This is a genomic window from Enterobacter sp. SCRI0065 (assembly GCF_059766475.1).
This window is the reverse complement of sequence record NZ_JCBAJB010000008.1, coordinates 114,298-171,968: the sequence shown is the minus strand read 5'-3', so window position 1 is coordinate 171,968 and position 57,671 is coordinate 114,298. Positions and strand designations below refer to the sequence as shown.

The 57,671-nt window shown below is 52.7% G+C and carries 52 protein-coding genes, 1 tRNA gene and 4 pseudogenes (2 of these 57 only partly in view); 36 read left to right on the top strand and 21 right to left on the bottom strand.

Annotated features, from left to right (window positions below; all coding sequences use genetic code 11):
* Positions 1-773, top strand: the 3' portion of a protein-coding gene (gene lldD / locus AC6EMZ_RS19180; protein ID WP_498404346.1) for an FMN-dependent L-lactate dehydrogenase LldD. It extends 415 nt beyond the left edge of the window; only the last 773 of its 1,188 coding nucleotides appear in the window; its start codon lies off the left edge, out of view; the stop codon is at positions 771-773.
* A gap of 59 nt (positions 774-832) precedes the next feature.
* On the top strand, positions 833-1,306 hold the full coding sequence (gene trmL / locus AC6EMZ_RS19175) for a tRNA (uridine(34)/cytosine(34)/5-carboxymethylaminomethyluridine(34)-2'-O)-methyltransferase TrmL (RefSeq protein WP_498404345.1): 474 nt from the start codon (positions 833-835) through the stop codon (positions 1,304-1,306).
* On the opposite strand, the gene cysE is transcribed toward trmL, so the two are convergent.
* From cysE to AC6EMZ_RS19150, 5 genes are all read right to left on the bottom strand, one after another.
* The gene (gene cysE, locus AC6EMZ_RS19170) at positions 1,303-2,124 is read right to left on the bottom strand and encodes a serine O-acetyltransferase (protein ID WP_011915394.1); all 822 of its coding nucleotides are present in this window, start codon (positions 2,122-2,124) and stop codon (positions 1,303-1,305) included. The genes trmL and cysE overlap by 4 nt on opposite strands.
* Positions 2,125-2,187: 63 nt before the next feature.
* Positions 2,188-3,207, bottom strand: a complete 1,020-nt coding sequence (gene gpsA / locus AC6EMZ_RS19165) for an NAD(P)H-dependent glycerol-3-phosphate dehydrogenase (protein WP_498404344.1) — start codon at positions 3,205-3,207, stop codon at positions 2,188-2,190.
* On the bottom strand, positions 3,207-3,674 hold the full coding sequence (gene secB, locus AC6EMZ_RS19160) for a protein-export chaperone SecB (protein ID WP_498404343.1): 468 nt from the start codon (positions 3,672-3,674) through the stop codon (positions 3,207-3,209). The genes gpsA and secB overlap by 1 nt, the downstream gene beginning before the upstream one ends.
* A gap of 33 nt (positions 3,675-3,707) precedes the next feature.
* Complete coding sequence (gene grxC, locus AC6EMZ_RS19155) at positions 3,708-3,956, bottom strand: glutaredoxin 3 (RefSeq protein ID WP_498404342.1); 249 nt, start codon at positions 3,954-3,956, stop codon at positions 3,708-3,710.
* 13 nt (positions 3,957-3,969) lie between these two features.
* On the bottom strand, positions 3,970-4,401 hold the full coding sequence (locus AC6EMZ_RS19150) for a rhodanese-like domain-containing protein (RefSeq protein WP_498404341.1): 432 nt from the start codon (positions 4,399-4,401) through the stop codon (positions 3,970-3,972).
* 248 nt (positions 4,402-4,649) lie between these two features.
* On the opposite strand from AC6EMZ_RS19150, the gene gpmM reads away from it, so the two are divergent.
* The 4 genes from gpmM (at position 4,650) to AC6EMZ_RS19130 (ending at position 9,797) form a co-directional block, all read left to right on the top strand.
* Positions 4,650-6,194: a 2,3-bisphosphoglycerate-independent phosphoglycerate mutase gene (gene gpmM / locus AC6EMZ_RS19145; RefSeq protein ID WP_498404340.1), complete on the top strand. Its 1,545-nt coding sequence runs from the start codon at positions 4,650-4,652 to the stop codon at positions 6,192-6,194.
* A 33-nt stretch (positions 6,195-6,227) separates the two neighbouring features.
* A complete protein-coding gene (gene envC, locus AC6EMZ_RS19140; RefSeq protein WP_498404356.1) occupies positions 6,228-7,487 on the top strand; it encodes a murein hydrolase activator EnvC in 1,260 nt (419 codons plus the stop codon).
* Positions 7,488-7,490: 3 nt separating this feature from the next.
* Positions 7,491-8,420 (top strand): divergent polysaccharide deacetylase family protein, encoded by a 930-nt coding sequence (locus AC6EMZ_RS19135; protein WP_498404339.1) that lies wholly within the window; start codon positions 7,491-7,493, stop codon positions 8,418-8,420.
* Positions 8,421-8,699: 279 nt separating this feature from the next.
* Complete coding sequence (locus tag AC6EMZ_RS19130; RefSeq protein WP_498404338.1) at positions 8,700-9,797, top strand: glycosyltransferase family 9 protein; 1,098 nt, start codon at positions 8,700-8,702, stop codon at positions 9,795-9,797.
* A gap of 30 nt (positions 9,798-9,827) precedes the next feature.
* Here AC6EMZ_RS19130 and tdh read toward each other — a convergent pair whose 3' ends face one another.
* Both tdh and kbl read right to left on the bottom strand, forming a co-directional pair.
* Complete coding sequence (gene tdh, locus AC6EMZ_RS19125) at positions 9,828-10,853, bottom strand: L-threonine 3-dehydrogenase (protein ID WP_498404337.1); 1,026 nt, start codon at positions 10,851-10,853, stop codon at positions 9,828-9,830.
* A gap of 9 nt (positions 10,854-10,862) precedes the next feature.
* Complete coding sequence (gene kbl / locus AC6EMZ_RS19120) at positions 10,863-12,059, bottom strand: glycine C-acetyltransferase (protein WP_498404336.1); 1,197 nt, start codon at positions 12,057-12,059, stop codon at positions 10,863-10,865.
* A gap of 215 nt (positions 12,060-12,274) precedes the next feature.
* Here kbl and rfaD point away from each other — a divergent pair, with 215 nt between their 5' ends.
* Genes rfaD through AC6EMZ_RS19090 form a run of 6 tightly spaced genes read left to right on the top strand, consistent with a single transcriptional unit; the run spans position 12,275 to position 18,476 of the window.
* Entirely contained in the window at positions 12,275-13,207 is a 933-nt protein-coding gene (rfaD, locus tag AC6EMZ_RS19115; RefSeq protein ID WP_498404335.1) for an ADP-glyceromanno-heptose 6-epimerase, read from the top strand.
* A gap of 12 nt (positions 13,208-13,219) precedes the next feature.
* On the top strand, positions 13,220-14,266 hold the full coding sequence (rfaF, locus tag AC6EMZ_RS19110; protein ID WP_498404334.1) for an ADP-heptose--LPS heptosyltransferase RfaF: 1,047 nt from the start codon (positions 13,220-13,222) through the stop codon (positions 14,264-14,266).
* Between the two features lie 3 nt (positions 14,267-14,269).
* Positions 14,270-15,253, top strand: coding sequence for a lipopolysaccharide heptosyltransferase RfaC (gene rfaC, locus AC6EMZ_RS19105; protein ID WP_498404333.1), 984 nt, complete (start codon positions 14,270-14,272; stop codon positions 15,251-15,253).
* 3 nt (positions 15,254-15,256) lie between these two features.
* Positions 15,257-16,366 (top strand): glycosyltransferase family 9 protein, encoded by a 1,110-nt coding sequence (locus AC6EMZ_RS19100; protein WP_498404332.1) that lies wholly within the window; start codon positions 15,257-15,259, stop codon positions 16,364-16,366.
* Positions 16,367-16,371: 5 nt separating this feature from the next.
* Positions 16,372-17,280, top strand: coding sequence for a glycosyltransferase family 2 protein (locus AC6EMZ_RS19095; RefSeq protein WP_498404331.1), 909 nt, complete (start codon positions 16,372-16,374; stop codon positions 17,278-17,280).
* Positions 17,268-18,476, top strand: coding sequence for an O-antigen ligase family protein (locus tag AC6EMZ_RS19090; RefSeq protein ID WP_498404330.1), 1,209 nt, complete (start codon positions 17,268-17,270; stop codon positions 18,474-18,476). The genes AC6EMZ_RS19095 and AC6EMZ_RS19090 overlap by 13 nt, the downstream gene beginning before the upstream one ends.
* Before the next feature lie 28 nt (positions 18,477-18,504).
* Here AC6EMZ_RS19090 and AC6EMZ_RS19085 read toward each other — a convergent pair whose 3' ends face one another.
* Entirely contained in the window at positions 18,505-19,458 is a 954-nt protein-coding gene (locus tag AC6EMZ_RS19085; protein WP_498404329.1) for a polysaccharide deacetylase family protein, read from the bottom strand.
* Positions 19,459-19,607: 149 nt separating this feature from the next.
* Here AC6EMZ_RS19085 and rfaQ point away from each other — a divergent pair, with 149 nt between their 5' ends.
* The 7 genes from rfaQ (at position 19,608) to coaD (ending at position 26,499) form a co-directional block, all read left to right on the top strand.
* Complete coding sequence (gene rfaQ, locus AC6EMZ_RS19080; protein ID WP_498404328.1) at positions 19,608-20,675, top strand: putative lipopolysaccharide heptosyltransferase III; 1,068 nt, start codon at positions 19,608-19,610, stop codon at positions 20,673-20,675.
* On the top strand, positions 20,675-21,802 hold the full coding sequence (locus AC6EMZ_RS19075) for a glycosyltransferase family 4 protein (protein ID WP_498404327.1): 1,128 nt from the start codon (positions 20,675-20,677) through the stop codon (positions 21,800-21,802). The genes rfaQ and AC6EMZ_RS19075 overlap by 1 nt, the downstream gene beginning before the upstream one ends.
* Positions 21,803-21,804: 2 nt before the next feature.
* Positions 21,805-22,902, top strand: a complete 1,098-nt coding sequence (locus AC6EMZ_RS19070) for a glycosyltransferase (RefSeq protein WP_498404355.1) — start codon at positions 21,805-21,807, stop codon at positions 22,900-22,902.
* A gap of 14 nt (positions 22,903-22,916) precedes the next feature.
* On the top strand, positions 22,917-23,906 hold the full coding sequence (locus AC6EMZ_RS19065) for a glycosyltransferase (protein WP_498404326.1): 990 nt from the start codon (positions 22,917-22,919) through the stop codon (positions 23,904-23,906).
* Between the two features lie 65 nt (positions 23,907-23,971).
* Entirely contained in the window at positions 23,972-25,246 is a 1,275-nt protein-coding gene (gene waaA, locus AC6EMZ_RS19060) for a lipid IV(A) 3-deoxy-D-manno-octulosonic acid transferase (protein ID WP_498404325.1), read from the top strand.
* Positions 25,246-26,016, top strand: coding sequence for a glycosyltransferase family 2 protein (locus AC6EMZ_RS19055; protein ID WP_498404324.1), 771 nt, complete (start codon positions 25,246-25,248; stop codon positions 26,014-26,016). Before waaA ends, AC6EMZ_RS19055 begins: the two co-directional genes overlap by 1 nt.
* A gap of 3 nt (positions 26,017-26,019) precedes the next feature.
* The gene (coaD, locus tag AC6EMZ_RS19050; RefSeq protein ID WP_498404323.1) at positions 26,020-26,499 is read left to right on the top strand and encodes a pantetheine-phosphate adenylyltransferase; all 480 of its coding nucleotides are present in this window, start codon (positions 26,020-26,022) and stop codon (positions 26,497-26,499) included.
* A gap of 1 nt (position 26,500) precedes the next feature.
* Here coaD and mutM read toward each other — a convergent pair whose 3' ends face one another.
* The 4 genes from mutM to radC form a co-directional block, all read right to left on the bottom strand.
* Entirely contained in the window at positions 26,501-27,310 is an 810-nt protein-coding gene (gene mutM / locus AC6EMZ_RS19045; protein WP_498404322.1) for a bifunctional DNA-formamidopyrimidine glycosylase/DNA-(apurinic or apyrimidinic site) lyase, read from the bottom strand.
* Positions 27,311-27,383: 73 nt separating this feature from the next.
* Entirely contained in the window at positions 27,384-27,551 is a 168-nt protein-coding gene (rpmG, locus tag AC6EMZ_RS19040) for a 50S ribosomal protein L33 (RefSeq protein ID WP_003024094.1), read from the bottom strand.
* A gap of 22 nt (positions 27,552-27,573) precedes the next feature.
* Positions 27,574-27,810 carry a 50S ribosomal protein L28 gene (gene rpmB, locus AC6EMZ_RS19035; protein WP_002436699.1) on the bottom strand — a complete coding sequence of 79 codons (237 nt, stop codon included), beginning with the start codon at positions 27,808-27,810 and terminating at the stop codon, positions 27,574-27,576.
* Between the two features lie 216 nt (positions 27,811-28,026).
* A complete protein-coding gene (gene radC, locus AC6EMZ_RS19030) occupies positions 28,027-28,692 on the bottom strand; it encodes a RadC family protein (protein ID WP_498404321.1) in 666 nt (221 codons plus the stop codon).
* Between the two features lie 172 nt (positions 28,693-28,864).
* Between radC and coaBC the strand changes: the two genes are divergently transcribed.
* From coaBC to slmA, 3 genes are all read left to right on the top strand, one after another.
* Positions 28,865-30,076 (top strand): bifunctional phosphopantothenoylcysteine decarboxylase/phosphopantothenate--cysteine ligase CoaBC, encoded by a 1,212-nt coding sequence (coaBC, locus tag AC6EMZ_RS19025; RefSeq protein WP_498404354.1) that lies wholly within the window; start codon positions 28,865-28,867, stop codon positions 30,074-30,076.
* Positions 30,054-30,512, top strand: a complete 459-nt coding sequence (gene dut, locus AC6EMZ_RS19020) for a dUTP diphosphatase (RefSeq protein WP_498404320.1) — start codon at positions 30,054-30,056, stop codon at positions 30,510-30,512. Before coaBC ends, dut begins: the two co-directional genes overlap by 23 nt.
* Positions 30,513-30,628: 116 nt before the next feature.
* Positions 30,629-31,225 (top strand): nucleoid occlusion factor SlmA, encoded by a 597-nt coding sequence (gene slmA / locus AC6EMZ_RS19015; RefSeq protein ID WP_498404319.1) that lies wholly within the window; start codon positions 30,629-30,631, stop codon positions 31,223-31,225.
* A gap of 44 nt (positions 31,226-31,269) precedes the next feature.
* On the opposite strand, the gene pyrE is transcribed toward slmA, so the two are convergent.
* Positions 31,270-31,911, bottom strand: coding sequence for an orotate phosphoribosyltransferase (gene pyrE / locus AC6EMZ_RS19010; protein ID WP_498404318.1), 642 nt, complete (start codon positions 31,909-31,911; stop codon positions 31,270-31,272).
* A gap of 60 nt (positions 31,912-31,971) precedes the next feature.
* Positions 31,972-32,688, bottom strand: coding sequence for a ribonuclease PH (gene rph, locus AC6EMZ_RS19005; protein ID WP_133632102.1), 717 nt, complete (start codon positions 32,686-32,688; stop codon positions 31,972-31,974).
* 125 nt (positions 32,689-32,813) lie between these two features.
* Between rph and AC6EMZ_RS19000 the strand changes: the two are divergent.
* A pseudogene (locus tag AC6EMZ_RS19000) lies at positions 32,814-33,677 on the top strand (YicC/YloC family endoribonuclease).
* Between the two features lie 201 nt (positions 33,678-33,878).
* Positions 33,879-34,496, top strand: coding sequence for a trimeric intracellular cation channel family protein (locus tag AC6EMZ_RS18995; RefSeq protein WP_498404317.1), 618 nt, complete (start codon positions 33,879-33,881; stop codon positions 34,494-34,496).
* Positions 34,497-34,498: 2 nt separating this feature from the next.
* Here the strand turns inward: AC6EMZ_RS18995 and ligB are convergent, their stop codons facing one another.
* Entirely contained in the window at positions 34,499-36,160 is a 1,662-nt protein-coding gene (gene ligB, locus AC6EMZ_RS18990) for an NAD-dependent DNA ligase LigB (protein WP_498404316.1), read from the bottom strand.
* 250 nt (positions 36,161-36,410) lie between these two features.
* Between ligB and gmk the strand changes: the two genes are divergently transcribed.
* Genes gmk through recG form a run of 5 tightly spaced genes read left to right on the top strand, consistent with a single transcriptional unit; the run spans position 36,411 to position 42,273 of the window.
* Complete coding sequence (gene gmk / locus AC6EMZ_RS18985; protein ID WP_498404315.1) at positions 36,411-37,034, top strand: guanylate kinase; 624 nt, start codon at positions 36,411-36,413, stop codon at positions 37,032-37,034.
* A 54-nt stretch (positions 37,035-37,088) separates the two neighbouring features.
* Entirely contained in the window at positions 37,089-37,364 is a 276-nt protein-coding gene (gene rpoZ / locus AC6EMZ_RS18980) for a DNA-directed RNA polymerase subunit omega (protein ID WP_498404313.1), read from the top strand.
* 19 nt (positions 37,365-37,383) lie between these two features.
* Positions 37,384-39,495 (top strand): bifunctional GTP diphosphokinase/guanosine-3',5'-bis pyrophosphate 3'-pyrophosphohydrolase, encoded by a 2,112-nt coding sequence (spoT, locus tag AC6EMZ_RS18975; protein ID WP_498404312.1) that lies wholly within the window; start codon positions 37,384-37,386, stop codon positions 39,493-39,495.
* Between the two features lie 4 nt (positions 39,496-39,499).
* The gene (gene trmH, locus AC6EMZ_RS18970) at positions 39,500-40,189 is read left to right on the top strand and encodes a tRNA (guanosine(18)-2'-O)-methyltransferase TrmH (RefSeq protein ID WP_498404311.1); all 690 of its coding nucleotides are present in this window, start codon (positions 39,500-39,502) and stop codon (positions 40,187-40,189) included.
* 2 nt (positions 40,190-40,191) lie between these two features.
* Entirely contained in the window at positions 40,192-42,273 is a 2,082-nt protein-coding gene (recG, locus tag AC6EMZ_RS18965) for an ATP-dependent DNA helicase RecG (RefSeq protein ID WP_498404310.1), read from the top strand.
* A 3-nt stretch (positions 42,274-42,276) separates the two neighbouring features.
* Here the strand turns inward: recG and gltS are convergent, their stop codons facing one another.
* On the bottom strand, positions 42,277-43,479 hold the full coding sequence (gltS, locus tag AC6EMZ_RS18960) for a sodium/glutamate symporter (RefSeq protein WP_498404309.1): 1,203 nt from the start codon (positions 43,477-43,479) through the stop codon (positions 42,277-42,279).
* Positions 43,480-43,692: 213 nt separating this feature from the next.
* Here gltS and AC6EMZ_RS18955 point away from each other — a divergent pair, with 213 nt between their 5' ends.
* Positions 43,693-45,087, top strand: a complete 1,395-nt coding sequence (locus AC6EMZ_RS18955) for a nucleobase:cation symporter-2 family protein (RefSeq protein ID WP_498404308.1) — start codon at positions 43,693-43,695, stop codon at positions 45,085-45,087.
* A 120-nt stretch (positions 45,088-45,207) separates the two neighbouring features.
* Positions 45,208-46,908: an AsmA family protein gene (locus AC6EMZ_RS18950; RefSeq protein WP_498404307.1), complete on the top strand. Its 1,701-nt coding sequence runs from the start codon at positions 45,208-45,210 to the stop codon at positions 46,906-46,908.
* Between the two features lie 52 nt (positions 46,909-46,960).
* On the opposite strand, the gene yicI is transcribed toward AC6EMZ_RS18950, so the two are convergent.
* The gene (yicI, locus tag AC6EMZ_RS18945) at positions 46,961-49,279 is read right to left on the bottom strand and encodes an alpha-xylosidase (RefSeq protein WP_498404306.1); all 2,319 of its coding nucleotides are present in this window, start codon (positions 49,277-49,279) and stop codon (positions 46,961-46,963) included.
* Positions 49,280-49,291: 12 nt separating this feature from the next.
* A complete protein-coding gene (locus AC6EMZ_RS18940; RefSeq protein ID WP_498404305.1) occupies positions 49,292-50,686 on the bottom strand; it encodes a glycoside-pentoside-hexuronide family transporter in 1,395 nt (464 codons plus the stop codon).
* 287 nt (positions 50,687-50,973) lie between these two features.
* Here AC6EMZ_RS18940 and AC6EMZ_RS18935 point away from each other — a divergent pair.
* A tRNA-Sec gene (locus tag AC6EMZ_RS18935) sits at positions 50,974-51,068 on the top strand.
* A 73-nt stretch (positions 51,069-51,141) separates the two neighbouring features.
* Positions 51,142-51,443 (top strand): annotated as a pseudogene (locus AC6EMZ_RS18930) (integrase arm-type DNA-binding domain-containing protein); the annotation flags it as partial.
* A gap of 9 nt (positions 51,444-51,452) precedes the next feature.
* On the opposite strand, the pseudogene AC6EMZ_RS18925 reads toward AC6EMZ_RS18930, so the two are convergent.
* Positions 51,453-52,260: pseudogene (locus tag AC6EMZ_RS18925) on the bottom strand (DDE-type integrase/transposase/recombinase); the annotation flags it as partial.
* Between the two features lie 9 nt (positions 52,261-52,269).
* Positions 52,270-52,482 (bottom strand): annotated as a pseudogene (locus AC6EMZ_RS18920) (IS30 family transposase); the annotation flags it as partial.
* Between the two features lie 399 nt (positions 52,483-52,881).
* Between AC6EMZ_RS18920 and AC6EMZ_RS18915 the strand changes: the two are divergent.
* On the top strand, positions 52,882-54,204 hold the full coding sequence (locus AC6EMZ_RS18915) for an alpha/beta hydrolase (protein WP_498404353.1): 1,323 nt from the start codon (positions 52,882-52,884) through the stop codon (positions 54,202-54,204).
* Here the strand turns inward: AC6EMZ_RS18915 and AC6EMZ_RS18910 are convergent, their stop codons facing one another.
* On the bottom strand, positions 54,205-54,669 hold the full coding sequence (locus AC6EMZ_RS18910) for an outer membrane lipoprotein (protein ID WP_498404304.1): 465 nt from the start codon (positions 54,667-54,669) through the stop codon (positions 54,205-54,207).
* An 870-nt stretch (positions 54,670-55,539) separates the two neighbouring features.
* Here AC6EMZ_RS18910 and AC6EMZ_RS18905 point away from each other — a divergent pair.
* On the top strand, positions 55,540-57,057 hold the full coding sequence (locus AC6EMZ_RS18905; RefSeq protein WP_498404303.1) for an amino acid permease: 1,518 nt from the start codon (positions 55,540-55,542) through the stop codon (positions 57,055-57,057).
* Positions 57,058-57,071: 14 nt separating this feature from the next.
* Positions 57,072-57,671: the beginning of an arginine deiminase gene (gene arcA, locus AC6EMZ_RS18900; protein WP_498404302.1), read on the top strand. Its footprint extends 675 nt past the window's final position; the window shows 600 of its 1,275 coding nt (coding positions 1-600); it begins with the start codon at positions 57,072-57,074; the stop codon falls past the right edge of the window.

Below are 57,671 nucleotides of genomic sequence, written 5' to 3'. Positions count from 1 at the left end.
ACGCGCTGGAGCGCGCTAAAGCGGCGGGCTGTTCAACGCTGGTGTTTACCGTCGACATGCCGACGCCGGGCGCGCGCTATCGTGATGCGCACTCTGGCATGAGCGGAGCCAATGCGGCGATGCGTCGTTACTGGCAGGCGGTCACGCACCCGCAGTGGGCCTGGGATGTTGGCGTGAACGGTCGCCCGCACGACCTCGGCAATATCTCGGCTTACCTCGGCAAACCGACCGGGCTTGAGGATTACATCGGCTGGCTGGCCAACAACTTCGACCCGTCTATTTCCTGGAAAGACCTGGAGTGGATCCGCGAATTTTGGGATGGCCCGATGGTGATCAAGGGGATCCTCGATGCGGAAGACGCGCGCGACGCGGTGCGCTTTGGTGCGGATGGGATTGTGGTGTCGAATCACGGCGGTCGTCAGTTGGACGGGGTGCTCTCTTCTGCACGCGCCCTGCCAGCGATAGCCGATGCGGTGAAAGGCGATATCGCGATTCTGGCCGACAGCGGCATTCGCAACGGACTGGACGTGGTGCGCATGATTGCGCTCGGCGCAGACACTGTACTGCTGGGGCGTGCGTACCTTTACGCGCTGGCGACGCACGGCCAGGCGGGCGTGGCGAATCTGCTAAACCTGATCGAGAAAGAGATGAAGGTCGCGATGACGTTGACCGGCGCGAAAACGATCGGTGACATCAGCAAGGATTCGCTGGTGCAGGAATTAAGTAAAATCCCTGCGGCGCTGGCACCGTTGACGCAGGGGGATGCGGCTTAGCCGCTCTCCCCTTCGGTGACAGGGAATGGTATGCTGCCCCCGTTTTTTAAGGGGGCAGCATGCTTAACATCGTCTTATTTGAACCAGAAATCCCACCCAATACCGGCAATATTATCCGCCTGTGCGCCAACACCGGTTTTCGTCTGCATATTATTGAGCCGATGGGTTTTGCGTGGGATGACAAACGTCTGCGCCGCGCGGGGCTTGATTATCATGAGTTTACCGCTGTGGTTCGCCATCACGATTACGCAGCCTTTATGGCAGCGGAAAACCCTCAGCGCATGTTTGCCCTGACGACCAAAGGTACGCCAGCGCACAGCGCAGTAAGCTATCAGGAACGGGATTATCTGATGTTTGGTCCAGAAACGCGCGGCCTGCCAGCGACCATTCTGGATGCCCTGCCCGCCGAGCAAAAAATCCGTATTCCGATGATGCCGGACAGCCGCAGCATGAACTTATCGAACGCGGTGTCGGTGGTGGTGTATGAAGCCTGGCGCCAGCTAGGGTATGCCGGCGCCCTGCTCAGAAGCTAGATACCGTCGCCATACTCAAAGGTATGGTGAATGCCGTTGAAATGCTGATCCATATCCATCGCGGGCTTATCGCTCTCTGGCTTGCCAACGATTCGTGCCGGTACGCCAGCAGCGGTGGTGTGCGGTGGAACGGGTTGTAACACAACTGAACCCGCGCCGATCTTCGCGCCGCGTCCTACTTCGATATTACCGAGAATTTTTGCACCTGCACCAATCATCACCCCTTCACGAATTTTAGGGTGGCGATCGCCGCTGGTCTTGCCGGTACCGCCAAGTGTCACGGACTGCAAAATCGACACGTCATCTTCGATAACAGCGGTTTCACCGACGACAATGCCGGTAGCGTGGTCGAGCATGATCCCGCGGCCAATCTTCGCTGCCGGGTGAATATCCACCTGGAAGGTCACGGAAACCTGATTTTGCAGGAAGATAGCCAGCGCGCGGCGGCCTTCGTTCCATAGCCAGTGGCCGATACGGTAGGCCTGTAAGGCGTGGAAGCCTTTCAGATACAGCAGCGGCGTGGAGTATTTGTCCACCGCCGGGTCACGCGTGCGCACAGCCTGGATATCACAAGCTGCGGAGGCAATCATTTCCGGGTCTGCGGCATAGGCCTCTTCCACCACTTCACGAATCGCAATGGCGGGCATGATCGAGGAAGCCAGCTTATTGGCAAGCATATAGCTCAGGGCACTGCCGAGATCTTCATGCTTGAGTAACGTCGCGTGGTAAAAACTGGCCAGCATTGGCTCGCAGTCAGCCAAAGCACGAGCTTCCGCTTTTATATTGTTCCAGACGATATCCAGTTCTTCACACGGCATTGCTGACTCCAGACGATGTAATAATGACCAGCCAGTTCTTCGCCAGCTGGGTCATACAGATGGTTAGTTACTGCTGCGCTCGTCCTTGCGCTCACGACCTAATAAGGTCAATGCTGCCTCGCGCGCATTTTTTCCGCAATACAATACCTGATAAATTTCCTCGGTTATTGGCATTTCGACACCAAAACGGTGCGCCAATTCCCGAACTTCCTTGGTATTGCGGTAGCCTTCAACCACCTGACCAATCTTTTCCTGCGCGCCAATCACATCCATGCCTTGTCCAAGCATCATGCCAAAGCGGCGGTTACGAGACTGGTTGTCGGTACAGGTGAGCACCAGATCGCCTAAACCCGCCATCCCCATAAAGGTGGTCGGATCGGCACCCAGCGCGGCACCCAGACGCGACATTTCGGTCAAGCCACGCGTAATCAGCGCCGTACGCGCATTCGCACCAAAACCGATACCGTCGGACATACCCGCACCAATGGCGATAACGTTCTTCACCGCGCCGCCCAGTTGTACGCCGATGAAATCAGGATTGCTGTAAACACGGAAGCTTTTACCGCAGTGCAGCAGGTGCTGGAGATCGTCGGAGAAAGTCGGATCGGTTGAGGCCAGGGAGATTGCCGTCGGCAGACCCGCAGCCAGCTCTTTGGCAAACGTCGGCCCGGAGATAACCGCCAACGGGATGTCATCGCCCAGCACTTCGCGGGCAACATCCTGTAGCAAACGTCCGGTTTCGGCTTCCAGCCCCTTCGTCGCCCATACGATACGCGCATCGGCACGCATCAGCGGTTTGATCTGATGCAACACCTGACCAAATACATGGCTTGGCACCACCACCAGGATATTGCGGCTAGCGGCCAGCGCTGTCGCAAGATCGCTTTCGAGGAGCAGGGTATCAGGGAAAGGCACATCCGGGAGAAACGCAACGTTGCAGCGATCGGCTTGCAGCGTCGCGATATGTTTAGGGTCGTGGCCCCAAAGCACCACATCGTGACCATTTCTGGCCAGCGTGATAGCAAGAGCGGTGCCGTAAGAACCGGCACCGATCACAGTCATTGACGCATTAACTGTACTCATCAGGCATCCTGATGTTCTTCAGTACCTTCGCCAGCTTGCTGCTGCAGATAGTTCATGAACAGCGCATCAAAATTCACTGGCGCAAGGTTCAGCTGCGGGAAGGTACCGCGAGATACCAGGCTGGTGATGCATTCGCGAGCATACGGGAACAGAATGTTCGGGCAGTATGCACCCAGGCAATGCGCCAGTTGATTACCTTCGATACCGCCAACGGAGAAGATACCACCCTGCTGAACTTCGCACAGGAATGCAGTTTCTTCGCCCAGAGAAGCGGTAACGGTCACACGCAGTACCACTTCGTACACGTCGTCTGCCAGTTGGGTAGACGCAGTATCAAGATCAAGTTTAACCTCTGGCTGCCAATCTTTCTGGAAAACTTGTGGTGCATTTGGCGCTTCGAAAGAGACATCTTTGGTGTAGATGCGCTGGATCTGGAAGCTCATTTCGTTGTTGTTTTGTTCTGACATGGAAATACCCTTTTTAATTGTCCTAAAACGCTATTACAGCAGGGGATCAAGCCCGCCACGTGCATCAAGCGCATACAAGTCATCACAGCCGCCAATGTGCTGCGCATCAATAAAAATCTGCGGAACCGTCGTACGGCCACTACGTTTGATCATCTCTTCACGTTTCGCCGCGTCGCCATCAATAGGCAATTCCTGGAAGGTCACGCCTTTGCTGCTCAGCAGTGCTTTCGCGCGATGGCAGAACGGGCAGGTCGCTTTGGTGTAGATTTCGATATTGGCCATGACGTTATTCCTCTTATTTACCGCGAACTAAAGGCAGGTTCTCGCCGCTCCAGCCAGAGACACCGTCTTTCAAAACACAGACTTTCTCGAAGCCCGCTTTCGTCAACGCGCTCGCGGGATCCTGAGCCTGCATGCCGGTACCGTCGACGACGATAATCGGTTTGTCTTTATGCTTGTCCAGTTCGCCAAGGTTGTTTGCTTTGATTTCGGCAGGCAACAGGTTGATAGAGCCTGCGATATGACCTTTACGGAAATCATCGCGCTGGCGCAGATCGACAACGACAGCCTCTTCTTTATTAATCAGACGCGTTGCTTCACCACGAGTGATAACCTTAATCTTAGACGTAAGGCCTTTAAACGTAGTGAACAGCACAGCGGCCAGTAAACCAATCCACGCGATACTCAGTACCGGATGGCGGCTAACAAATTGCATAATTTCTTGCATGGGGGGTAACAACTCCCGACGTAGTGATTAAAAAAACCAGGACAGGAGTATACCTGTGCGTTGTGGCAAATACAGCCAGCGAGAATAAGCTAATCCATTTTCTGCGGCATGCCACGAAAAAAATGACTCAAAATAGCCTTCATCGTTGCTTGTCCGGGCGTTTTCTTTGATCTTCCGAGGCTACTTTATCGATTCAGCTGTAGTAAAATTACACAAAACTTTTGTCTATTGAGCATGAGGATGTCGCAATGTCGGTTTCTAAAAAACCTATGGTACTGGTGATTCTGGATGGTTATGGCTATCGCGAAGACAGCCAGGATAACGCCATTTTCAACGCAAAAACGCCGGTCATGGATGCACTGTGGGCACAACGCCCGCATACGCTGATTGATGCTTCTGGCCTGGAAGTGGGTCTGCCGGACCGTCAGATGGGTAACTCTGAAGTGGGCCACGTCAACCTGGGTGCGGGCCGTATCGTGTATCAGGACCTGACCCGTCTGGATGTTGAAATTAAAGAACGTACTTTCTTCTCTAACCCAACGCTGAGCGGTGCCGTAGATAAAGCCGTTAGCGCAGGTAAAGCCGTTCACATCATGGGCCTGCTCTCCGCGGGCGGCGTTCATAGCCATGAAGATCATATTCTGGCGATGGTAGAAATGGCCGCAGAGCGCGGCGCAGAAAAAATCTACCTGCACGCATTCCTGGACGGTCGCGACACGCCGCCGCGCAGCGCAAAATCTTCACTGCAAACCTTTGAAGAGAAATTTGCCGAGTTGGGTAAAGGCCGCGTAGCGTCCATCATTGGTCGTTACTATGCGATGGACCGTGATAATCGTTGGGATCGTGTTGAACAAGCCTATGACCTGATGACGCTGGCGAAAGGTGAATTCCAGTTTGATACCGCCGTTGCCGGTCTGGAAGCCGCTTACGCGCGTGAAGAAAACGATGAGTTTGTAAAAGCCACCGTGATCCGTGCTGAAGGCCAGGCAGATGCCGCTATGGAAGACGGCGATGCGCTGATTTTCATGAACTTCCGTGCCGACCGCGCGCGCGAAATCACTCGTGCATTCGTGAATGCCGATTTTGACGGTTTCGCCCGTAAGAAAGTCGTGAACCTCGACTTCATCATGCTGACCGAATACGCCGCTGACATCAAAGTGCCTTGCGCCTATCCACCAGCATCGCTGGCGAATACCTTCGGCGAGTGGATGGCGAAGAATGACAAAACTCAGCTTCGCATCTCTGAAACTGAGAAATACGCCCACGTCACCTTCTTCTTTAATGGCGGCGTTGAAGATCCGTTTAAAGGCGAAGATCGCATTCTGATTAACTCTCCGAAAGTGGCGACCTACGATCTGCAGCCAGAAATGAGCTCCGCTGAGCTGACCGAAAAACTGGTGACGGCGATTGAAAGCGGCAAGTACGACACCATCATTTGTAACTATCCGAACGGCGATATGGTAGGTCATACCGGCGTGATGGAAGCGGCAGTAAAAGCGGTTGAAACCCTGGACCACTGCGTTGCGCAGGTGACTAAAGCGGTTGAATCCGTGGGCGGACAGTTGTTAATCACCGCCGATCACGGTAACGCTGAGCAGATGCGCGATCCGTCTACCGGTCAGGCCCATACGGCGCACACTAACCTGCCAGTACCGCTGATTTATGTGGGTGAGAAATCTCTGAAAGCAGTGGAAGGCGGCAAGCTTTCCGACATCGCGCCAACCATGCTGACGCTGATGGGTATGGAAATCCCGGAAGAGATGACTGGCAAGCCGCTGTTCATCGTGGAATAATCCTTCCCCATGAGGGGAAAGGCGATTTTTTCAATCACATGGGTCGTGAAGCCGTTACGGTTATCAGTCAGGCCTTTGCTTTACGCCAGCGCGCTTAGCGCTGGCGTATTGTTGTGCGCCGCATCCGCTCACGCGGATGACCGCGATCAGCTCAAATCTATTCAGGCTGATATCGCCGCCAAAGAGCGTGCGGTACGCCAGCAACAACAGCAGCGTTCCTCACTGCTTGCCCAGCTAAAGCAGCAGGAAGAGGCAATCTCCGCTGCCACGCGAAAACTTCGTGAAACCCAAAATACCCTCGCCCAGCTCAATAAGCAGATCGATGAGATGAACGCATCGATTGCCAAACTTGAACGTCAGAGAGCGGCTCAGGAACGTAATCTTGCGGCCCAGCTTGATGCGGCATTCCGCCAGGGTGAGCATACCGGTATTCAGCTCATCCTCAGTGGTGAAGAAAGCCAGCGCGGCCAGCGTTTGCAGGCATATTTTGGCTATTTGAACCAAGCTCGCCAGGAGACTATCGCGCAGCTTAAGCAAACGCGCGAAGAGGTCAACACGCAGAAAGCCGAGCTTGAAGAGAAGCAAAGCCAGCAGCAAACCTTGCTTTACGATCAGCAGGCGCAGCAGGCGAAGCTGGAACAGGCCCGGAACGAGCGTAAGAAGACGCTTTCTGGCCTGGAATCCTCGATTCAGGAAGGCCAGGCGCAGCTGGGTGAAATGCGCGCTAACGAATCCAAACTGCGTAACAGCATTGCTCGTGCCGAAGCGGCAGCCAAGGCGCGTGCCGAAAAAGAGGCGCGCGAAGCGCAGGCCGTAAAAGATCGTCAGCAGGAAGCCTCCCGTAAAGGGACGACCTATAAACCAACAGAAACCGAGCGCTCGCTTATTTCGCGCACCGGGGGTCTGGGCGCGCCGCGTGGACAAGCCTTCTGGCCGGTTCGAGGCTCAATTCTTCATCGCTATGGCGAACAGTTGCAGGGTGAGCTACGTTGGAAAGGCATCGTTATCGGCGCGTCTGAAGGTAGCGAAGTGAAAGCCATCGCCGATGGCCGCGTGATCCTTGCCGACTGGTTGCAGGGATACGGGCTGGTTGTGGTGGTCGAACATGGTAAAGGCGATATGAGTCTTTACGGCTATAACCAGAGCGCGCTAGTCAGCGTCGGTACGCAGGTCCGTGCAGGACAACCCATCGCCCTTGTGGGCAGCAGTGGCGGTCAGGGCCGCCCGTCACTCTATTTCGAAATTCGTCGCCAGGGTCAGGCGGTCAATCCACAGCCGTGGTTGGGAAGATAAGTTTTGCTTCAATTTCGTCGTCTTGTTTTATCCATCGTCAGCGCACTGGCGCTGGCTTCACCGGTTTACGCAGGCAAACTTGCCATCGTGATTGATGACTTTGGCTATCGGCCGCACAATGAGAATCAGGTGCTGGCGATGCCTTCTGCCGTCTCCGTCGCCGTTTTGCCCAATGCTCCCCACGCCCATGAAATGGCGACCAAAGCCCACAACAGCGGGCACGAAGTGCTGATCCACCTGCCGATGGCCCCACTCAGTAAACAACCTCTGGAAAAAGACACCTTACGTCCAGAGATGAGCAGCGACGAGATCGAGCGTATTATTCGCGATGCCTACGGCAAAGTGCCGTTTGCGGTAGGGCTGAACAACCATATGGGCAGCGCCATGACGTCCAGCCTGTTCGGGATGCAAAAGGTGATGCAGGCGCTTGAACGCTACAATCTTTACTTCCTGGACAGTATGACTATCGGCAACAGCCAGGCGATGCGAGCCGCGCAGGGAACCGGTGTGAAGGTGATTAAGCGTAAAGTCTTCCTGGACGACACGCAGAACGAGGCGGATATTCGCGTCCAGTTTAATCGCGCCGTGCAGCTGGCGCGTCGCAACGGTTCGGCGATTGCGATTGGTCACCCTCACCCTTCAACGGTGCGCGTATTGCAGCAAATGCTGCCAACGCTTCCGTCGGATATCACGCTGGTACGCCCGAGCGATCTGCTAAACGAACCGCAGGTGGATACGTCGCGGCCAAATACCACACCGCCTGCCACGCCACCGCGTAATCCGTTCCGTGGCGTAACCATTTGCAAACCGCAGCAGCCGCTGGAACCGGTGTATGCCACCCGATTCTTCTCGGTGATAGGCGAAAGCGTGAGTCAAAGTTCACTGGTGAAATATATGCAACACCAATGGCAGGGCTGGGGTAATAAGGCCTAATCACTCTGCGACAAGAAAGCCCGTATGCGCGGTAGCAACGGGCTATTGTTATTATCCCGCTTAAATTCATGCTCTTTTTTGCTTTTTAAATCTTACATCCTAAACGGCTTACCCGGCGGACGCGCGACCGGGTAAACCGCAACGCAAACCACATCTAATTAATTGTAAAATAAGAAAATAAACCATTCAGCGGCTACACTTTAACCGCAGTCATTCCTTTTCGTGAATGTTAAGATTATACTAACCATAATTTAATAGTTAATTTGGTTTAGTATTATCATGAAGAAATTAGTGGGTTATCTGAAGGAAATTAACAGGCAGCGAAACCATAAGACCAAAGAATTAAAAAGACGAATAAAGCTGCTTTCATTATCGCGACAGTTGCAGGATAAGCGTCGTGAAAAAATCGATACCTCCAACATTAAGCGCATTCTTTTTCCTTTCGTCGATCTTGGAATTGGTGATGCGGTATGCCACACGGGTACCTGGCATGCCCTCAAGCAGGCCGGTTATACAATACAGATCGTCGCAGAGGAACGAAATCGCGATCTCTTTGAAAAAATGGCCGACATCGATGAAGTTTATATTGCCGATGTAAAAAATATCGATGCCATGAAGCCCATCGAGACGGATTTAGTGATTAGCCATTACTCGTGGATGAAAAGAAAGGAACTGTTCACTACCCAACTTCTGCGTAAAATTAATTATAAATATGCCATCGGATTTGGAGGCTGGCTGGCTAAACCTTTTAACATGATGCTGCCCATCAATTCCGAATTCCACATTACCCATCCGCAAAAAAACATCCTTAGCGCGTTGAACGTCACGCCAGAGCGTCTTTGCTACTCCCTGCCCGCACTACCCGAGCACGAGCGCTTTATTGATAGTTATCTGGAGCCTCATGCGGGCAAAAGGATCGTGGTGTTAAATCCGTTTGCAAGCGTAGCGGAACGCAGCCTGTCGATACCTCAGTTACACACGCTGGCTACTGAGATCGTGCAATCCCCCGATACTCAAGTCTTTATCATTGGCGAGGGCGGGAAATTAGCAGACCTTCATTTCGATAACGCGAACATTACCGTTTGTCGATTTAAGTCGCTGTGGGATGCCATTACGCTTATTAAAAAAGCCGATCTGGTGGTTTCTGTTGATACGGCCATCGTTCATATAGCCTGTGCTTTTGATAAAAAGCTGATTGCCATCTATTTTTCAATGCTGCTGGATCATAATAAAGACTATGAGGGAAATACGATTTTCTCACCTATTGGTCAGAACTCAGAGCAGCTGATTTATGATAAACGGCATAACAAAATTGATATCGAAGATATTGCGGCTAAAGTCGCGAGAGAGCTTCGCCGGGAAAGCGCGGTAGCGTGATGAAAAGGGGCCATTGGCCCCTTCTGATGATTAATCCCAGCTCAGAATAACTTTCCCGGACTGACCTGAACGCATCGCGTCGAAGCCTTTCTGGAAATCATCAATCCCAAAGTGGTGGGTGATAATTGGCGTCAGATCCAAACCGGACTGGATCAGCGCCGCCATCTTGTACCAGGTTTCGAACATCTCACGGCCATAAATGCCCTTGATGAACAGACCTTTAAAGATAACTTTGTTCCAGTCGATAGACATATCCGACGGCGGAATCCCCAGCATCGCAATACGACCGCCGTGGTTCATGGTGTCGAGCATTGAACGGAACGCTGGCGGCGCACCGGACATTTCCAGGCCCACGTCAAAACCTTCGGTCATGCCAAGCTCTGCCATTACGTCGTTCAGGTTCTCTTTGGAGACATCTACCGCGCGAGTCACACCCATTTTGCGCGCCAGCGACAGGCGGTATTCGTTAACGTCGGTGATGACCACGTTACGCGCGCCAACGTGTTTCGCCACAGCAGCAGCCATAATGCCGATTGGGCCTGCACCGGACACCAGCACGTCTTCCCCGACCAGGTCGAAGGACAGCGCCGTGTGAACCGCGTTACCAAACGGGTCAAAGATGGAGGCCAGATCGTCGGAGATATTGTCCGGGATCTTGAAGGCGTTGAACGCCGGGATCACCAAATATTGCGCAAAGCAGCCCGGACGGTTCACGCCCACGCCCACGGTATTGCGGCACAGGTGCGTGCGTCCACCGCGGCAGTTACGGCAATGACCGCAGGTGATGTGGCCTTCGCCAGAAACGCGATCGCCGATTTTAAAGCCTTTCACTTCCTGACCAATACCAACGACTTCGCCCACGTATTCGTGACCGACTACCATCGGCACCGGAATGGTTTTTTGCGACCACTCGTCCCAGTTGTAGATGTGAACATCGGTACCGCAAATGGCGGTTTTACGAATTTTGATCAGCAGATCGTTATGACCGACTTCCGGCTCCGGCACGTCGGTCATCCAAATCCCTTCTTCGGCTTTCAGTTTGGATAACGCTTTCATCACACGTCCTTAGGCAATCACGCCCAGTTGTTTGCCGATGCGGATAAAGGCTTCAACCGCACGTTCAATTTGTTCAGGTGAATGCGCCGCAGACATCTGGGTGCGGATACGCGCCTGACCTTTTGGCACCACCGGGAAGAAGAACCCAGTGACGTAAATCCCCTCTTTTTGCAGCTCACGCGCGAAGTTTTGCGCCACTACCGCGTCGCCCAGCATCACCGGAATAATCGCGTGATCGGCACCCGCCAGCGTAAAGCCTGCCGCGCTCATTTTTTCACGGAACAGACGGGCGTTGGACCACAGGCGGTCGCGCAATTCGGCTCCAGACTCGACCATCTCCAGCACTTTAATGGAGGCAGAGACGATAGCCGGGGCCAGCGAGTTAGAGAAAAGATACGGACGGGAGCGCTGGCGCAGCCACTCAACCACTTCCTTACGCGCCGCAGTGTAGCCGCCGGACGCGCCGCCTAGCGCTTTGCCCAGCGTACCGGTGATGATGTCTACCCGGCCCATCACGTCGCAATATTCGTGGGAACCGCGACCGTTTTCGCCGACAAAGCCGACCGCGTGAGAGTCATCGACCATCACCAGCGCATCGTATTTATCCGCCAGGTCACACACGCCCTTCAGGTTGGCGATCACGCCGTCCATCGAGAATACGCCGTCGGTGGCGATCAGCACGTGACGCGCACCGGCTTCACGTGCTTCTTTCAGGCGGGCTTCCAGCTCCTGCATATCGTTATTGGCGTAGCGGAAGCGCTTCGCTTTACACAGACGTACGCCGTCGATGATGGAAGCGTGGTTCAGCGCGTCGGAGATAATCGCGTCTTCTGCGCCGAGCAGCGTTTCAAACAGGCCGCCGTTGGCGTCAAAGCAGGAGGAGTACAGAATCGCATCTTCCATCCCGAGGAATTCGGCCAGCTTCTTCTCAAGCACTTTGTGGCTATCCTGCGTACCGCAGATAAAGCGCACGGAGGCCATCCCAAAGCCGTGAGTGTCCATACCGTTTTTGGCAGCGGCAATCAGCTCAGGGTGATTCGCAAGACCCAGATAGTTGTTCGCGCAAAAGTTGATCACATGGCTGCCATCAGCGACGGTGATATCCGCCTGCTGTGCAGAAGTGATGATGCGTTCTTCTTTGAACAACCCTTCCGCACGAGCGGTATCCAGGTCGCTGTTTAACTGTTTGTAAAAATCACCACGCATTGCAATTCTCCAGACTCGGCAAATTTTGGCACATATTACCCAAACGTATACGTCGATACGAGATGACGCATCATGAGTTATCGTTTTTGCAGCATAAATCACGTGTACCCCTGCTGCATGTCGGTGAATGGCTGAAGGGGGGCCATACTAATGATATGATATGACTATTAGCGTTCGGGATTGTCCCTGGACTCCACACTTCAAAGGTTACAGTTATGATCATCGTTACCGGCGGCGCAGGCTTTATCGGCAGCAATATTATCAAGGCCCTGAATGACAAAGGCATCACCGACATTCTGGTGGTTGACAACCTGAAAGACGGTACCAAGTTCGCAAACCTGGTAGACCTGAACATTGCCGACTACATGGATAAAGAAGATTTTCTGATCCAGATTATGGCGGGTGAAGAGTTCGGCGACATCGAAGCCATCTTCCACGAAGGTGCCTGTTCATCCACCACCGAGTGGGATGGCAAGTACATGATGGATAACAACTATCAGTACTCCAAAGAGGTTCTGCACTATTGCCTGGAACATGAAATCCCATTCCTGTACGCCTCTTCCGCTGCCACCTACGGCGGCCGCACTTCCGACTTTATCGAATCCCGTGAATACGAGCAGCCGCTAAACGTGTACGGCTATTCTAAGTTCCTGTTCGACGAATACGTCCGTCAAATTCTGCCAGAAGCTAATTCTCAGATTGTGGGCTTCCGCTACTTCAACGTTTATGGTCCGCGCGAAGGCCACAAAGGCAGCATGGCGAGCGTCGCATTCCATCTCAACACTCAGTTGAATAACGGTGAAACCCCAAAACTGTTCGAAGGCAGCGACGGCTTTAAGCGCGACTTCGTCTACGTGGGCGACGTGGCGGCAGTCAACCTGTGGTTCATGGAAAACGGCGTGTCCGGTATCTTCAACCTGGGGACTGGCCGCGCGGAATCCTTCCAGGCCGTGGCGGATGCTGCACTGGCGTATCACCAGAAGGGCAGCCTCGAATACATTCCCTTCCCGGAAAAACTGAAAGGCCGCTACCAGGCATTCACTCAGGCTGACCTGACCAACCTGCGCGCAGCGGGCTATGACAAGCCATTTAAGACCGTTGCCGAAGGCGTGACGGAATATATGGCCTGGCTGAACCGCGACGCATAAGGCAGGCAATCTATGAGGATTCTGGTGATCGGCCCGTCTTGGGTGGGCGACATGATGATGTCGCAAAGTCTCTATCGCACGCTCAAGGCGCGCTATCCCCAGGCGATAATTGACGTGATGGCACCCGCGTGGTGCCGTCCGTTGCTGTCGCGCATGCCAGAAGTTAACGAAGCGATCCCGATGCCGCTCGGCCATGGCGCGCTGGAAATCGGTGAGCGCCGTAAGTTAGGCCATAGTCTGCGGGAAAAGCGTTATGACCGCGCCTACGTGCTGCCAAACTCGTTTAAGTCTGCCCTGGTGCCTTTCTTTGCTGGTGTGCCTCATCGTACGGGCTGGCGTGGCGAAATGCGCTACGGCCTGTTGAACGATGCGCGTGTGCTGGATAAAGAGGCCTGGCCGCTGATGGTTGAGCGCTACGTTGCACTGGCCTATGACAAAGGTGTGATGCGGACAGCCAAAGATCTCCCACAGCCATTGCTGTGGCCGCAGTTGCAGGTGCATGAAGGCGAGAAATCGCAAACCTGTCGCGCGTTTGATCTCTCCGCGGAGCGTCCAATGATTGGCTTTTGCCCTGGCGCAGAGTTCGGTCCCGCCAAGCGCTGGCCGCACTATCACTACGCCGAGCTGGCAAAGCAGTTGATCGACGAAGGCTATCAGGTTGTGCTGTTCGGCTCGGCGAAAGACCACGAAGCAGGCAACGAGATCCTCGCCACGCTCAGCAATGAGCAACAGGCCTGGTGCCGCAATCTGGCCGGGGAAACCCAGCTTGAGCAGGCGGTGATCCTGCTGGCTGCGTGCAACGCTGTCGTCACGAACGATTCCGGCCTGATGCACGTCGCCGCCGCGTTGAACCGCCCGCTGGTTGCGCTGTATGGCCCAAGCAGCCCGGACTTTACGCCGCCGCTGTCGCACAAAGCCCGCGTCATTCGTCTGATAACCGGTTATCACCGGGTGCGTAAAGGCGATGCCGCCGAAGGCTATCACCAGAGCCTTATCGATATTACGCCGCAGCGTGTGCTCGATGAACTGAACGACCTGCTATTAAGTGAAGAAGGGTAACGGATGCGGGTATTGATCGTTAAAACCTCTTCTATGGGCGATGTTCTGCATACCTTGCCGTCACTGACGGATGCTATGCGAGCCATCCCCGGTATTCGTTTTGATTGGGTAGTGGAAGAAGGCTTCGCGCAGATACCCACCTGGCATGAAGCGGTCGATCGCGTGATCCCCGTCGCTATACGCCGCTGGCGTAAGGCGTGGTTTTCAGCCCCCATTAAAGCCGAGCGCAAGGCGTTTCGCGAGGCGGTGCAGGCCCAACGCTACGATGCCATTATCGACGCGCAAGGGCTGGTCAAAAGCGCCGCGCTAGTGACCCGTCTGGCGCATGGCGAGAAGCACGGAATGGACTGGCAAAGCGCGCGCGAGCCACTGGCGAGCTTGTTTTACAATCGCCGTCACGCTATCGCTAAACAGCAGCACGCGGTAGAAAGGACTCGCGAGTTATTCGCCAAAAGCCTGAATTATGCAAAGCCAACCGCTCAGGGCGACTATGCCATCGCTCAGCATTTTCTTAATGACGCGACGCCGGCTGCACAGCCTTATTTCATCTTCCTGCATGCCACAACTCGCGATGAAAAGCATTGGCCGGAAACAAACTGGCGACAGCTCATTGAACTAATGCAACCTTCAGGCATCCATATTAAACTCCCATGGGGCGCAGAACATGAACGTCAACGTGCAGAGCGTTTAGCCGCAGGTTTTTCACACGTTGAAGTATTACCCAAGCTTGCGCTGGCGCAGGTTGCTGCCGAGCTGGCAGGTGCGAAGGCTGTTGTTTCTGTTGATACGGGGCTGAGCCATTTAACAGCGGCGCTGGATCGCCCTAACATCACCCTCTTCGGCCCAACCGATCCGGGGCTGATTGGGGGTTATGGCAGAAACCAGCATCAGAGGGTTAGCCCTACGAAGCGGATGGGAGACATTACCGCAGATGAGATTTCTTCATTTTTACAGGGCAGCCAAGGGCTTTCCGACAGGGATATTTAACCCATGAGTTATGTATTTCTGCTGATTTTACTTTTTCCGGTGAAAATCATCCGGAAGCTGTTTCGTAAGGATACGGGTAAAAACCTGGTTATCCAGACAGCCAAAATCGGTGACTTTATCAATGCGACGCCTCTCCTGGCATATCTGCAAAAAAGCGATGTGCTGATCAGCCGCAGCGTTAACGCGCTGGCGAAGCATGACGACACCATCAACGAGATCTTTTTTATCGAGCAGCACAAGCGTAACTTATGGCGAAAGCTGCGCTTTGCCTGCATGATCATGAATCGCTACGACAACGTATACCTCTTGCAGCCAAACAGCGTTAACCTGTTTTTCGCTGCGACGTGTAACGCCAAAAATAAACAGTTTTTGAGCACGTATACGCGCAGGTGGTATCACGGGATTTTCTACGCTACGGCTGATGGCATTGTGACTCACGGTAAAAAAACGCTGTCGGTGACCAACTATCTCCAGTTGGCCGATCGTTCGCTCTCCTGGCAAGATTCGCCAAAGCATGCCACTCGCCCTCTGTTTAAGCCGACTGCCTATCCCGAGATACTGGATAAGCCAGGGGTTATTCGTATTGGCATTAGCGTGTCGGCGGGCAACAAAGCGAAGACTGTTCCTCCAGTGATTTGGAAACGCATTGTTGACCATCTGGCACCATTGCCCTGCGAATTTTATGTTTTTGGCGCGCCAAACGAACAGTCGTGGATGGACGACATTACCCGCGCCTACGGAGAGATTCCAAACTTCGTCAATTTGATCGGGAAACTCTCGCTTGAAGAAGTGCCCTGGGCGATCTCAAAAATGGACTGCTATATTGCTTCGGATTCAGGAAATATTTATATCGCTGACGCGGTAGGTGTGCCTATCGTGATGCTGTTTGGTCCCTGCTGTCACTACGAGCAGCGTCCACTTGGCAAGGTGCTGTTGGTGGGTGACGATCAGAATATTTGTTCATATGTTTTTGAGACACGGTACTATTTCTCTCAGGCGCGTGACGAGCTCTTCGCAGTGACTGATTCTGATTTAAACAAACTTCAACAATTCATTCTTGAGCTACCGAAACTTAATACACTCACTGCTGTTTCTGACACCCAAGGACATTAATTTTTATGGCTTTTCTAAGTGTCATTGTTGTCGCGCATAATGCAGCACACACGCTGGATGCCACCTTTGAAAGTCTACAATTAGCAATGGGTGAAGCGCGTAGTGATATTGAAATTGTTATTTTTAACGACGGTTCAGATGATTCTACTCAGGATATTATCGAGCGTTGGTTGATGAAATTACCGAACGCTATCGCCAAAAACGTCAACTACCGGAACGTCGGCCAGGTTCGCAATAGCGCGGTTGCAATGGCATCAGGTGAGTACATCACCATGTTGGACAGCGACGATTTACTCAAACCTAATAGCCTTAGTGATGCCATTACCTTTCTGAAAGCGCAGCGTCCCGACATGTTATTGACGCGCCTGCTTGAAATCCGAGATGTCCGTAAAATCAACCCTGAGTGGGGCGGTTTTAATCCTCTTCCATTATCACGTGAAGATGCCGTATTTCGCTTCTTACAGCACAAAGATTTCCAGGCTCATCTTATCGGACAATTTATTCTGCGCAGTCTTTACGAAAGCAATCCCATCCCATCGATGATCTGCTACGAAGATTTTGCTGTATTCCCTACCATGTTGATGCAAGCCAGTAAAATATTCTATCAGCGTCAAGGGCATTATTATTACATTAAGCGCAGTGGCAGTTTGTCGAGCATTCTTGATGCCAGTAAAATTTCACTACTCGTTGAATGCACACAGCGTATGGAAAAATCCTTCCCTGCGCGCTTTAGCCACCTTGTCAATTGCCATTGGTTTGATATCTATAGCAACCATAAAAAAAGCCTTACCAAAGAGCAATTACAATTAGTTAAAGAGCGTGTTAGTACACTTTATTCCTGGTCATTTTTCTTGTCTACCAGTGTTCGTTTTAGCTATAAAAAAAGGGTAATTGAGGCAATATGGAAAAAGTAAAATTACGCATCTATCAGTTAACGCTGGTTTTAAGCTTTATCTCTCTCGCTTTGGTACTGGTTAACTCAGGAAAACAACGAGAGTTCTTTTATATTGCCATTTATGCCAGTATTATCGGCTTGATCTGTGAATATAAAAAAATTACTTGGCGTCCCTTCAGCATTGCTCTTCCTATTTTGCTCATCGGGTTGCTTAATCTTGCCTGGTATATGGCCTATGAATATCATACCGAAGGACTTAATGCTTACAGCGATTATTTAGGCTCAAGCAAAAAAATAATACTGGCGAGCATATTAGTGTTTTATATCGACCGATTTAAAACCTACATAACAAAAGAGAACTTCCAGAAATATTTTTTATACGCCACGGCAACAGGTTTTGTTCTCGCAACCGGGTACGGTTTGTGGCAGGCAAGCGAGGGTATAACCCGCGTTGAGATGGCTATTAACCGTCCGACCGTTTCAGCCTATGTTTACTCGGTGCTTTCACTCGCCTTCGTTTATAGCCTTTACCTGCAGCAGAATGTAAAATTATACGTCGTTGCAGGCTTCACCATTTTGCTCTCCTATCTTCTTATCCTGATGACCGGTACGCGCGCAGCCATGGGGCTCTATCTGATACTGGCAATTGTACTTACGCTTTATCAGTTCAGAAAAATTCATCTCAAGTCCACTATGATTTTCCTCGCTATTGTTGCTGGTATCGTAATAGTCAGCTACAAGCCTCTGATTTCACCTAAAATTGCGCAAACGCAAACCGAAATCGATGATTATCAAAAAGGTAATGATAGAACCTCGCTTGGCGCCCGTTTTTCGATGTGGTCGATAGGCATTCAGAATGGTCTTGCACATCCTTTAGGCCAGTCAATGGAAGAGAGGGAAACGTGGTCACGAAATTACGTAAAAGAAGGTCATCCGCAGGTCGCTGCTGCACTCGGCTATATCAACATACATCTGCACAATGAAATGATCGAAAAATACTCGCTGCAGGGGATCCCCGGACTTGCGGTTCTGCTATTTTTCTTTGCGTCGATGATCTATTACGCGGTCAGCAAAAAAAATGCGCTGCTGTTAACGACAATGCTATTGCTACTGCTGTATGGCCTGACAGACGTCATCTTATTAAGTTCTGAAGCGTTGATTTTCTTTATGACTCTGTTTGCGCTATCTACGCCATTCTCACAAAGAAATAAATAACAGTGAAAATGCCCGCCTGCGGGCATTTTTATTTTTTTTGTTGGTAAAATTCCGCCAGCGTCATCCCAACCGTTTTATCTGACAACCATTCAAACAGCTGCTCCAGATCCTGATACAACCCTTCAATCGCTTCTGCATCTTTAAAGGTAGGGCTGCCACCGGGCATAAATTCTGACGAATGCAGCATAAACTCCACGTAGTCATTGCCCTGAGACAAAGACTGCTGCGCCACCTGAATCATTTGAGCCGCATTGCCGCCGGACGGTCGCAGCCAGTTCACGGAGGGGGAACGGTACTTGCCGCGTAAGCGGTCATAACACTGTTTTACCGCATTAAGCCAGCCGGGATGTTTGTACTGAATGCTCATCGGGACTTCGAGCAGGGGGCTGTCGCCTGGTCGCGAAATATCAGTTACATCAAGAAAATAAGCCTGCTCAGGAAAATGCTGATAATTCGTGCCGCCGTTACCCTGAGGTGCGCCTTTGGCATTGCGCCAGTTAACTCTCGGCGTGACGGAGCAGTCCACCTGGTAACCCAGTTCGATAAGCAGCTTAGCGTAGCGACTATCAAACGCCCAACGTCCTGCACGATGGCTGAGCATTTTCGTCTGGAAGGTATCTTCAAGTAAACGCGTCATGAAAAGCACTTTCTCTCGCATCACTTCGTCAGAATACTCAATCAAATAGGGCTGCCAGCGCCAGTCGTCGCCGGTCAAATCATGTTCCGGCGGGCTGTTCCAGGCGTGAAGGTGCATGCCGACCTCCCCCTGACCACGGGCTATCACCTCTTTCGCGAACGCAATAAAAACAGGCTCGATTGCCATCTCATAGTTGGTTAACCAAACGGGCTTAAAGCCAAAACGCTCACAAAGAGCCTGAAAGCGCTCCAGATATCGGGCGTTCTCCGTTTTGATTTCACGGTGGTTTTGCCAGAGATTATCGCCTTCTGTATCGATCGTGATGATAAACGCTGGTTTTTTCATAATGGGTCCGCAAGACGTGAGGTTGTCGCTATGTTACGCACTCCGTCAATAAGGAGTAAACCCTTACCGATAAATTACGGACATTATGCAGAAAGAGTGCAAGTCGCTATCAGGTCTATTAGAATTGCGAATAGATTGCCTTCGATAAGATGATGATGAATAACATTCTTAATACGCCGAAATTACGCATTTTACTCATTAAACTCCGTCATCATGGCGACATGTTACTTACCACGCCGGTCATTGACTCTTTGCGTCAAAAATGGCCTGACGCACAGATTGACGTACTCCTCTATGAAGAAACGCGCGATATGCTCGGCGCGCATTCTGCTATTGGCACAATCTATGGTATCGATCGCAAATGGAAGCAACTGGGTACGCTGAAACATCTGCAAAAGGAGTGGCAGCTTCTTCGCACACTGCGGGCACAACGCTACCAGGTCGTGATTAATCTTGCCGATCAGTGGCGCAGCGCCATCGTTACCCGATTCACCGGTGCGCCGGTCCGTCTCGGGTTTGCGTTCAACAAGCGTGATAATGCCTTCTGGCGTTTTTGTCATAGCCAACTGGTCTCGGTGGCGAATCACCATGCGCAGCATACCGTCGAGCAAAACCTCTCTATCCTGTCGCCGCTCCCCGTCACTCCACAACCTGCCGTCACCATGAGCTACACGGCGGACGACTGGCATCATGCGCAGCAAATATTGATGCAAAAAGGCGTTGGTGATAGCTACATCGTGATACAGCCTACCTCGCGCTGGTTCTATAAATGCTGGGACGAGAATAAGATGGCCCAAACCATCACGGCGCTTCAGCAGGATGGCCATACGGTTGTGCTTACGGCAGGCCCGGATAAAAAAGAGCTTGAGATGATCGATCGTATTCTCGCCGCCTCGCCGCAAACGGGCGTCGTATCGCTGGCAGGTCAGTTGACCTTACGCCAGCTGGCATCGCTTATCGATCATGCACGCCTATTTTTAGGTGTAGACTCCGTTCCCATGCATATGGCAGCAGCGCTTCAAACCCCGTGTATCGCCCTGTTCGGCCCCTCAAAATTGACGTTCTGGTCACCATGGCAGGTCAATGGAGAGGTGATTTGGGCCGGCGATTACGGTCCGCTTCCCGACCCTGATGCTATTGATACAAAAACCCAGGAACGCTATCTCGACACGATACCCGTTGAAGATGTGGTCTCTGCCGCAAGGAGATATCTGTAATGACTCGCCATCGCCTGGCCATTGTGCGCCAAAAATATCGTCCCGATGGCGGAGCAGAACGCTTTGTCTCCCGAGCGCTCACGGCGCTCAGCAACCAAAATCTTGAGCTCAACGTCATTACGCGTGAATGGCAGGGTGAGAAGCAGGACGACTGGAATATTCACATTTGCGATCCGCAAAAATGGGGCCGTATTAGCCGTGAACGCGGCTTTGCTAACGCCGCGCGCGCGCTTTGGCAGCAGCAGCAATTTGATATCGTCCAAAGTCACGAGCGCATTCCTGGCTGCGACATTTATCGCGCGGGTGATGGCGTACATCGACGCTGGCTGCTGCAGCGCACGCGCATTCTCTCCGGCTGGCGCGCGCAAATGCTGATGCACGACCGCTATCACCGCTATGTCATGAACGCCGAGCGCGAGATGTACCAAGCTCCGGAGCTTAAAGCCGTTATCTGTAATGCGGAAATGATCAAAACTGAGATCGTGGAAGACTTTGATATTGACGCAAAAAAGATACATGTGATTTATAATTCAATTGATACCAGCCGCTTCGTTCCGGCAGAAGAGCAACAACGCGCTGCACTTCGCCAAAAACTGGGGGTACCAATCGATGCCGTTGTGTTCTGTTTTGTAGGTTCTGGATTCGAACGAAAAGGGTTAGCCAGTGCCATTCACGCCATTGCAGGTACAGACGCATGGCTGATTGTGGTGGGTCAGGATAAAGCAGAGCAACGTTACCGCAGCCTCGCACGGTCATTGGGCTGCGAGGGGCAAATCCGCTTCCTGGGGATGCAAAAGGAGACGCTGCCATTTTACCAGCTATCCGATGGCTTACTGTTGCCAACGCTGTATGATCCCTTTCCAAACGTTATTCTTGAAGCGATGGCCTGCGGCTTGCCCGTCATTACTTCAGAAAGCTGCGGCGGAGCAGAATTTATTGCACAGGGCCAGAATGGTTTTTACTGTGACGCACTTGATATCAACAGGTTGAAGGAGGCCATTGCGGCTATCCCTTCTCTGGAAAAGAATAACAATATGGGGATGGCGGCGCGCGAACGCGTCAAAGACGCTACCCCTGAAAAACTATCAAGTCAGCTTATTTCGCTTTATCAAAAATTACTGGATTAATGATGCGCATCCTTATGATTATTGATGGTTTACCTGGTGGCGGGGCCGAAAAAACGGTGCTGACACTCTCTAGCGGATTGATAGAAATGGGACATCAGGTCTCACTTTTCTCTCTGCGAAGAGCCTGCGACTACGCTATTCCAGAGGGCATCGATTATCAGGTCGTTCAGGATACCTGCAAAAAACCATGGCGGAAGCTGACGGAGATCCCCCGGCGGGCGCAGCTTCTGGACCACGCGGTTAAGCTTGCCGAGCGCAGCGGGAAATTTGACGTCGTGTTTTCCCATTTACACAAAACCGACCGCATTGTGGCGCATAGCCGCACGCTAAGCCGTGATAAGGTCTGGTTCTGTGTGCATGGCATGTTCTCGTTTTCCTATCTTCGCCATCGCAGCGGGCTATCGCGTTGGTTTAAGCATCACAAAATTCGCCATACTTACGAAAATCGCAACGTGGTCGCCGTTTCTGCCGCCGTTCTGCGGGATCTCTCAGACACGTTAGCCATCAATCTTCGACGCAAAACGGTCATTCATAATCCCTTTGATATCCCTGAAATCCAGCGTCTGGCTGATGCTCCTTTCGAGATGCAGGGCAAAGACTACATCATCCACGTGGGCCGCTTCCACGAGCATAAAAGGCACGATCGCCTGCTTCGCGCCTACGCGCTGAGCAACATCGACGCGCCGCTGGTTATGATGGGCAACGGCACCGATGACCGTATCCAGCAGTTAAAACAGCTGGCCGCCGAATTGGGTATCGAAAACAAAATTATTGTCCGCCCGTTCGAAGCCAATCCTTACCCGTGGATTAAAGGTGCGCGCCTGCTGGTGTTAAGCTCAGACTGCGAAGGTTTTGGTAATGTGCTTGTCGAGTCCATTATTTGCCAGACGCCGCCCGTCAGTACGAACTGCCCTGGCGGCCCGTCTGAAATTCTCACAGGTGACCTCGCGCGCGGTCTTTCAGAAATGAATGACGAGTCTCTGGCAGCCACGCTGGCAGATATTTATGCCCATCCGCCGATCGTTGATAGTGCAACGATCTCTTCGTTTGGTATTAACGCGATATGCCAGCAGTACGTTGCGCTGGTAGACAATCAATAATAATCAGGTTTCTTATGCAAAATTCAGCGCCCTTATTAAGCGTGGTTGTGGCTGTTTATAACGGCGAAGCCTTCCTGGAACAGTTCTTTACCTGCCTCGTCAGCCAAAACATCGATAGTATGGAAGTCATTATCGTCAACGATGGCTCTACCGATGGCTCAATGCAGATCGTAGAAAAGTGGCGTGAACAGCTGCCACAAATGCAGGTGATTGATCAGGAAAACCAAGGCGTCTCTGTTGCGCGTAATTCAGGGCTGGCCGTGGCCACTGGACAGTACCTCTCCTTCCCCGACATTGATGATGTCTTTAAACCCGGTATGTATCAGCGTCTGCTTGATATGGCCGTGACGCAAAATCTGGATGTCGCTACCTGTAACGGAAACTACGTCTGGGAAAATGATAAAAAACCGTCGCGCCCTATCTTCCCGGAAGATGCGCTACCGTCGACGGAGGTCATGACCGGCCCGGCATGGCTTAAAAAAGCGTTGGATTCACGCAAATTCCTGCACGTGACCTGGCTAAACATTTATCGCCACGATTTTATTCGTCAAAATGGATTTCGCTTCGAACCTGGCCTGCGTCATCAGGATATTCCGTGGACCACGGAAGTTCTGCTCGCAGCACATCGCGTGCAGTACACCAGCGAACGCTTTTACGATTATTACATCCATTCTGCATCGGTATCTCACATGCCCGACAATGACGACACGCTGATCCGTTCGGCCCGTCATTACATGAAAATATTGCAGATGCTGGAAGCCATTAACCAACGCTATCCGGATCAAGTTAAACAAATCCCGGCCTGTCACTGGCAAATAGCGAAGGAAGGGCTCGGAATCATTCACACCTTCGATAACATGAAAGACGCGCAGAAAAAGTCGATGATTATTCGAGAATTTTTCGAAACAGGTATCTGGAAGCTCATCTGGAAAAACGCGAAAACGCCCAGACTGCGCTGGAGACTGGGACGCCGCTACTTCCGTTTGAAGAGGTATCTGGCATAAGAGATAGCTTTACGAAGCCTAAATGCTTAGAATTTGCCCGCCGAAACTGAAAAACGGATAATCGCTTGGAATTGTTGTATACCGCTCTGCTTTACATCATTCAGCCACTGGTGTGGCTGCGACTACTGCTTCGTAGCCGTAAAGCGCCTGCGTATCGAAGACGCTGGGCTGAACGCTATGGTTACTGTCGCAACAAAGTTGCGCCAGACGGTATTTTACTCCATTCCGTATCAGTGGGTGAGACCCTGGCGGCCATTCCGCTGGTTCGCGCGCTGCGCCACCGTTATCCGTATTTGCCCATTACCGTCACCACCATGACCCCAACGGGTTCTGAGCGTGCGATGTCGGCCTTTGGTAAAGACGTGCATCACGTCTATCTGCCCTACGATCTGCCCTGCGCCATGAATCGCTTCCTCAACACCGTGCGCCCGAAGCTGGTGATTGTGATGGAAACCGAACTTTGGCCAAATATGATTTCCGCTCTGCATGCCCGGAAAATTCCGCTGGTTGTCGCCAATGCGCGCCTGTCTGAACGTTCCGCAAAAGGTTACGGCAAGCTGGGTAAATTTATGCACCGACTGCTGTCGAAAATTACGCTGATTGCCGCACAAAACGAAGAAGATGCTGCCCGCTTTATTTCGCTTGGCCTGAAACGCAATCAACTCGCGGTAACCGGTAGCCTGAAGTTTGATATTTCCGTCACCCCTGAGCTTGCGGCCCGGGCCCTCACCCTGCGTCGTCAGTGGGCACCGCGCCGTCAGGTGTGGATTGCCACAAGTACTCATGATGGCGAGGAAGAGATCATTCTGCAGGCGCACCGCAAGCTGCTGGAGAAATTCCCGGATCTCTTGCTAATTCTGGTGCCGCGTCATCCTGAACGCTTTAAAGACGCTCGCGACATGGTGCAGAAAGGCGGCTTCAGTTTCACCTTGCGTAGCACTGGTGAAATCCCATCGGGCAGCACGCAGGTGGTGATTGGCGACACAATGGGCGAACTGATGCTGCTTTACGGAATTGCCGATCTCGCTTTCGTGGGCGGCAGCCTGGTTGAACGTGGCGGACATAATCCATTAGAACCCGCAGCGCACGCTATTCCCGTGCTGATGGGGCCACACACGTTCAACTTCAAAGATATCTGCGCTAAATTGCAGCAAGCCGACGGTTTAATCACCGTGACCGATACAGACTCCATCGTGAAGGAAGTCTCTACGCTGCTTACCGACGAAGATTACCGCCTGTGGTACGGACGTCACGCTGTCGAAGTTCTGCATCAGAATCAGGGTGCACTGACCCGCCTGCTGCAACTTATGCAACCTTATCTGCCTCAGCGGAGCCATTAATGCCTAAGCGTCTGTCGGTCGTGATGATCGCCAAAAACGCCGCCGATCTGCTTCCGGACTGCCTGGCCTCGGTTGCCTGGGCCGACGAAATTGTCCTTCTTGATTCAGGGAGTGAGGACAACACGCTCGACGTCGCGCGCGCAGCTGGTGCGAAGGTGGTTATCGATACGGACTGGCAAGGCTATGGTATTCAGCGCCAACGCGCGCAATCTTTTGCCACCGGCGACTATGTGCTGATGATCGATACTGACGAACGGATAACCCCCGAACTTCAGCAATCTCTTCAGGCTGTTCTCGCGTCGCCGCAACCGGGTGCTGTGTACAGCATCGCCCGCCGCAACTACTTCCTGGGTCGCTTTATGCGTCACAGCGGCTGGTATCCTGACCGCGTCATGCGCCTGTACGAACGCGAACGCTATCACTACAACAGTAATCTGGTCCATGAATCACTGGACTGCAAAAACGCCCAGGTTATTGCCCTGCCAGGTGATTTACTGCACCTGACCTGTCGGGATTTTGCCAGCTTCCAGCGTAAACAGCTCAACTATGCCACGGCATGGGCGCAGGAACGCCACCAGCGCGGTAAGAAAGCCTCGCTAATGGGAATCTTCACGCATACCTTTGGTGCGTTCCTGAAAACGCTGCTGTTGCGTGGTGGGGTGTTAGACGGTAAACAAGGTTGGTTACTGGCCGTTGTGAATGCGCAGTATACTTTCAATAAATACACCGAGCTGTGGGCGCTGAACCGCGGCTACTCAGAGAAAGCGTGAGCCATGAGCACAAAAGCGATTTATCCGGGTACCTTCGATCCGATCACGAATGGCCATATTGATATCACCACGCGTGCAGCCAGCATGTTCGATAAGGTGATTCTTGCTATTGCGGCCAGTCCAGGTAAGAAACCGATGTTCAGTCTGGATGAGCGTGTCGCACTGGCGAGCGCCGCGTTAGCACATCTGCCAAACGTTGAAGTGATGGGTTTTAGCGATCTGATGGCAAACTTCGCACGCACGCAGCAGGCCAATATTCTGATTCGCGGGCTGCGCGCCGTAGCCGATTTTGAATATGAAATGCAGTTGGCGCACATGAACCGCCATTTGATGCCTGAACTGGAAAGCGTCTTCCTGATGCCATCAAAGGAGTGGTCGTTTATTTCATCATCGCTGGTGAAAGAAGTCGCGCGCCATGCAGGGGATGTGACGCATTTTCTGCCCGCACACGTTCATCAAGCACTGATGGATAAGCTCAAATAACTCACTTTTGACACTGGCGGCAGTAAAACGTCGCCCGCTGCGCATGCTTCGTCGCCACAATCGGCGTCCCACATACCCGGCACGCTTCACCTTTACGGCCATACACCTGCAGTTCCTGCGCAAAATAACCCGGCTTACCGTCACTTTGCAGAAAATCCTTTAACGTCGTGCCACCCTGCTCAATCGAGCGTTGTAGAACCGCTTTAATGACATTTACCAGTAGCTCGCACTCCTGTGCTGACAGCGATGAAGCTAGCCGATCGGGATGGATCCCCGCAGCGAACAGTGATTCGCTGGCGTAGATATTCCCGACGCCCACAACCAGCTTGTTGTCCATCAGCCAGGGTTTTATCGGCGTTTTCTTCTTCGCGCATTTCTCTTTCAGATAATCGGCGTTAAACGCCTCGCTCAGCGGTTCTGGCCCAAGATGTGCCAGCACGTTATGACCTTCAAGCTCTTTGGTCCATAACCATGCGCCAAAGCGACGAGGATCGGTGTAGCGCAGCACCTTGCCGTTACTCATCACCAAATCCACGTGATCGTGTTTGGCCGCAGGAAGCTCTTCTGAAAGGATACGCAGGCTACCGGACATCCCAAGGTGGATGATTATCCAACCGTCAGGCAACTCCAGCAGCAGATATTTGGCGCGACGCTGCACGCTAAGCACGGGCTTGTCGCTCAGCGCGTGGATCTCATCGGAAACGGGCCAACGAAGCCGACCGTTACGCACAACTGCATGCAGAATGGTCGCGCCCACCAGATGCGGTTCGATACCGCGGCGGCTGGTCTCTACCTCAGGTAATTCAGGCATGTTTCCTCCATTGAGATACACAGAATGCAAAAAACCCCGCGATTGCGGGGTTTTTCTTCAAAGAGCACTAAAATTATTTGATTTTAGCTTCTTTGTACAGTACGTGCTGACGGACAACTGGATCGAACTTTTTCAGTTCCAGTTTTTCCGGTTTAGTACGCTTGTTCTTCGTGGTGGTATAGAAGTGACCAGTACCAGCAGAAGAAACCAGCTTGATTTTCTCACGAATACCTTTAGCCATGATTTATTTCCTCTTTAAGTACTTAGTACTTTTCGCCACGGGCACGCAGTTCGGAAAGAACTGTATCGATGCCTTTCTTATCAATAACACGCATACCTTTAGCAGATACACGCAGGGTGACAAAACGCTTCTCGCTCTCAACCCAAAAACGGTGAGAGTGCAGGTTCGGCAGGAAACGGCGTTTAGTCGCGTTCAGTGCGTGGGAACGGTTGTTACCGGTCACCGGACGCTTGCCAGTAACTTGGCAGACTCGGGACATGTCTATTCTCCAAAAATCAAATTAGCTCGAGCTTCGTATGGGGTATCGGCGCCTCGTCAGGCTTTACAGCCCGGTCATCGCAGTTCAATGTGAACACTCGATTGCCAGGCCCAATTGCCAAACCCGAGATTCTCAAAGGTGGCGTAGTATACGCTGACTCAGCGATGTGCTCAAGTCCCGAACAGACAAAGATCCCGATGGATCGCGTGAATTGGTTTAAATCCAACCATGTTCTGCAAAAGAAACGTACTCTCCGCGACCTATAATTAAATGGTCAAGCACACGGATATCCATGAATTGACAGCATTTGACGATACGATTGGTAATCTCTCTGTCGGCCTTGCTCGGTTCAGCACAACCAGAGGGGTGATTATGCGCGAGGATCACGGCGGCTGCATTCACTTTTATCGCTTCTCGCACAATTTCTCGCGGATGAACCTCAACGTGGCTCAATGTACCCGAAAACAGGCGACAGTGTTTTATTACCCGATTTTTATTATCGAGAAAGATCACCATGAAGATCTCGCGCTCGGCATCGGCCAACTGGCTTTGCAAAAAATCCCGCGTAATTTCAGGACTTAACAACGGGTCGTCTTCCATCATACGCACGCTGTAAAAGCGTCGAGCCAGCTCCGCAATGCCCCTCAACTGGGCAAATTTAGCCACGCCTATCCCTTCAACATCCCTGAATGCCGCCAGTTCGGCGGTCAGCAAACCATGAAGCGAGCCAAAATGATTCAATAGCTCGTGCGACAACACAAACACGTTTTTCCCTGGGATACCGGTACGTAAAAAAAGTGCCAACAGCTCAGAATCAGTGAGAGAAGCAACGCCATCATTCAACAATTTTTCCCGTGGCAACATGGGTAAATCGCTATCCATTCTCGTTCTCCTTAGGTTTGCCGCCATGCTGCCACAGGAGAACGCGCCATTCGACGCTCACTTTTCGTTCTTGCGTAACGCCTCGCAAAGTCCCTTACGCACAAAATCACGCCGCTTTTCGGATTGTGATAAAATGGGCACCTCTGGTGAAACCCAACAGGAAAGAATCATGATGAGCCTGGCCGGTAAAAAAATCGTTCTCGGCGTGAGCGGCGGTATCGCTGCGTATAAAGCACCAGACCTGGTGCGACGTTTACGCGAACGCGGCGCAGATGTCCGGGTGGCGATAACTGAAGGCGGTAAAGCCTTCATTACCCCCTTGAGCCTACAAGCCGTTTCTGGATATCCGGTGTCGGATAGCCTGCTCGATCCAGCCGCCGAAGCCGCAATGGGGCATATTGAGCTCGGAAAATGGGCCGACCTGGTCATTCTTGCCCCCGCGACCGCAGATTTAATTGCCCGCGTTGCTGCCGGAATGGCGAACGATCTGGTCTCGACAATTTGTCTGGCAACGCCTGCGCCAGTTGCCGTAGTCCCTGCGATGAATCAGCAGATGTACCGCAACGCAGCGACCCAGCATAATCTCGATACCCTGGCGTCTCGTGGCCTGTTGATTTGGGGCCCGGATAGCGGAAGTCAGGCATGTGGAGATATCGGCCCAGGTCGAATGCTCGACCCGCTGGCTATTGTGGAGATGGCTGCTGCCCATTTTTCGCCTGTCAACGATCTGCAACATCTCAACATCATGATTACGGCGGGTCCAACGCGCGAGCCGCTGGATCCGGTGCGCTATATCACCAACCAAAGCTCCGGCAAGATGGGCTTCGCTATTGCCGCCGCTGCCGCGAAACGGGGTGCCAACGTCACGCTGGTGAGCGGTCCGGTTGCGTTGTCAACGCCATCCTTCGTGCAGCGCATTGACGTCACGACGGCCCTGGAAATGGAAGCGGCGGTACAGAATCAAGCGCATAAACAGCACATTTTTATCGGCTGCGCAGCGGTGGCGGATTATCGCGCACAAACTATTTCAGAAGCGAAGATTAAAAAGCAAGGCGATGAATTAACGATAAAAATGGTGAAAAACCCTGACATCGTCGCTGGCGTTGCCGCACTGAAAGTCCATCGCCCTTACGTTGTTGGGTTTGCCGCCGAAACAAATAATGTGGAAGAATACGCTCGGCAAAAGCGTATCCGCAAAAACCTGGATTTGATTTGCGCGAACGACGTATCGCTGGCAACGCAGGGATTTAACAGCGACAGCAACGCACTGCACCTTTTCTGGCAGGATGGAGATAAAGTCTTACCGCTACAGCGTAAGGAACTCCTGGGCCAACAATTACTGGACGAGATCGTTACCCGTTATGATGAAAAAAATCGACGTTAAGATTCTGGACCCGCGTGTTGGTCAGCAATTTCCGCTGCCAACCTATGCCACCTCTGGCTCTGCGGGCCTTGACCTGCGCGCTTGCCTTGATGACGCCGTAGAACTGGCTCCGGGCGCAACCACGCTGCTGCCGACTGGGCTGGCGATTCATATTGCCGATCCGTCACTGGCGGCGATAATCCTGCCTCGCTCTGGCCTCGGTCATAAGCATGGTATCGTACTGGGTAACCTGGTGGGTCTCATCGACTCTGATTACCAGGGCCAACTCATGGTGTCCGTCTGGAACCGTGGTCAGGACAGCTTCACCATCGAGCCAGGCGAGCGCATCGCGCAGATGGTGTTTGTGCCTGTGGTACAGGCTGAATTTAACCTGGTGGAAGATTTTGATGCCACCGACCGTGGCGAAGGCGGCTTCGGCCATTCCGGGCGTAAATAAGCCCGACAAAAGTATCTCACAGCGTAATAACGCAATAACATACCGCAAACAGCAGTTTGCGGTCGCTGTGTGGATGCCAGCCTGACAGGCGCTTATTTTCAGGGGTATTTTGTAACATGGCAGAAAAACAAATAGCGAAACGGAATCGTCGCGAAGAAATACTTCAATCTCTGGCTCTGATGCTTGAATCCAGTGACGGCAGTCAACGCATCACCACCGCAAAACTGGCCGCCTCTGTGGGCGTGTCGGAAGCGGCTCTGTATCGTCACTTTCCCAGCAAAACGCGGATGTTTGATAGCCTGATCGAGTTTATCGAAGACAGTCTGATCACGCGCATCAATCTGATTCTGAAAGATGAAAAAGACACCACCGCGCGTTTACGTCTGATCGTATTGTTGATTTTGGGCTTTGGGGAACGCAATCCAGGCTTGACGCGAATCATGACGGGACACGCACTGATGTTTGAACAGGACAAACTTCAGGGGCGGATTAATCAGCTTTTCGAACGCATTGAAGCCCAGCTGCGTCAGGTTTTACGTGAAAAGAAAATGCGTGAAGGCGAAGGCTACGTGACAGATGAAAATCTTTTGGCAGGGCAGCTTTTAGCGTTCTGTGAAGGTATGCTCTCCCGCTTTGTACGCAGTGAATTCAAATATCGCCCAACGGATGATTTCGACATCCGCTGGCCGCTCGTCGCCGCACAGCTGCAGTAATCGAGTACTCGCCCGGTCAGTAGAACAGTGACCGGGCGAATTTTTTACACGCCAAATGCTTCCCGATACGCACGCACAGAGACCAGGTGCTCAGCCATCTCAGGCTTCTCTTCCAGATAGGCAATCAGGTCTTTCAGCGTAATGATAGAAATCACCTTACAGCCGTAATCGCGCTCTACTTCCTGAATGGCAGAAATTTCGCCGCGGCCACGCTCCTGGCGGTCGAGAGAAATCAACACGCCAGCCAGAGTTGCACCGTTAGCCTGGATAATTTCCATCGACTCACGAATGGCAGTACCCGCAGTAATCACATCATCCACCAGCATGATACGGCCTTCCAGCACGCTTCCCACCAGATTTCCACCTTCACCGTGGGTTTTGGCTTCTTTACGATTGAAGCAATACGGAACGTCGCGATCGTGATGCTCTGCCAGCGCTACGGCTGTGGTAGTGGCAATCGGGATGCCCTTATATGCGGGGCCAAACAGCAGGTCGAAATCAATGGCGGAATCCACCAGCGCTTCGGCGTAGAAACGACCTAACAGAGCCAGATCGCGTCCGGTATTAAACAGGCCGGCGTTGAAGAAATAGGGGCTTTTACGCCCAGATTTCAGCGTAAATTCGCCAAACTTGAGAACCTGCTTGTTAAGCGCAAACTCAATAAACTGGCGCTGATATGGTTTCATGGATTCGCTCCTACAGACTGTTCTACGGACAAAAAAAAGGGCGACAACGTCGCCCCTCAATCAATTTTCTAACGCCGCTTTCTGCGTCGTGACAATGGATTCGATACCCCCTCGGGCTAGCGCCAACAGGGTGAGAAGTTCTTCATGAGTGAACGGCTCGCCTTCTGCCGTACCCTGCACTTCAATGATGCGACCGTCTTCGGTCATCACCACGTTCATGTCGGTTTCCGCTGCGGAGTCTTCAACGTACTCCAGATCGCAAAGCGCTTCGCCGTTAACAATTCCGACGGAGACGGCGGCAACCATGCCTTTCATTGGATTCTTCTTTAACTTACCGGCGGCAATCAGCTTGTTCAGCGCATCGGCCAACGCCACACATGCACCGGTAATGGAAGCCGTACGTGTACCACCATCGGCCTGTATCACGTCGCAATCCAGCGTAATGGTGAATTCGCCAAGAACCTTCAGGTCAACGGCAGCGCGCAGCGCACGCGCGATCAGACGCTGAATTTCCATGGTACGGCCACCCTGCTTACCCTTTGCGGCTTCACGCGCGTTACGCGTGTGCGTTGCACGTGGAAGCATACCGTATTCGGCAGTGATCCAGCCCTGGCCCTGACCTTTCAGAAAGCGTGGAACACCTTCTTCAATCGAGGCGGTGCACAGCACTTTGGTGTCACCAAATGCAACAAGCACGGAACCTTCAGCGTGTTTTGTATAGTTACGGGTCAGGGTGACGGGGCGCACCTGATTAGCGCTACGGCCTGATGGACGCATGATGTTATCTCCGGCTTGAAACGAACGTGGCTGCGCATTATACGGATTAAACGCGCTTATTCCTATCCTGTGAAAGCCCCGATAGCTATAATCCCCCCATCTCTCCTCTAAAAACGGGAACGTCTATGATCCGCAGTATGACCGCCTACGCCCGGCGTGAAATCAAGGGTAGCTGGGGCAGCGCCACCTGGGAATTGCGCTCGGTAAACCAGCGCTATCTGGAAACTTATTTCCGTATGCCGGAGTAGTTTCGCAGCCTTGAGCCGGTTGTTCGTGAGCGCATCCGCGCTCGTCTGACCCGCGGTAAAGTAGAATGTAACCTGCGTTTCGAGCCGGACGCGAGCGCGCAAGGGGAGCTTATCCTCAACGAAAAACTGGCAAAACAGCTGGTTAATGCGGCGAACTGGGTCAAGATGCAGAGCGACGAAGGTGAAATCAACCCGGTTGATATTCTGCGCTGGCCAGGCGTCATGGCTGCGGGCGAGCAGGATCTGGATGCAATTACCACCGAAGTCCTCGGCGCGCTTGATGGCGCTCTGGACGACTTTATCGTGGCTCGCGAAACCGAAGGTCAGGCGCTAAAAGCGATGATTGAACAACGTCTCGAAGGCGTTAGCACAGAAGTACTGAAAGTTCGTGCGCATATGCCGGAAGTTCTGCAATGGCAGCGTGACCGTCTGGTCGCCAAGCTAGAAGATGCCGAAGTGCAGCTGGAAAATACCCGCCTTGAGCAAGAGCTGGTGCTGATGGCGCAGCGTGTTGACGTTGCTGAAGAGCTGGATCGTCTGGAAGCTCACGTTAAAGAAACGTATAACATTCTGAAGAAAAAAGAAGCTGTCGGTCGCCGCCTTGATTTCATGATGCAAGAGTTCAACCGTGAGTCGAACACGCTGGCCTCTAAATCTATCAATGCCGAAGTGACGAACTCTGCCATCGAGCTGAAAGTTCTTATCGAGCAAATGCGCGAGCAGATTCAAAATATTGAGTAAGCATAAGGGTGATTCTCATGAATCACCCATTATTTTTTTTCATGCATTGCGCACATTAAATTGCCTGCGTAGTGTGGTCACACAAGCATCAAACTCGGTTTTTGCCTAAATATTTCTAAGCCAAATCCTTTCTCCTTAGAAAATCTCAGTCGAGTTTTCCCTTGCTAAAAGCTACCCTTCCGCCGTTTCTTTGGGGGGAATATGCTCTTACACATTCTTTATATAATCGGTATTACGGCCGAAGCCATGACCGGCGCATTAGCGGCTGGACGTCGACGAATGGATACCTTTGGCGTCATTATTATCGCAACCGCTACGGCGTTGGGAGGCGGTTCAGTACGCGACATCCTCCTCGGCCATTACCCGCTAGGCTGGGTCAAAAATCCTGAGTACATCATTATCGTAGCGACAGCCGCGGTATTGACGACTATATTCGCCCCCGTCATGCCCCATCTGCGTCGCTTATTCCTTGTACTTGACGCATTAGGGCTGGTCGTCTTTTCCATTATTGGCGCGCAGATCGCGCTAGATATGGGGGAAGGCCCAATCATCGCCACGATTGCAGCTGTCGTTACCGGCGTTTTTGGCGGCGTGTTACGCGACATGTTCTGCAAACGCATTCCCTTGGTATTTCAGAAAGAGCTGTACGCCGGAGTCTCATTTGCGGCAGCGGTACTTTATATCGCGCTGCAACATTATGTTTCTAATCACGATGTCGTCGTTATCTCTACGCTGATGTTTGGTTTTACGGCCCGTATGCTTGCCCTGCGCCTAAAGCTGGGACTGCCCGTGTTCCATTACAAACACAACGCCCACTGAGTTTAAAATCCTATTATTCGCTGGTCGGCAAGCCATGCAGCCAGCGCCTCTACCTGCGGATGATTGAACCAGCCAACGATTTGCTTCGCTTTTTCATGGCCCACGCCTGGTAATTTCTGCCAGTCGGCTTCATTACGTTGACGCACTGACTGCCACGAATGATCTCCCGTCGTTTTCAAAGTCGTTGTCGGGCCCCCCATCGCTGCTATCCAGCGAATAAAGGGTTGCTCACGCACATGATTGAAACTATGCCACAACTTAAGTCCCCGCGAGGCCGTGAGTCCTGGCGTGGATTGCATCTGCTCTAGTGTTAACGAAAGCCAGGAAAAGATATGTTCAAAATGATGGGTCTGATCAAGCACCTTCCATCCAGACTCCCCTAGGCCCGCAATATCAAGCCCTTGCTTTGAACTTAACCACGTCAGGCGCGCAAAAAATTGTTCCTGGCAATCGGGAGAAGCATAGAAGCAGGTCAGCGAATGAAATTGAGAAGAGGGTGGGCTCGGTTTATGCCGATCTATTCCTCGCCAAACCACCTTGTCCACACGCGGGATCCCCTGACCAGCAAGGCTGACCAATATCTGATCCCCTGGTGCAATATCAAGTGATTGCCACCGCGCAACCGATCCAAGATTCACGCGCTGAACACGTTTGTCATCAAGCTGTAATGGCTCAAGCGTTGCGACAACGGCAATCTTTCCCGTTCGGCCAACGGCAAATTGAATAGCCTTCACCTCAGCCACTTGCGCGACGGGCGAGTACTTCCAGGCCACGACCCAATTTCCATCGCCCGGTAACCAGCGCTCTCCAGCAGGTTCGTTGGCAGATCGCACGACAATACCGTCAGTCACAAACGGCAAGGGGGATTTCAGCCATTCCGCTTTTGCTTGCTCAACCTCATCCACAGAATGGACTGCCCTTGTATAGCGCGCGGTCAAAGCAAAGCCTGCGTCCGTAAGCTTCTTTAACCGCTGCTGCATCGTTGGTGGGCCATCCGGCCATGCCCAGATAAAGAGGCCTAAATTATCGAGGGTGGACTTATCATTCTGACGCATCATGGCCCCAGCCACCTTTGCTCTGGCATTCATGCCGCCCATCTGCTGCTGGATATGTCCCCCGCGCAGTAAAAATAGTTCACCTTGCAAAACGCTGTCGGCAAGCGTGCCCTGCAAGGTTAAGGGGATTGATGGCACAGCTCGAACCCTTGCAGTCCAATCCTCGCCTTTCGCACCATCGCCACGGCTAATAGCCTGTACAAGCTGCCCCTTTCGATAAACAAGCGTCACTGCAACACCATCAACTTTAGGTTGAACCCAGAGGTCTCGATGGACCGCCATCCACTGACTAAGCTCACTTTTGGAGGCCATTTTACGCACGCCGGTATGAGCAAATGGGTGTTTTACCGAACCCGACGCCGCGGGGATATCCTCTGATGGCTCATCGCCAAAGCACCGTTGCCACTGTTTTAGGTGCTCATTGAGCTGATCATAAACTGCATCGCTCACCTCGCTTTTGCCCTCCTGCCAGTAAGCGTCATTCCAGCGGGAAATCTGCGCGCTAAGTCCTGCAATTTCCTGCTGCGCTTTCATAGGCGACCAGACAGGACAGACCGCCACGCCATCACTACACCACAACATCAGCACCAAACTTGCCCATTTCAACATCGTGTTATCTCCCTGTTTTGCAGAGATATAACCCGCCTGCATGTTGCCAGCCACCCGCAAAAAAGGGATGTTCGAGGCATTTTCAGGTTTTTGTTATGTGTTGCAGCAAACAGAGAGTAAATCCGGAAATCGGTGCGCAAAAAACCACAATCCGATGGAAAAAGTGTGACAAAGGCTACGTCACGGAGCGGCTACGTGTATAATAAGCCCGTATGTAGGACTTCATCGCTAACACATACAAAAGACTCTCATGGCTCAAGGTACGCTTTATATTGTTTCTGCCCCAAGTGGGGCGGGTAAATCCAGCCTGATTCAGGCGCTGTTAAAAACCCAACCGTTGTACGATACGCAGGTTTCTATTTCTCACACCACGCGCCAGCCGCGCCCGGGTGAAGTGCACGGTGAACACTATTTCTTTGTCAATCACGACGAATTCAGAACGATGATTGGCAACGAGGCGTTTCTTGAACACGCCGAAGTATTCGGTAACTATTACGGGACTTCGCGCGAAACCATTGAGCAGATTCTGGCAACCGGCGTAAATGTGTTCCTGGATATCGACTGGCAGGGTGCGCAGCAAATTCGCACCAGGATGCCACAGGCACGCAGTATTTTTATTTTACCGCCGTCAAAAGAAGAACTGGATCGCCGCCTTCGTGGCCGTGGCCAGGATAGCGAAGATGTTATCGCAAAACGTATGGCCCAGGCAGTTGCAGAAATGAGCCATTACGCTGAATATGACTACCTTATTGTGAATGATGATTTTGATACCGCTCTTGGCGATCTTAAAACCATTATTCGCGCCGAACGTCTGCGTATGAGCCGCCAGAAGCAGCGACATGACGCATTAATCACCAAACTGTTGGCAGACTGAACCCACATTCAGTATCATGCCCAGTCATTTCTTCATCTGTGGAGCATTCAAAGTATGGCACGCGTAACTGTTCAGGACGCTGTAGAGAAAATTGGTAACCGTTTTGACCTGGTACTGGTCGCCGCGCGTCGCGCTCGTCAGATGCAGTCCGGCGGTAAAGATCCGCTGGTACCAGAAGAAAACGATAAAACCACCGTTATCGCGCTGCGTGAAATCGAAGAAGGTCTGATCAACAACCAGATCCTCGACGTACGTGATCGCCAGGAACAGCAAGAGCAGGAAGCCGCAGAACTGCAGGCCGTAACCGCTATTGCTGAAGGTCGTCGTTAATTAAACCTGCGGGTCGCCCTTGTATCTGTTTGAAAGCCTGAATCAGCTGATTCAACACTACCTGCCAGAAGACCAAATCAAACGTCTTCAGCAGGCGTATCTCGTTGCACGTGACGCTCACGAGGGCCAAACACGTTCAAGCGGTGAACCCTATATCACGCACCCGGTAGCGGTGGCTTGCATTCTGGCCGAGATGAAACTCGACTACGAAACGCTTATGGCCGCGCTGCTGCATGACGTGATCGAAGATACCCCCGCCACCTACCAGGACATGGAACAGCTGTTTGGCAAAAGCGTTGCCGAGCTGGTGGAAGGGGTCTCTAAGCTTGATAAGCTCAAATTCCGCGATAAGAAAGAGGCGCAAGCTGAAAACTTTCGCAAGATGATCATGGCGATGGTGCAGGATATCCGCGTCATCCTCATCAAGCTCGCAGACCGAACCCATAATATGCGCACGCTGGGCTCATTACGCCCGGATAAACGTCGCCGCATTGCCCGCGAAACTCTCGAAATCTATAGCCCGCTGGCGCACCGTCTAGGTATTCATCACATTAAAACTGAGCTTGAAGAGCTGGGTTTTGAAGCGCTGTACCCAAACCGCTATCGTGTGATCAAAGAGGTGGTGAAAGCCGCGCGTGGCAACCGTAAAGAGATGATTCAGAAGATCCTCTCTGAAATCGAAGGACGTTTACAGGAAGCGGGAATACCGTGCCGCGTTAGCGGTCGCGAAAAACACCTGTATTCTATTTATTGCAAGATGGTACTCAAAGAGCAGCGTTTCCATTCGATCATGGATATCTACGCGTTTCGCGTCATCGTTCATGATTCAGACACCTGCTATCGTGTGCTGGGTCAGATGCACAGCCTCTACAAACCGCGTCCGGGTCGCGTCAAAGACTACATCGCCATTCCAAAAGCGAACGGCTATCAATCTTTGCACACCTCGATGATTGGTCCGCACGGTGTGCCGGTTGAAGTGCAAATTCGCACTGAAGACATGGAACAGATGGCGGAAATGGGTGTGGCGGCGCACTGGGCTTATAAAGAACACGGTGAAACCAGCACTACGGCACAAATCCGCGCGCAGCGCTGGATGCAAAGCCTGTTGGAACTGCAACAGAGCGCCGGTAGTTCGTTTGAATTTATCGAGAGCGTTAAATCCGATCTCTTCCCGGATGAGATTTACGTTTTCACGCCAGAAGGACGCATTGTCGAACTGCCTGCTGGCGCAACGCCGGTCGACTTCGCATATGCCGTGCATACCGATATCGGTCATGCCTGCGTTGGCGCTCGCGTCGATCGTCAGCCGTACCCACTGTCACAACCGCTCAGCAGCGGCCAGACCGTCGAAATAATCACGGCACCGGGTGCGCGTCCAAACGCGGCATGGCTGAACTTTGTGGTCAGCTCCAAAGCCCGAGCCAAGATTCGCCAGTTACTGAAAAACCTTAAGCGTGACGATTCCGTCAGCCTCGGACGTCGCTTGCTCAACCATGCGTTGGGCGGTAGCCGTAAACTGGCCGAAATCCCACCAGAGAATATCCAGCGCGAGCTTGAGCGCATGAAGCTTCCTGTGCTTGACGATCTGCTGGCCGAAATCGGTCTTGGCAATGCCATGAGCGTGGTCGTGGCCAAGAACCTGCAACAGGGTGAAGGCTCTACGCTACAACCCTCTTCTCAGGGCCACGGTCATCTGCCAATCAAAGGCGCAGACGGCGTACTGATTACTTTCGCTAAATGTTGCCGACCGATTCCTGGCGACCCGATTATCGCGCACGTCAGTCCTGGAAAGGGCCTGGTCATTCACCACGAATCCTGTCGTAACATTCGCGGCTACCAGAAAGAGCCTGAGAAATTCATGGCGGTGGAGTGGGATAAAGAGACCGAGCAAGAATTTATCACCGAAATTAAGGTCGATATGTTCAACCATCAGGGTGCTCTGGCGAACCTGACAGCGGCAATTAACACAGCTTCTTCTAACATTCATAGCTTGAACACAGAAGAGAAAGATGGCCGCGTTTACAGCGCCTTTATCCGTCTGACCGCCCGTGACCGTGTGCATCTGGCGAACATTATGCGTAAAATTCGCGTTATGCCGGACGTCATTAAAGTCACCCGTAACCGAAACTAGCCTGATGAATGCAAATCGTTATGCGCGTATCTGTGAGATGCTCGCCAGGCGTCAGCCTGACCTGACGGTCTGCATGGAGCAGGTTCATAAACCTCATAACGTCTCTGCTATTGTGCGTACTGCCGATGCCGTGGGCGTGCATGAAGTCCACGCCGTCTGGCCAAACAGCCATCTGCGCACCATGGCCTCCAGCGCCGCAGGCAGCAACAGTTGGGTGACGGTGAAAACCCACCCAACGATTAGCGATGCCATATCTCAGCTAAAAGAGTACGGCATGCAGATTCTGGCCACTCACCTGTCTGATAAAGCCGTTGATTTTCGCGAGATAGATTACACCCGTCCTACCTGCATCCTGATGGGGCAGGAGAAGACGGGGATCACGCCGGAGGCGTTAGATCTGGCGGATCGGGATATCATCATCCCTATGATCGGCATGGTGCAATCGTTGAATGTTTCCGTCGCTTCGGCGTTAATCCTGTATGAAGCCCAGCGTCAGCGCCAGAATGCGGGAATGTACGAACGTAGCAACAGCATGCTGCCAGAAGACGAGCAGCAACGTCTGCTGTTTGAAGGTGGCTATCCGGTGCTGGCTCGCGTCGCGAAACAGAAAAAAATGCCCTACCCTCACGTCAATGCACAAGGCGAGATTGAAGCCGATGCTGCATGGTGGGCCACCATGCAGTCAGCGAAATAACCATGAAAGGCCGCCTGCTGGACGCCATCCCGCTTAATTCACTCACTGGCGTGGGCGCGGCGCAAAGCAGCAAACTGGCTAAAATCGGCCTGCACACCGTACAAGATTTACTCCTGCATCTCCCTTTACGCTACGAAGACCGCACCCAGCTTTACGCCATTGGCGACTTACTCCCTGGCATTTATGCCACCGTCGAAGGCGAGGTCCTGAACTCCACGATCACGTTTGGCGGACGCCGAATGATGACCTGCCAAATCAGCGACGGCTCTGGCATCCTGACAATGCGCTTTTTCAACTTCAGCGCGGCGATGAAAAACAGCCTCGCCAGCGGGCGACGCGTGCTGGCGTACGGCGAAGCAAAACGCGGTAAATTTGGCGCGGAGATGATCCACCCGGAATACCGCGTGCAGGGCGATCTGAGTACACCGGAGTTACAGGAAACGCTGACGCCGGTTTACCCAACCACCGAAGGCATAAAGCAGGCCACGCTGCGTAAGCTTACCGATCAGGCACTAGAGCTGCTCGATACCTGCGCCATTACCGAACTGCTGACACCTGAGCTGGCCCAAGGCTTGATGAGCCTGCCGGAAGCAATACGTACTCTGCACCGTCCTCCACCGACATTACAGCTTGCCGATTTAGAAACCGGGAAGCATCCCGCTCAACGGCGGCTTATCCTTGAAGAATTACTGGCGCATAACCTGAGCATGCTGGCGCTTCGCGCTGGTGCGCAACGTTTTCACGCTCTGGCGTTAAGCGCTCACGATGATTTAAAAGATAAGCTGCTGGCGTCATTACCGTTTAAGCCAACCGGTGCTCAGGCCAGAGTGACGGCAGAAATAGAACATGACCTGGCGCTCGACGTGCCGATGATGCGCCTTGTGCAGGGCGACGTGGGCTCCGGTAAAACGCTGGTGGCCGCGCTTGCCGCGCTGCGTGCCATCGCCCACGGCAAGCAGGTGGCGTTAATGGCGCCAACGGAACTGCTCGCCGAGCAGCACGCTAACAACTTCCGCAGCTGGTTCGAACCGCTGGGCATTGAAGTCGGCTGGCTTGCCGGTAAGCAAAAAGGCAAAGCGCGTCTTGCCCAGCAGGACGCCATTGCCAGCGGCCAGGTGCAAATGGTGGTCGGTACGCACGCCATCTTCCAGGAACAGGTCCAGTTTAATGGCCTGGCATTAGTTATCATCGATGAACAACACCGTTTTGGCGTACACCAGCGCCTGGCGCTGCGTGAAAAAGGCCAGCAACAGGGTTTTCATCCGCACCAGTTGATCATGACCGCAACGCCGATCCCACGCACGCTGGCGATGACCGCCTATGCCGATCTGGATACTTCTACGATTGATGAACTGCCGCCAGGCCGCACGCCTGTTACCACGGTCGCCATTCCGGACACCCGCCGCAGCGAGATTATCGAGCGCGTGCGCAATGCCAGCACTAACGAAAATCGCCAGGCCTATTGGGTCTGTACGCTGATTGAAGAGTCGGACCTGCTGGAAGCACAGGCCGCAGAAGCCACGTGGGAAGAGCTCAAGCTGGCCCTGCCGGAGCTGAACGTCGGGCTGGTACACGGCCGCATGAAGCCTGCTGAAAAACAGGCGGTGATGCAGTCCTTCAAGCAGGGCGAGCTGCATCTGCTGGTCGCCACCACGGTAATTGAAGTGGGCGTAGACGTTCCTAATGCCAGCCTGATGATTATCGAAAACCCAGAACGATTGGGTCTTGCGCAACTCCACCAGCTGCGCGGCCGCGTCGGACGTGGATCGGTGGCCTCCCACTGCGTGCTGCTGTTTAAATCCCCGCTTTCCAAAACCGCACAAATGCGTTTGCAGGTACTGCGCGACAGCAACGACGGCTTTGTCATTGCACAAAAAGATTTGGAGATTCGTGGGCCGGGCGAGCTGCTGGGCACGCGACAAACGGGGAATGCCGAGTTCAAAGTGGCCGACTTAATGCGCGATCAGGCCATGATCCCCGAAGTTCAACGCCTTGCCCGCCACATTCATGAACGCTACCCAGAACAGGCAACAGCGTTAATTGAACGCTGGATGCCGGAAACCGAACGCTATTCCAACGCCTGATCCTCAGGCAAAGATTGGCAACATCAAATAGAGTTTAATCACCAGCGCATTGACGATGTCGATGAAGAACGCGCCAACCATCGGCACCACCAGAAACGCGATATGTGAAGGACCAAAACGCTCGGTAATAGCCTGCATATTCGCGATAGCCGTTGGAGTTGCCCCCAGACCAAAACCGCAATGCCCCGCTGCCAGCACCGCCGCATCGTAATCTTTTCCCATCACACGCCAGGTCACAAAGATCGCATAAAAAGCCATAAACAGCGTCTGCACGGCAAGAATCGCGAGGATAGGGAGTGCGAGCGAAGCCAGTTCCCATAGCTTAAGGCTCATCAACGCCATCGCTAAAAAGAGCGACAGGCACACGTTACCCATTACCGACACCGCGCGCTCAAAGACGCGATAGAAACCCGCCATCGACAGACCGTTGCTCAGCACAACGCCCACGAAGAGTACGCTGACAAACGTCGGCAGTTCGAACGGTGTTCCTGCCAGCCACTGCGCCAAAACCTTACCCACCGTCAGGCAAATGGCAATTAGAGCGATGGATTCAATAAGCACCAGTGAGGAGATGGTGCGCTCAGCGTCCGGTTTCTCAAACGTCGTCGGCGCCTTTTTATCGTCAGGGATCCCTTCCGGTGTGGATGAACGTTTCACCAGATAGCGGGCGACAGGTCCACCAAGCAGCCCGCCCAGCACCAGGCCAAAAGTCGCGCAGGCCATCGCCACTTCCGTGGCGCTCTCGAACCCATAGCGCTCTTCAAAAATCTTGCTCCAGGCCGCGCCCGTTCCATGACCACCCAGCAGAGTAATGGAGCCTGCCAACAGGCCCATCAGCGGATCCAGACCAAGGAGATACGACATGCCGATACCAATCGCGTTTTGCATTACCAGCAGCCCAATCACCACCGCCAGGAAAACGCCCAGTACCTTTCCCCCTGCCCGCAGGCTTGCCAGGTTAGCATTGAGGCCAATCGTCGCAAAGAAGGCCAGCATCAGCGGATCCCTTAGAGACATATCAAAATCGAACTCCAGGTCGATGCTCTTTTTCAGCACCAGCAGTGCCAGCGCCACCACCAGACCGCCCGCGACAGGCTCCGGAATGGTGTATTTCTTCAGGAGCGAGACGCCGTTGACCAGCTTGCGCCCCAGCAAAAGGACAAGCGTTGCGGCAACGAGTGTGGATAACGTATCGAGATAAATCATGCATGGCTCCTTATTACGTACGTTGACGTATTCGCCTGGGCTAATGGCGCTCTCCATGAGCTAAGGACAATAAGTCTAATAAACGTCTCGATCTGGTTATAGTCAACGTCATCAACTAAGAGCGGATTATCTGAATTATTTTCACTGGCAATCGTTTGCTTTTACCATCTGGTCAGATAAAATGCCCGCTTTTCCACCGTGGGATAGCAGCCGATGTCCGTTAACGCCATAGAGTCTCCAGATGCGCAACCGATTGCGCAGGTTCAGCATAATAGTGAATTGATTTATCGCCTTGAAGACCGACCGCCTCTGGCGCAGACGGTATTCGCTGCATCTCAGCACCTGCTGGCGATGTTTGTTGCGGTGATCACTCCAGCCCTGCTGATCTGCCAGGCGCTCGGCTTACCTGCGCAGGATACCCAGCACATCATCAGCATGTCGCTGTTCGCTTCCGGTGTCGCCTCTATAATTCAAATCAAAGCGTGGGGTCCGGTCGGTTCAGGTTTGCTGTCGATTCAGGGCACCAGCTTTAACTTTGTGGCACCGCTTATTATGGGCGGAACGGCGCTGAAAACCGGCGGGGCGGATGTCCCGACGATGATGGCGGCACTGTTCGGCACGTTGATGTTGGCAAGCTGCACCGAAATGGTTATCTCTCGCGTGCTGCACCTGGCGCGCCGGGTGATTACGCCGCTGGTCTCAGGCGTAGTGGTGATGATTATCGGCCTGTCGCTGATTCAGGTTGGCCTGACCTCCATCGGTGGCGGCTATGCGGCAATGAGCGATAACACCTTTGGCGCACCGAAAAACCTGCTGCTGGCAGGCGTGGTGCTGGCGATCATTATTCTGCTTAACCGTCAGCGCAACCCTTACCTGCGTGTAGCCTCACTGGTGATTGCGATGGCAGCCGGCTACCTGATGGCCTGGACGCTGGGCATGCTGCCGGAGAATACCGCGCCGACCAACAGCCCGCTGATCATGGTTCCTACACCGCTGTATTACGGCTTAGGCATTGACTGGAACCTGCTGTTGCCGCTGATGCTGGTCTTTATGATCACCTCGCTCGAAACCATCGGCGATATCACCGCCACCTCTGACGTGTCTGAACAGCCGGTCTCTGGCCCGATATATATGAAGCGTCTGAAGGGCGGTGTGCTGGCAAACGGTCTGAATTCGTTTGTCTCCGCGGTGTTCAACACCTTCCCGAACTCCTGTTTCGGACAGAACAACGGCGTGATTCAGTTGACTGGCGTTGCCAGCCGCTACGTAGGTTTTGTGGTGGCGCTGATGCTGATCGTGCTGGGCTTGTTCCCGGCGGTCAGCGGCTTTGTGCAGCATATTCCTGAGCCGGTGCTCGGCGGCGCTACGCTTGTGATGTTTGGTACCATCGCGGCATCCGGCGTGCGTATCGTCTCTCGCGAGCCCCTGAACCGCCGCGCGATCATGATCATCGCACTGTCACTGGCCGTGGGTCTGGGCGTATCACAGCAGCCGTTGATTTTGCAGTTTGCCCCTGACTGGGTGAAAAATCTGCTCTCCTCCGGCATCGCCGCTGGCGGTATCACGGCTATTGTTCTGAACCTCGTTTTCCCGCCTGAAAAGAACTGATTCACCTTCACGGCAGGCAATCAATGCCTGCCGTGACATCTAAATACACCATTCCCGCCTTGAGCATTGCGCATAAATCGTGCATAACTCCTTTATGTGCGTTTGACGGGATGGAAGACCATGAAATTTATTGGAAAGCTGCTCATCTGGATTTTGATTGCGGTACTTATCGCAATCCTGGCATTTTATATCCTTATTCAGACGCGCTGGGGTGCGGCGCAGGTCAGCAGCTGGATCACGGTCAACACCGATTACGAACTCAACTTTGACCTGATGGATCATCGTTTTTCATCGCCTTCCCACATCCTTCTTGAGAACGTTACTTTTGGTCGAGACGGCCAGCCAGCCACGCTCGTCGCCAAAAAGGTGGATATTGGCCTGAGCAGCCGCCAGATAACCGACCCGCTGCATATGGACACCATCACCCTGGTCGACGGTACGCTTAACCTCTCGCCGCAAACCGCACCGTTGCCCTTCCAGGCCGACCGCCTGCAGTTGAATAACATGGCATTTAATAGTCCCAATACTGAGTGGGATCTGAGCGCGCAAAAAGTGACCGGCGGCGTAAGCCCCTGGCAGCCCGAAGCAGGAAACGTACTCGGCAAAAAAGCGCAGATTCAAATGAGCGCCGGATCGCTAACGCTGAACGGTGTTCCCGCCAGCAACGTGCTCATTCAGGGTGAACTCAACGGCAAAGAAGTGGTGCTGAGCACCATCGGCGCGGACATGGCACGCGGCTCCCTCACCGGCAATGCACGACGCAATGCCGATGGTGGTTGGGTTATCGACAACATGCGCCTGAACGATATCCGTCTACAAAGCGACAAATCGCTGGCCGATTTCTTCGCACCGATCACCACGCTGCCTTCCCTGCAAATTGGTCGGCTGGACGTGACCGATGCGCGTCTGCAAGGCCCGGACTGGGCGGTGACCGATCTTGATTTAAGCCTGCGCAGCCTGACGCTGAGCAAAGGCGACTGGCAGAGCCAGGACGGACGGTTATCCATGAACGCGAGCGAGTTTATCTACGGCTCCTTGCACCTTTTCGACCCTATCTTCAACGCTGAGTTTGCCCCGCAGGGGATCGCGCTGCGCCAGTTCACCTCCCGTTGGGAAGGTGGGATGCTGCGCACGTCGGGTAACTGGCTGCGTAACGGCAAAGCGCTGGTGCTGGACGATGTCGCCGTTGCCGGGTTGGAATACACCTTACCGGAAAACTGGAAAACGCTGTGGATGGATCAACTCCCCGAATGGCTCAATGGCGTCACGCTGAAGAAATTCGGCCTGAGCCGCAACCTGGTGATCGATATCGACCCGACCTTCCCGTGGCAAATCACCTCACTGGACGGTTACGGTGCAAACCTTCAGCTTGCGAAAGACCGCCAGTGGGGCGTATGGGGCGGCAACGCAACGCTTAACGGCGCGGCAGCCACGTTCAACCGCGTGGACGTCCGCCGCCCGTCGATGGCGATTGCGGCAAACGCCTCGACGGTGAATGTGACGGAACTCAGCGCGTTTACCGAGAAGGGGATTCTGGAAGCCACAGCGACCGTATCGCAGCTGCCGCAGCGCCAGACTACCGTCAGCCTGACCGGGCGCGGCGTACCGCTTAACGTGCTACAGCAGTGGGGATGGCCCACGCTATCAATTTCTGGGGACGGCAATATTCAGCTCACCGCCAGCGGCAGCGTGCAGGAAAACGCCCCCCTAAAACCGACGGTAAACGGAAAGTTAAGTGCGGTGAATATGGATAAGCAGCAGGTACAGCAGACAATGACAGGGGGAGTGGTGTCGGTACCCTCACCCCTGCCCTCTCCCTAAAAGGGAGAGGGAGAAAACCATGAGCAAATACTTAGGGTTAGGGTGAGGGGAATCAGAGCTGGATGACCACCTCTTTCCCTTCCGCTTTCACCACCGCGCCCCACTCGCTGCCAGCATGTGAACCGCCTTTCACGCTATTCAGCGTCTGCACATTGCGCAAGCAAAGCGTCCAGTTTCGCGCTTCGCCCTCGCCTTTCACCGTGACAATATCGCCACTGCGCGTTGCCTTCAGCGTAAACGCGACCGTACCGTTGTCCGCAGGCACTTCGCAGACCGCCGTGCGGCCTTCGTCCAGGTTAAACAGCTGGAATGCCGTACCCTCGTTCCACGCATAGTCCGGTTTCTGGCTGTTGTTACCGAGCGCCAGCAGGGTGTTATCACGCACGTATACCGGCAGGCTCTGGAAGTCATGCTGCTGCTTATGCCAGCGACTGCCCTGCACTTCGTCGTTATGCCACAGATGCGTCCAGCGTCCTTCTGGCAGATAAAACTGCACGTCGCCCGCTTCGCTAAACACTGGCGCGACCATCATGGCATCGCCCAGCATGTACTGACGGTCGAGGTAATCGCACGCCGGATCGTCCGGGAACTCCAGCATCATGGCGCGCAGCATCGGCGTACCGAATTCGCGGGCCAGCGCAGCCTGACGATACAGATATGGCATCAACCGGCATTTCAGCTGGGTGAAGTAACGCACCACGTCGCAGGATTCGTCGTCGTACGCCCACGGTACACGATAGGATTTGCTGCCGTGCAGGCGGCTATGGCTTGAGAACAGCCCGAACGCGCACCAGCGTTTGTAGACATCCGCTGGCGCGGTGTTTTCGAACCCGCCGATATCGTGGCTCCAGAAGCCAAAGCCGGACAGGCCAATCGACAGCCCGCCGCGCAGGCTTTCCGCCATGGATTCGTAGTTGGCGTAGCAGTCGCCGCCCCAGTGCACCGGGAACTTCTGCGCACCGACGGACGCCGAACGGGCAAACAACACCGCTTCTTCTTCGCCCACCGTCTCTTTCATCACGTCCCACACCAGCTCGTTATAGATGTACGCGTAATGATTGTGCATCTTCTGCGGATCCGAACCGTCATGCCACACCGCATCCGTCGGGATGCGTTCGCCGAAGTCGGTTTTGAAGCAATCCACACCGATATCCACCAGGCCTTTCAGCTTGTCGGCGTACCACTTACAGGCATCGGGATTGGTGAAGTCATAAATCGCCAGTCCCGGCTGCCATTTATCCCACTGCCACACCGACCCATCCGGACGCTTCAGCAGGTAGCCTTTTTCTTTTAGCTCGTTGAATACCGGCGATTTCTGGCCGATATACGGGTTGATCCACACGCAGACCTTCAGCCCTTTGTCCTTCAGGCGGCGAATCATCCCTTCCGGATCCGGGAAGGTGACCGGATCCCACTCAAAGTCGCACCACTGGAAGGCCTTCATCCAGAAGCAGTCGAAGTGGAAGACATGCAGCGGCAGGTCGCGCTCGGCCATGCCGTCGATAAAGCTGTTTACCGTCGCTTCGTCGTAGTTGGTGGTGAACGAGGTGGTGAGCCACAGGCCGAACGACCACGCAGGTGGCAGCGCCGGGCGGCCGGTGAACCGTGTATAACGATTCAAAACATCCTTCGGCGTCGGACCGTCGATCACAAAATATTCCAGATACTCGCCTTCGACGCTAAATTGCACCTTAGAGACTTTCTCGGAACCGACTTCAAAAGAGACGTTCTCTGGATGATTCACCAGCACGCCGTAGCCGCGGTTGGTCAGGTAGAACGGGATATTTTTATACGACTGTTCAGTGCTGGTGCCGCCGTCGCGGTTCCAGGTTTCAACCGTCTGGCCGTTGCGCACCAGCGCGGTAAAGCGCTCGCCCAGTCCATAAACGGTTTCGCCCACGCCCAAATCCAGGCGTTCAAACACATAGTTGCGATCGGCATTACCATCCTGCACGTAGCCATTGTTCTTCAACTGGCTGCCGGTAATGCGCTGCCCGTCGCGCAGGAAATCCAGCGCCCAGAACTCACCTTTGGTGACGCGCACGCTGATGTTGCCGCTTTTCAGCTCGGCAAACTCCGCGTTGTTTTCGATCTGGACGTTCACGTCTTTCAGGACATTCAGCGGATAGTGCGGGCCGTTATTCAGCGCACCCTGGAAGTGCTCGATACGCACGCCAACAATCCCTTCCTGCGGAGCAAACAGGCGCACCGTAAACATCAAGGTGTCCAGCTGCCAGGTGCGTTCGCGCACATCGCGCGGTGCAACGTACACCACCAGGTCATTGCCCTGTTGTTCCACGTCGAAGACCTGGACCGGATAGGTCACGTTCAGACCCGGTTGAATAAGCCAGTTTCCGTCACTGATTTTCATCTTATCGTCCTCTTAGTTCTGTAATTCTTTGCTGACCGGATGGGCATCAAATTCCTGCGCGTTACGGCGCGCGCCCTGTGCCAGCTCGCCCATGATTTTGAGCAGGAACGGCGTTTTCAACGTGTAATAGCGTTTGGCAATGACCGCGCTCAGCAGGTAGCAAGCTGCCGGAACCAGCGTAAAGAGGCCAATGATAATGCTGATGGTGGTACCGTTCTGCGCTTTAGCTGCGGCATCATAGCCGCCACCTGCCAGCATCCAACCGATCATCGCCCCGCCGAGCGCCAGGCCCAGCTTCAGCACAAACAGCGTGCCCGCAAAGCTGATCCCCGTCAGGCGTTTGCCGTTGGTCCACTCGCCGTAGTCAACAGTGTCGGACATCATGACCCACTGAATCGGCGTCACCAGTTGGTGCAGCACGCCGATCACGAAGATAAAGCCGAACATCAACACGTTGGCATTGATTGGAACGAAGAACATCGCCACGCTCAGCACCGCCAGCGCGGCGTTGGTCCACCAGAAGACGCTGACTTTGCATTTCCAGTCGGTGAGCGGCTTGGCCAGTGCGGAGCCGATCAGGTTACCGACGCAGTAGGTAGTCAGGAACACGACGAAGATTTCCGGCGAGCCCATAATCCAGGTGCAGTAGTACATCATCGCGCCGCCGCGCACGCAGACGGCGAGGATGTTAAGAATGGTCAGTACGCCGACGATGCGCCACTGGTCGTTATTCCAGATATCACGCAGGTCTTCACGCATAGAGGTGGTGCTCGGTGGCACCTGGATACGCTCTTTGGTGGTGAAGAAGCAAAACGCCAGCATCAAGAATGCGACCACCGACAGCACGGCGATCCCGCCCTGGAAACCGAACGCTTTGTCATCGCCGCCAATCAGGTTCACCAGCGGCATCATCAGCACCGTGGAGAGCATGCCTCCCGCCGTCGCCAGCACAAAGCGCCAGGACTGTAGGGAGATGCGTTGTTTCGGGTCGTTGGTAATGACGCCGCCGAGCGCGCAGTACGGGATATTCACCACGGTATAGAGCAGAGTCAGCAACGTGTAGGTGATGGCGGCATAAATCATTTTACCGTTCAGACTCAGATCCGGCGTGGTATACGCCAGCACGCAGACGAGACCGAACGGGATGGCACCAAACAGGATCCAAGGACGGAATTTCCCCCAGCGGCTGCGCGTGCGGTCAGCCAGCAACCCCATGCACGGATCGGATATCGCATCCAGCGCGCGCGCCAGCAGGAACATAGTGCCAACAAACCCGGCGGGAATACCGAAAATATCGGTATAGAAAAACATCATATACAACATGACGTTATCAAAAATGATATGGCTGGCGGCATCACCCATGCCGTAGCCAATCTTCTCCTTAATGGACAGTACTTCACTCTTCATTCTTTTTATCCTTGAACGCTGTAGGGGCGCTGAGACCGGTTTCCGTTGTTTTAAACCATATGTGAAGGACCAGGTATTCTGTTTTCTGGTTAATAACTTACGTTTCTTCTTTTTTGTGATCGCGGTAGAACTCACAGGGCCAAAAGCTAACCTGAGGATTTTCTTAGGATTTAACTGAAAGGGGTTAACACAGGTCAAAATAGAGGTGAAAAAAGAGGGCGAGGGGATAGGGTAAATGGTTGAAAGTAGCTATACTGCGGACCGCCTCCATGTAGCAATCGAGGCGCGGAAGATCGTCATCTCCGGTGAGGTGGCTGGATTTCAAATCCAGTTGGGGACGCCAGCGTTCCCGGGCAGGTTCGACTCCTGTGATCTTCCGCCAATTAGCCTCTCCTGAACTCCACTGCCTCAAGTAAATCCCCTATAATACCTGCAATTACTGCTAATTATGTTCTCCCGAGGTTTCTCTCGCTCAAGCACGCGAAAAGCGTGAAGCTGCGAAAAAGTTACTATCTACTGGAAGCGATCCCGGAGAGCTAAAGAAAGCAGAGAAAATCGCTCAAAAACTTAACTACGAAAATACCTTCGAAGCTATTGCCCGTGAATGGCATCAGCTGAGAGCCGATCGTTGGTCATTACGTTATCGCGATAAAATTATTGAGCGGCTCAAATCATCATGCTTACAGGGGTACGAACTCAGGAATTACGTTTTGCCCGCTGGGAGGATATTAATTTTGAAAAGCGGATTTGGGAGATCCTGTAGTGGTCAACTAAAACTGGCCATCGATTTAGAGTTTTTCCAGTATCGGTTTTCCGATTCATTTGGGGGTAACCCACCGTTATAATCATGCGGCCTTAGCGAGCTGTAATACCCGACGATATAGTTTGTGATCGCATGAGCAGCTTCACTAAAGTTTATATAACCTGTCACTGGCACCCACTCGTTTTTCAGACTCCGGAAGAAGCGTTCCATCGGGCTGTTGTCCCAACAGTTTCCACGTCGGCTCATACTCTGCCTGATCCGGCAACGCCACAGTAACTGCCGGCACTGCCTGCTTGTATAGTGGTTACCTTGGTCACTGTGGAACATCACTCCGGCTGGTTTACCGCGAGCTTCCCACGCCATTTCCAGCGCTTGCCTGTCCAGATATACGTCACATCGCCGCACCACACCTGATTAGGTTCTGTCACTGCGAACTGTCGCTCAAGGGTATTCGGAATAACGATGTGTTCATGACCACCACGTTTATATCGGTGGGTAGGCTGCTGACAACTCACCAGACCCAGTTCTTTCATAAGCCTTCCGGCAAGCCAGCGTCCCATTCTGAAGCCTCTCAGGGTTGCCATAATCGCGATACTTCTTGCGCCAGCAGAGCCATGGCTGATGTTATGCAGTTCCAGAACCTGACTGCGTAACACAGCTCGCCTGCCGTCTGGATTTCGGGGCTTTTTTCCCAGTATTTGTAGCTGCTGCGATGAACCCCGAACACGTGGCAAAGTGTGACCACAGGATACTGCGCTCTGAGTTTCCCGATTAACGAGAACTGTTCAGGGAGTCTGACATCAAGAGCGCGGCTGTAGATTCAATCTGTCAACGTAACACCCCTTTCAATTACCTCTTTCGGTGTTTTGAACTTCAGTGTTTTTCTCGGTCTGTTGTTTAGCTGAGCTGCAACCTGATCCAGCTCATGTTGAGTATATTGGGCAAGGCATGTCTTTTTGGGAAAGTACTGACGAATTAGCCCATTAGTGTTCTCGTTTGTTCCCCGCTGCCAGGGACTCTGAGGATCGCAGAATTAAATTAATGCGGGCGGCAACGTTCCCTCTGATTCAAGGAAAGCGTTTTTCGACCCACTAAATTCACGCCGGGTGTAAAAGGTGGCGTCGGAAATGGCTTGCTAACGGCAGAGGATTGACAAAGAGAGAATAAGGGAGAAAAGCGTCGTTAGATTTTGAAAAACCGGGGGTATTTAACACATTCTATCTTTTGCATACCGCGCGAGTAATGCTGTGCCATTATTTTAGGTACCACGCGAACACGGCGGACAAGGAGCCTGGCGTTGAAATTATTAAGATGGTTCAAACGTATTGTTTTATCCCTTGTTTTGTTGGCTATCGGCGCGATGGCTCTACGTCTTTATAACATTCAGCGCGGACCGGACCTGCAACTCTGGCATATCTATGTTCCTCATGAGATGGACGCTGACGAAATAGACAAAGCAGACTGGAACCATTACCTGAAGGTTGAGGATTCTCTTTTCAGAGAAGTTAAATTCAATGTCACGGGCAAGCTGGATGCTCAACAGCAAACGGAACTCAATCGCTATTATTCCGGCAGCCCCATTTATCCTGACAGATTTCAGACTAACTGGAATCGCTCTTACATTATGTTTCCTGATGCCAGACCCAAAGGTGTCGTGGTGATGCTGCATGGTTTAACCGATACCCCGTACAGTCTGCGACATATTGCAGAGAATTATCGTCAGCATGGATATATTGCTGTTGGTATCAGATTACCGGCGCATGGTACGGTCCCTGCAGCCTTGACGAATGTGACATGGCAGGACTGGCTGGCCGCGACGCGCCTTGCCGTCAGAGAAGCCAAAAAGTTAGCGGGTAATGATGTGCCGATGCATATTGTCGGATTTTCCAATGGCGGTGCTCTTGCAGTGAAATACACGCTGGACGCTCTGAATGATCCCCGTCTAGCAAAACCCCAGCGCTTGATCCTGATTTCACCGATGATTGGAATTACGAGTTTCGCGCGTTTTTCAGGTGTTGCGGGCTGGCCATCATTTCTGCCCGCGTTTGCGAAAGCAGCCTGGCTAAACATCATGCCAGAGTTCAATCCGTTTAAATATAATTCATTCCCGACGAATGCCGCCCGGCAGTCTTTCCTGCTGACCAGTGCGCTGCAAACCCAGATTGCGACTGATTCACGAAACAAAAAACTAGACCAGTTACCGCCAATAATGACATTTCAGTCGGCAATGGACTCCACCGTCAGTGCCCGAGCGGTCATTACAGCGTTATATAACCGTTTGCCGGATAACCACAGCGAGGTGGTTTTATTCGATTTGAACCATGCCGTCAGGTTTAATGCGCTATTGAGGAGATCTTCTTACACCGCGCTGTCGAGATTACTCCCGACGCCCCCGCGTCGATACGACACAACAATAATCACGAATGTCACTGCGGGCAGCACAGAGATGGAAATCCGCACGATGCCAGCTGGTCAAACAGAACAGACCGTAGAAAAAATGGGGCTGCGCTATTTGCCGGACGTTTACTCACTCTCCCATGTTGCCCTGCCTTTCCCTCTGACTGACTCCCTGTATGGCCGCTATCCTGAACCACAGAATCAATACGGTATTAGTCTGGGAACCTTTGCCGCGCGTGGTGAACGCGCGGTATTAATCGTCGGACTTGATTCTCTTATGCGCCAGTCTTCAAATCCCTTCTACCCTTATATGATTAAGCGTATCAATGAAGGCATAGATACCCGAACCGGGGAATAATTAGCGAGGTGACACCGTCGTTTGTCCGCCCGCGGATGATATTGCCACCCTTTGTCCGGCGGAGAAGCGGGTTGGCCCCTGGCGTTGCACCACCATAAGCATGCGTCCATCATCCAGACGAATCTCAAGCTCCACGCCCTGGACAAGATTCATGCGCCCTTGTACGCCCTGCCCAGCCATTCCCCCGGCGACAACTCCAGTTGCCGTCGTCAGTCTGCGACCAGAACCTCCGCCTATCGTACTCCCTGCCAGACCTCCGAGAACACCACCGGCCACCGCTCCCAGGGCATTATTTTCATCACCCGCCTGAATTTGCACGGCACGAACGTGAACTAACGTGCCGTAATATACCTGCTGTACACGACCTGCAGTGGAGGCTGAATGAACATCCCCGGAAAGAGTGCTTGTGTTGGTACACCCAACAAGACCTAAGGTAATAATAATCACGCAGTGTCTGAATAACATTTTGCTTTCTCCATTCGATTTAACGGACCAGTGGTCGTTAGCATCACGAATAACTGGACTTTTGTGATCCAGCGCCCCAGACAAGCCCCTGATGGATACGGTAGTCCTGGGTATTGCCGTTGCGCGAATACCACTCTTACTTCAAGCCGTTGTCATTCGTGTAAACAGAATGCGTTCCGACAAACCCAGACAGTACCTTTGAACCTTCTTTATATACTTTTCAGTCAACTATACGTCCTCCTGTGTGCAGATATTTAACAGTAGCCGCGATAGTTCAACCTGACCAGGTTTCAGGACACCGTCACCTGCTCCATGTACTTAAGGGAAGGAATTTTAATAATAATCTCCATTAATATTTCACATTCGTGATTCAATTTAAACTACGATTGCTAGGTGTTTCCTCAAGAAAATTAATTAGTTATTTTTTTGAGAAGCAAGATCGCGATTTTGTTCTAATCCCTTCTGGCAAAGATAAAAGCTCAGTCAGCATTAAAAGTTAGCTGTTCATCAAGTGCTGAAAATCGTTACCCGCAAGCCGTTTCCGTTATCACGTCCTGTTACGAGGCCGTATCAGTGCAGATTCACGCTATTTATATAATTTTCTGGCTTATGGCATTCCCTTTCTATGTTTTCGTCAAAATGGGAAATAGATGTGACCAAAGATAAGAAGGATTATATTTATTTAAAATAACATTATCGATAATAAACAATTATTTAGTTGATGTGTAGGCCAAGCTACTGACCACCAGATATAGCGAAAATTAGTGATTTCTTTGCTAAAAAACAAATGCAGAGACTAAGCTTTTAGTGAACTCCAACGGGGCATTTTTTTTGAAAATTTACACTTAAGTAATACTTAAAAGGAATGACATGGAAAACTCTACTGTAAATAAGCTATCACAATGGTCGCTGGCGGCACTGGTCGTCGGATCCATGGTCGGTGCAGGGATTTTTTCTTTACCAGCTACATTCGGCAGGGCTACTGGCGTATTAGGTGCAATTATTGCATGGTGCATTGCTGGTGGTGGCATGTTAATGCTTGCTTTTGTATTTCAGACGCTTGCTGAACGTAAACCCGATCTTGATTCGGGGGTGTTCATCTATGCAAAGGCGGGCTTTGGTCATTATCTCGGCTTCGCCTCGGCCCTCGGCTTTTGGGCCGGGACATGTATTGGCAACGTCTCTTATTTCGTCTTAATAAAGTCTACTCTGGGCGCTTTTTTCCCTGCATTCGGTGACGGTAATACGCTATTCGCTGTGCTGTTCGCTTCAGCATTGCTGTGGGGATTTCACTTCCTTGTGCTACGAGGCGTAAAAGGTGCCGCCTCGATTAACACTATTGTAACGGTTGCGAAAATAGTCCCCATTATTCTTTTTATCGTCATTTTAATATTTGCCTTTAATAATGAAACCTTTATGCAAAACTTCTGGGGAACACCTCAGGCGCTACCTACAGCCTCTGCGATTGATTTAAACCACCTCGATGAGTTTGGCTATGTCGGTCACGCGGCAACTCATCTGCCACCTGCAGAATCACCGGAGTCATTATTCAACCAGGTGCGCAGCACGATGCTGGTAACAGTATTTGTTTTTCTGGGTATCGAAGGCGCAAGTATTTATTCACGCTATGCAAAAAAACGCAGCCATGTTGGGGTTGCAACTGTCCTTGGGTTTATCGGCGTGCTCTGTCTTCTGGTGATGATCACTATGCTCTCGTACGGCGTGTTATTACGTCCGGATTTAGCCGCATTGCGCCAGCCTTCAATGGCGGGGGTGCTTGAGGCGGTGGTTGGACGATGGGGATCAATATTTATCAGCGTGGGGCTGCTTGTTTCCGTGCTTGGGGCTTATCTCTCCTGGTCACTGCTGGGTGCAGAAGTGCTGTACAGTGCTGCAAAAAGCCAGAGCATGCCGGCCCTGTTTGCCCGGGAAAATGCGAATGCGGTTCCTTACTCCGCAGTATGGCTGACCAATATTACGATTCAGGTCTTCCTTCTGCTCACGTTGCTGAGCGACTATGCGTTCCAGCTTTCACTGGAGCTGACCAGCTCTCTGACGTTAATACCTTATCTGCTCGTCGCTGCATACGGATTAAAGCTCGCCTGGACAAGAGAGAGTTATGAACGCGGGGATTCTAACCGGAAGAAAGATTTAATCATTGCCGCCCTCGCGACGTTTTATTCTTTGTTGATGATCTATGCCGGGGGTATGAAATATTTACTTTTATCGGCCATTATCTACGGCCCGGGCACAATTTTATATTTGCTGGCAAAACGTGAACAAAAGGCGAAAGCATTTACATCTATTGAACTGACTATTTTTGTCGTTGTCATGATTGCAGCGCTGGTTGCGATTTACAGTTTAGCAACCGGTGCAATTACCATCTAACAGAGGAATCAGATATGCCAGATACTATTAATAAAGGCCATGCGCTGGGCGTGCATTCTGAAGTGGGGAAATTGCACAAAGTGATGGTGTGCGCGCCCGGAAAAGCGCATAACCGTCTGACGCCAAGTAATTGCGACGAACTCTTGTTTGATGATGTGCTGTGGGTTGAAAGGGCCAAGCGGGATCATTTTGATTTCATGACTAAAATGCGTGAGAAAGGCGTTGAAGTCGTGGAAATGCATAATCTTCTGGCGGAAACGTTGACACAGCCTGAGGCCAGAAAATGGATTCTGGACCAGCAGATAGTACCTAATGAAGTGTCTCTGGGAATATTGACTGAAACGAGGAGTTTCCTCGACAGCTTAGAGCCGAGGGTGCTGGCTGAAGTGCTTATTGGCGGCCTCTCAACCACTGAGCTGGCTCAACAGGGGTATGCTGACCACGAAGAACTTAAATTAATTCGCGAGGCGGTAGGGATCACCGAGTATCTTTTGCCCCCGCTGCCCAATACGCTCTACACGCGGGACACGACGTGCTGGATTTACGGAGGGGTGACGCTCAACCCGCTGTACTGGCCCGCGCGCCATGAAGAAACCTTGCTCACCACTGCAATC

Excerpts from the sequence above, each read along its gene's own strand:
- AC6EMZ_RS18940 (WP_498404305.1), bottom strand. The coding sequence starts at position 50,686 with ATGAAGAGTGAAGTACTGTCCATTAAGGAGAAGATTGGCTACGGCATG.
- AC6EMZ_RS19070 (WP_498404355.1), top strand. The coding sequence starts at position 21,805 with ATGCGCATCCTTATGATTATTGATGGTTTACCTGGTGGCGGGGCCGAA.
- mutM (WP_498404322.1), bottom strand. The coding sequence starts at position 27,310 with ATGCCTGAATTACCTGAGGTAGAGACCAGCCGCCGCGGTATCGAACCG.
- AC6EMZ_RS18950 (WP_498404307.1), top strand. The coding sequence starts at position 45,208 with ATGAAATTTATTGGAAAGCTGCTCATCTGGATTTTGATTGCGGTACTT.
- AC6EMZ_RS19075 (WP_498404327.1), top strand. The coding sequence starts at position 20,675 with ATGACTCGCCATCGCCTGGCCATTGTGCGCCAAAAATATCGTCCCGAT.
- pyrE (WP_498404318.1), bottom strand. The coding sequence starts at position 31,911 with ATGAAACCATATCAGCGCCAGTTTATTGAGTTTGCGCTTAACAAGCAG.
- coaD (WP_498404323.1), top strand. The coding sequence starts at position 26,020 with ATGAGCACAAAAGCGATTTATCCGGGTACCTTCGATCCGATCACGAAT.
- trmH (WP_498404311.1), top strand. The coding sequence starts at position 39,500 with ATGAATGCAAATCGTTATGCGCGTATCTGTGAGATGCTCGCCAGGCGT.
- AC6EMZ_RS18995 (WP_498404317.1), top strand. The coding sequence starts at position 33,879 with ATGCTCTTACACATTCTTTATATAATCGGTATTACGGCCGAAGCCATG.
- AC6EMZ_RS18915 (WP_498404353.1), top strand. The coding sequence starts at position 52,882 with ATGGACGCTGACGAAATAGACAAAGCAGACTGGAACCATTACCTGAAG.
- AC6EMZ_RS19095 (WP_498404331.1), top strand. The coding sequence starts at position 16,372 with ATGGCTTTTCTAAGTGTCATTGTTGTCGCGCATAATGCAGCACACACG.
- AC6EMZ_RS19130 (WP_498404338.1), top strand. The coding sequence starts at position 8,700 with ATGAAGAAATTAGTGGGTTATCTGAAGGAAATTAACAGGCAGCGAAAC.
- slmA (WP_498404319.1), top strand. The coding sequence starts at position 30,629 with ATGGCAGAAAAACAAATAGCGAAACGGAATCGTCGCGAAGAAATACTT.
- radC (WP_498404321.1), bottom strand. The coding sequence starts at position 28,692 with ATGGATAGCGATTTACCCATGTTGCCACGGGAAAAATTGTTGAATGAT.
- AC6EMZ_RS18955 (WP_498404308.1), top strand. The coding sequence starts at position 43,693 with ATGTCCGTTAACGCCATAGAGTCTCCAGATGCGCAACCGATTGCGCAG.
- rfaC (WP_498404333.1), top strand. The coding sequence starts at position 14,270 with ATGCGGGTATTGATCGTTAAAACCTCTTCTATGGGCGATGTTCTGCAT.
- rpmG (WP_003024094.1), bottom strand. The coding sequence starts at position 27,551 with ATGGCTAAAGGTATTCGTGAGAAAATCAAGCTGGTTTCTTCTGCTGGT.
- rpoZ (WP_498404313.1), top strand. The coding sequence starts at position 37,089 with ATGGCACGCGTAACTGTTCAGGACGCTGTAGAGAAAATTGGTAACCGT.
- AC6EMZ_RS18910 (WP_498404304.1), bottom strand. The coding sequence starts at position 54,669 with ATGTTATTCAGACACTGCGTGATTATTATTACCTTAGGTCTTGTTGGG.
- gpmM (WP_498404340.1), top strand. The coding sequence starts at position 4,650 with ATGTCGGTTTCTAAAAAACCTATGGTACTGGTGATTCTGGATGGTTAT.
- dut (WP_498404320.1), top strand. The coding sequence starts at position 30,054 with ATGATGAAAAAAATCGACGTTAAGATTCTGGACCCGCGTGTTGGTCAG.
- tdh (WP_498404337.1), bottom strand. The coding sequence starts at position 10,853 with ATGAAAGCGTTATCCAAACTGAAAGCCGAAGAAGGGATTTGGATGACC.
- grxC (WP_498404342.1), bottom strand. The coding sequence starts at position 3,956 with ATGGCCAATATCGAAATCTACACCAAAGCGACCTGCCCGTTCTGCCAT.
- AC6EMZ_RS19085 (WP_498404329.1), bottom strand. The coding sequence starts at position 19,458 with ATGAAAAAACCAGCGTTTATCATCACGATCGATACAGAAGGCGATAAT.
- coaBC (WP_498404354.1), top strand. The coding sequence starts at position 28,865 with ATGAGCCTGGCCGGTAAAAAAATCGTTCTCGGCGTGAGCGGCGGTATC.
- rfaF (WP_498404334.1), top strand. The coding sequence starts at position 13,220 with ATGAGGATTCTGGTGATCGGCCCGTCTTGGGTGGGCGACATGATGATG.
- AC6EMZ_RS18905 (WP_498404303.1), top strand. The coding sequence starts at position 55,540 with ATGGAAAACTCTACTGTAAATAAGCTATCACAATGGTCGCTGGCGGCA.
- rpmB (WP_002436699.1), bottom strand. The coding sequence starts at position 27,810 with ATGTCCCGAGTCTGCCAAGTTACTGGCAAGCGTCCGGTGACCGGTAAC.
- rph (WP_133632102.1), bottom strand. The coding sequence starts at position 32,688 with ATGCGTCCATCAGGCCGTAGCGCTAATCAGGTGCGCCCCGTCACCCTG.
- AC6EMZ_RS19065 (WP_498404326.1), top strand. The coding sequence starts at position 22,917 with ATGCAAAATTCAGCGCCCTTATTAAGCGTGGTTGTGGCTGTTTATAAC.
- gmk (WP_498404315.1), top strand. The coding sequence starts at position 36,411 with ATGGCTCAAGGTACGCTTTATATTGTTTCTGCCCCAAGTGGGGCGGGT.
- gltS (WP_498404309.1), bottom strand. The coding sequence starts at position 43,479 with ATGATTTATCTCGATACGTTATCCACACTCGTTGCCGCAACGCTTGTC.
- secB (WP_498404343.1), bottom strand. The coding sequence starts at position 3,674 with ATGTCAGAACAAAACAACAACGAAATGAGCTTCCAGATCCAGCGCATC.
- yicI (WP_498404306.1), bottom strand. The coding sequence starts at position 49,279 with ATGAAAATCAGTGACGGAAACTGGCTTATTCAACCGGGTCTGAACGTG.
- rfaQ (WP_498404328.1), top strand. The coding sequence starts at position 19,608 with ATGATGATGAATAACATTCTTAATACGCCGAAATTACGCATTTTACTC.
- gpsA (WP_498404344.1), bottom strand. The coding sequence starts at position 3,207 with ATGAGTACAGTTAATGCGTCAATGACTGTGATCGGTGCCGGTTCTTAC.
- recG (WP_498404310.1), top strand. The coding sequence starts at position 40,192 with ATGAAAGGCCGCCTGCTGGACGCCATCCCGCTTAATTCACTCACTGGC.
- AC6EMZ_RS19090 (WP_498404330.1), top strand. The coding sequence starts at position 17,268 with ATGGAAAAAGTAAAATTACGCATCTATCAGTTAACGCTGGTTTTAAGC.
- AC6EMZ_RS19055 (WP_498404324.1), top strand. The coding sequence starts at position 25,246 with ATGCCTAAGCGTCTGTCGGTCGTGATGATCGCCAAAAACGCCGCCGAT.
- kbl (WP_498404336.1), bottom strand. The coding sequence starts at position 12,059 with ATGCGTGGTGATTTTTACAAACAGTTAAACAGCGACCTGGATACCGCT.
- cysE (WP_011915394.1), bottom strand. The coding sequence starts at position 2,124 with ATGCCGTGTGAAGAACTGGATATCGTCTGGAACAATATAAAAGCGGAA.
- AC6EMZ_RS19100 (WP_498404332.1), top strand. The coding sequence starts at position 15,257 with ATGAGTTATGTATTTCTGCTGATTTTACTTTTTCCGGTGAAAATCATC.
- rfaD (WP_498404335.1), top strand. The coding sequence starts at position 12,275 with ATGATCATCGTTACCGGCGGCGCAGGCTTTATCGGCAGCAATATTATC.
- trmL (WP_498404345.1), top strand. The coding sequence starts at position 833 with ATGCTTAACATCGTCTTATTTGAACCAGAAATCCCACCCAATACCGGC.
- ligB (WP_498404316.1), bottom strand. The coding sequence starts at position 36,160 with ATGTTGAAATGGGCAAGTTTGGTGCTGATGTTGTGGTGTAGTGATGGC.
- AC6EMZ_RS19150 (WP_498404341.1), bottom strand. The coding sequence starts at position 4,401 with ATGCAAGAAATTATGCAATTTGTTAGCCGCCATCCGGTACTGAGTATC.